This is a genomic window from Modestobacter sp. VKM Ac-2985 (genome assembly GCF_026967925.1).
In the GTDB taxonomy this organism is placed as follows: domain Bacteria; phylum Actinomycetota; class Actinomycetes; order Mycobacteriales; family Geodermatophilaceae; genus Modestobacter.
In genome coordinates this window covers 680,690-735,527 of the sequence record NZ_JAPVBI010000002.1, presented here as the reverse complement: position 1 = coordinate 735,527, position 54,838 = coordinate 680,690, and the positions used below count along the sequence as shown (strand labels likewise).

Here is a 54,838-nt window from a genome sequence, read left to right as displayed (position 1 = left end):
CGCTGCGGACGGCGCCGTGGAGCGGATCGGCGTCACCAACGACGCCGCTGACGCAGCCGTCGCCCGGATCGGGGTCACCAACGACGCCGCCGACCAGTCCGTGGCCCGCATCGGGGTCACCAACGACGCCGCTGACCAGTCCGTGGCCCGGATCGGCGTCACCAACGACGCCGCTGACGCAGCCGTCGCCCGCATCGGGGTCACCAACGACGCGGCGGACCAGTCCGTCGCCCGGATCGGCCGGTCGACCGACGCCGCCGACGCGCTCCTCGAGGCGGTCGGCGGCACGGCCGGCGCCGCCGACGGCACACTGGCCCGCGCCGAGGCGCTGCTCGCCGCGATCTCCCCGCTGCTGGACGACTACCGCCCGGCGTTGACCGCGCTGGCTCCGTCGCTGACCCGGTTCGCCGAGGAGCTGCACACCGACGAGGTCACCGCGATCATCACCCTCGTCGACCGGCTCCCCGACCTGGTCGTGCACCTCGACGAGGACGTCCTGCCGGTGCTGCTGACCCTGAGCGACGTCGCACCGGACGTGCACACCCTGGTGGAGACCGTGCAGGACATGCGGCAGGTGGTGAAGGGCTTCCCCGGCTCGCGGCTGTTCCGGCGCCGCGGTGCCGAGGAGATCGCCGAGGAGGAGGCCGAGTCGGAGAACTCCTCCTCCTGAACGCACCGACCGGCGCCGCCCCCGAGGGGACGACGCCGGTCGCTGGCCGGGTCTGCGCTCAGGTCTCCGTCGGGTAGCCCAGCGCCCGGACGACGTCCCCGATCCGCTCGTAGACCTGACCCTCGGGCAGCCGGGAGAGCTCGCTGGCCACCACGTCCGGGGCCCGATGATCGCGAGCGGCCTCGACCAGCTCCGGGCCGGTGCTGGGGAAGTCCGCGCGGTCCAGCCAGCGGGACAGCTCGGCCCGGGCCACGACCGCATCGGCGTCCATGCCCTCCGGGACCCCGCCGACCAAGGTGCCGGCCGGGTCGGCGTCGATGTCGGGCTGGTCCTCGCCGACCGGCTCCACCTCGCGCCACTCCGAGGAGCGGGTGGCCCGCTCGGCCTTCATCATCCCCTGGACCTCGTGCTCGAGCTCCTCGTCCAGGCGCGGGTTGTGCTTGGTGCTCCGGCTCCCAGTGAAGCCGCCCTCGGTCTCGCTCACGATGTCCTCCTCCGTGCGGGCGTCGCCGCGCCGCTCAGTCCTTCTCCAGTGCGCTCGGCTTGTGCACGGCGGTGCCCCCGCTCTTCTCGCTCTCCACCTCGTACTGCGGGTCGTCCGGACTGGCGCGCACCGTGCGCCCGGCCGCCTCGGTGTCCTCGGTGATCTCCCGCTGCACCGTGCCCTCAGCCGTACCACCGTGGCTCTTCCAGCTCACGTGGTCGCCCTTCGAGAACTCCTTCGCCATCCCGGCCTCCCTCTCGCACCGTCGGTCCGGTGTGCCTGCCCGTGGCGACAGCCGCGCACACATCGAGCGACGGTGTGCGCCGGGTGACCGTCGGCCACCCGACGGCGGTCACCCGTTCGGGGGGTGTCCGGGGGGACGGTGGTGACGACGGCGAGATCGTCACGTAGCGTGCTCATTCGACGGGGTGCACACAGCGTCTCCCCTGATCAGTGCGATGAACTGGTCACGGTGGGTGAGGCCCTCGTCCACGATCGCCGGCTCGGCTGGTCCCATTCCCCCGGGGCCGGCCGGGTCGGCCCCGTTAGGGTCGGTCCTCGTGTCATCGACCGAGGAACCCGCCCCCACGGCAGCCGCGCCAGGCGCCGGGGCAGCCGATCCCGCAGTCCGCCCGGTCGACGTGCTCACCGTGACGTCCGTGCGCGACGTGACACCCGCGGTCCGCCGGGTGACCCTCACCGCCCCCGCCACCGTGGTCGCCGCCTGCGGGCCCACGATGTCCTTGCTCGTCCCCCGCGCCGACGACCGCTCCCCGCGGTGGCCGGAGGTGGCTCGCGACGGCCGCATCGTCTGGCCGCAGGGCAGCCACGGCGTCGCCCTGCGCAGCTACACCGCGCGCCGGCAGGACCCGGCCGCCGGTGAGGTCGACGTCGACTTCGTCCTGCACGGCGACGGCCCGGCCGCCTCCTGGGCCGCGGCCGCCGCGCCCGGTGCCGTGCTCGGGCTGGCCAGCGCCGCTCCCCTGGGCGCTTCTCCTGCCGGCTGGCTGCTGCTGGCAGGTGACGAGACCGCGCTCCCGGCGATCAGCCGGATCCTGGCGACGGCTGCCCCGGACGCCCGTGGCGTGGTCCTGCTCGAGGTGGCCGGCCCCCAGGAGGAACAGCCACTGACCGCGCCGCCCGGCGTCGCGGTGCGCTGGCTGCACCGGGACGGCGTGGCGCCCGGGGTGAGCACCCTGCTGGTCGAGGCGGTGGCCGCCCTGCCCCGCCCGCCGGGTGAGGACCTGTTCGCCTGGGTGGGCGCCGAGTCGGCCGTCGTCCGCGCGGTGCGCGCCGACTTGCGGGGTCGCTGGGGGCTGCGCCGGGGGCAGCATCACGCCATCGGTTACTGGCGCGCCGGCCGCGCGATGTCCCCGGCCGGTTGACCGCCGCGCCGACGGCCTCCTCGACCTGATCCCCAGGCTCCTCACAGGTACCGTCCAGGCCAGCCGCAGCCGCCAGCGGGACCCTGGAGTGATGACGACGTCGCCGCAGGGTCCATCGGGAGGGGACGTGTCCACCATGAGCTCCGGCTCACCGGCGCCCGGCGCCCAGCGGCCCGAGGCGCGGCTCCTCGTCGTCGACGACGAGCCGAACATCCGCGAGCTGCTGTCGGCCAGCCTCCGGTACGCGGGCTTCGAGGTCGCCACCGCCCCGGACGGGCAGCAGGCCCTGTCGATCGCCGACCAGTTCCAGCCGGACCTGCTGGTGCTGGACGTGATGATGCCCGGACTCGACGGCTTCGGCGTCGTCCGGCGGCTGCGTCAGAAGGGGACGAACACCCCGGTGCTCTTCCTGACCGCCCGGGACGCCGCCGAGGACAAGGTGACCGGCCTGACCCTGGGCGGGGACGACTACGTCACCAAGCCGTTCAGCCTCGACGAGGTGCTGGCCCGGATCCGGGCGGTCCTGCGTCGCACCCAGAGCGTGCAGCAGGCCACCGAGGCGCCACGGCTGACCTTCGCCGACATCGAGCTCGACGAGGAGTCGCACGAGGTCCTCAAGGCCGGCAAGCTGGTCAGCCTGTCGCCGACGGAGTTCAAGCTGCTCCGCTACCTGATGACCAACGCCGGCCGGGTGCTGTCCAAGGCACAGATCCTCGACCACGTGTGGAACTACGACTTCAACGGCGAGGCCAACGTCGTCGAGTCCTACATCTCCTACCTCCGCCGCAAGATCGACACCACCGAACCGCGACTGCTGCACACGCTGCGCGGCGTCGGCTACTCCCTCCGCCTCCCCCGCGGCTCGTGACCGCGACCGCCCGGAGCCGGGCGGTGGAGACCGCGGCGGCCCCGCCACCCCCCAGTACGCCGCTGGCGCAGCCGGCACACGGCCCCGCGCCGAGGGTCCCGCTGCGGGTCACCCTGGTGGCCCTGATGGTGGCCCTGGTCGCGGCCGCGCTGGCCGCCACCGGCTTCGCCGCCACCTCCCTGCTGCGCGACTACCTGGTCGAGCAGCAGGACGAGCAGCTGGACGCCGGCCTGGAACAGCTGGCGGGGCAGCCGGTCCGGATCCTGCAGGCCTGCGCCGGCGACTGGCCCCGCATCCCCAGCAACCAGTACATCGCCTGCCTGGACCTCGACGCCGAGGAGGACTCCGTCTCGGTGGTGCAGGGCCCGGACGACGACGACCTGCCCGACGTCAGCCGTCTGGACGCGACGGAAGTCGGCGTCGACGGCACGGCCGCCATCTCCACCGCATCGCAGGACGGGCGGACCACCTGGCGGGTGGGCGCGATCCGGGTGCCCAGCACCCCGGTCAGCGAGGAGTACGTCGTCGTCCTGGGACTCGACCTGAGCGCCGACGAAGACGCCCTGGGCCGGCTGGTGCGGATCGAGCTCATCGTCGGCCTGCTGGTCCTGGCGGTGCTGGGCGTCGCCGGCCACCTCGTCGTGCGCAACAGCCTGCGGCCGCTGGTGGAGGTGGAGCACACCGCCCGGGCGATCGCCGCCGGCGACCTGTCCCGGCGCGTGCCGGTGGGCGACGACCGGACCGAGGTCGGCCGGCTGTCGGCCGCGCTGAACGGGATGCTCGGCCGGATCGAGAGCTCCTTCCGCGCCCAGCAGGCCTCCGAGGAGCACGCCGTCGCCTCCGAGGCGCGGATGCGCCGGTTCGTCGCCGACGCCAGCCACGAGCTGCGCACCCCGCTGACGTCCATCCGCGGCTTCGCGGAGCTGCACCGCCAGGGTGCGGTCGACGGCCCGGAGGACACCGGCCGGCTGATGCAGCGGATCGAGTCCGAGGCGACCCGGATGGGGTTGCTCGTCGAGGACCTGCTCCAGCTCGCCCGGCTGGACCAGCAGCGACCCCTGGCACTGGCCCCGGTCGACCTGGCCGAGCTGGCCGGGGACGCCGTGCACGACGCCCGCGCCGTCGACCCCGACCGCCCGGTCAGCCTGCAGCTGGACCCCTCGCTGACCGACGTGCCCGTCGTGCGCGGCGACGAGGCCCGGCTGCGCCAGGTGATCGGGAACCTGGTCGCCAACGCGCTCACCCACACCCCCTCCGGCACCCGGGTGACCCTGCGCGTCGCCGAGGACGAGACCGAGCCCGACGGGCTCGTCGTCGCGGTCAGCGACGATGGCCCCGGCCTGACGCCGGCCGACGCCGACCGGGTGTTCGAGCGGTTCTACCGGGCCGACTCCTCCCGCACCCGCGCCGCCGGGGGCACCGGGCTCGGGCTGTCCATCGTCGCCGCGCTGGTCGAGGCGCACGGTGGCCGGGTCGAGCTGCGCACCGCCCCCGGCGAGGGCGCCACCTTCGCCGTCCACCTGCCCCGCTCCGGTCCGCAGGCGCCCAGCCCCTCCTGAGCCGGCCGCCGGACCGGCTGGTCCAATCCACGGGTGACGATCGAGGAGACCGCGACCGAGGCCGAGCTGCTGACCGCCGTGACCGACCTGGGGAGCGCGCTGCGCGAGCTGGTCGGCGCCACGGTGACGACGACCGTCCCGGCCGCGGAGCTGCGCGCGGCCGCCGTCGCCGTCCGGGAGGTCACCGCGCGGCTGTCGGCGGCCCGGCGCACCCGCGACCAGCTGCCCGCGCTGGACGACCCGGCCCAGGGGCGGCGGGTGTTCAACCCGGTCAGCGGGGTCGGCAGTCCGCTGGCCCCACCGCTGGTCATCCGGCGCGAGGACGGCGGAGTCGTCAGCGAGGTGACGCTGGGGCTGGCGTACGAGGGTCCGCCCAGCTACGTGCACGGCGGGATCAGCGCCCTGTTGATGGACCAGCTGCTGGGGTCTGCGGCGATCTCAGCCGGGCTCTGGGGCATGACCGCGCGGCTCGAGCTCGACTACCGCCGTCCGGTCCCGCTGGAGACGGCGCTGGTGCTGCGCGCGACGGTCGGTGGGAACTCCGGCCGCCGGACCACCGTCTCCGGGTCGATCGCGCTGGCGGCCGCCCCGGACGAACCGCTCGTCCAGGCGCACGGCGTCTTCGTCACACCGCGTCCGGAACAGGTCGCCGCCTACTTCTCCGCCATCACCGACGCCTCCGGCCGGTCCACCCCGCCCGGCCGGCCCGGGGACGCGACCGCGGTGGTCGACCAGCCCGGCTGAGCCCACCGCCCGCCCGGGCCGGGTGGGCCATGACGGACACTGGTGCCGGGAATCCCCATCACGTCGATGCGGTTGCCCCACTGATCGTGTCGCCGGCCGGCGATGCGTGCCGCCGTCCTCGGGAGCTCGACAGCGTGTCCATCGCCGACCACCGGCTCACCCAGCTGCAGACGCTGGAGGCCGAGTCCATCCACGTGCTCCGCGAGGTGGCCGCCGAGTCCGAGCGGCCGGTGCTGCTGTTCTCCGGCGGCAAGGACTCGATCGTCATGCTCGAGCTCGCCCGCAAGGCGTTCGCACCGGCCCGGATCCCCTTCCCGGTGATGCACATCGACACCGGGCTGAACTTCCCCGAGGTCCTCGAGTTCCGGGACAAGCGGGTCGCCGAGCTCGGCGTGGAGCTGGTGATCGCCTCGGTCCCCGACGCCATCGCCGCCGGCACGGTGCGCGAGGAGCCCAACGGGTCGCGCAACCGGATCCAGACCCCCGTGCTGCTGGACGCCGTCGAGCAACACGGCTTCACCGCCCTGTTCGGCGGCGCGCGGCGGGACGAGGACAAGGCCCGGGCCAAGGAGCGGATGTTCTCCTTCCGCGACGAGTTCGGCCAGTGGGACCCGAAGAACCAGCGCCCCGAGCTCTGGGACCTCTACAACGGCCGCACGCACCTCGGTGAGTCGATCCGGGTGTTCCCGCTGTCCAACTGGACGGAGCTGGACATCTGGGGCTACATCGCCCAGGAGGAGATCCCCATCCCGCAGCTGTACCTGGCCCGTGAGCGGGACGTGGTGGACCGCCAGGGGATGCTCTACGCGGTCAACGAGTTCATCACGCCCCGGGACGGCGAGCAGGTGCTGCGCGAGAGCGTGCGGTACCGCACCGTCGGCGACGCCAACCTGACCGCTGCCGTCCGCTCGACCGCCACCGACGTCGAGGAGGTCATCGCCGAGATCGCGGTGACCCGGCTGACCGAGCGTGGCGCCACCCGCGGCGACGACAAGGTCAGCGACGCCGCCATGGAGGACCGGAAGAAGGAGGGCTACTTCTGATGGCGGTCCTGATGGCGCCGGGCACGCGCGGCCAGCGCGGCCTCCAGCCGCTCGACCTCGGCCTGCTGCCCGTGCAGGCGAGCCCGGCGCAGCGAGCGCCGCAGGCGCCGGCGGCGGTCGACCAGCACCCGGACGACGACGCCCAGCAGCACCAGCCCGGTCAGCCAGCCGACCACCTCGGGCACGCCCGGGCCCAGCGGCGCACCGAACGCCGAGTCGAGCAGGACGCTGGCCCACTCGGTGACGGCGTAGCCGATGACGTAGCCGAGCACCACGACCATGAGCGCGGGCACTGCGGCAGCGAAGACGAACACCGTCACCTCTCCGTGGACGTGGGCCCCAGCGTCCGCCACCTCGGCGGCACCCGCCAGCGAGACCTCCGACGAGACAGGGGAGAGGCCGCCCGATGACCTCCACCGACGCACCCATCGACGTCCACTCCGCCGTTGCCGAGGCAGCCGCGGAGATCGCGCACGCCCGCAAGGACATCCTGCGGATCGCCACCGCCGGCTCGGTCGACGACGGCAAGAGCACGTTGATCGGCCGCCTGCTGTACGACAGCAAGGCCGTGTTCGAGGACCAGTACGCCGCGATCGCGCGGGCCAGCCGGGGCGACTACGTCGACCTGGCGCTGCTCACCGACGGCCTGCGCGCCGAGCGCGAGCAGGGCATCACGATCGACGTCGCCTACCGCTACTTCAGCACCCCGCGGCGCACGTTCATCCTCGCCGACACGCCGGGGCACGTGCAGTACACCCGGAACATGGTCACCGGCGCCTCGACCGCGGACCTGGCGATCGTGCTGGTCGACGCCCGCAAGGGCATGGTCGAGCAGAGCCGCCGGCACGCCTTCCTCGCCTCCCTGCTGCGGGTGCCGCACCTGGTGGTCGCGGTGAACAAGATGGACCTGGTCGACTGGTCGGAGGAGGTCTTCGAGGGCATCCGCGACGAGTTCACCGCGTTCGCCACCAAGCTGGAGGTCCCCGACCTCACCGTCATCCCGATCTCGGCCCTGCAGGGCGACAACGTGGTGACCCGGTCGGTGAACACCCCCTGGTACGAGGGCACCTCGTTGCTGCACCACCTCGAGCACGTGCACGTGGCCAGCGACCGGAACCTGGTCGACACCCGGTTCCCGGTCCAGTACGTGGTCCGGCCGCAGTCCGACGCCTTCCACGACTACCGCGGCTACGCCGGCCGGGTCGGTGCCGGCGTGCTGCGCCCCGGCGACGAGGTCCAGGTGCTGCCCAGCGGGCTGACCACCACGATCACCGCGATCGACGGGCCCGACGGACCGGTGGAGGCGGCGTTCCCCCCGATGTCGGTGACCGTGCGGCTGGCCGACGACCTGGACGTCTCCCGCGGCGACATGATCTGCCGCCCGCACAACGCCCCGCAGGTCACCCAGGACCTGGACGCGCTGGTCTGCTGGATGGCCGACACCCCGCTGACCCCGCGGATGCGGCTGGCCGTCAAGCACACCACCCGCACGGTGCGCGCGATGGTCAAGGACCTGCAGTACCGGCTGGACGTCAACACCCTGCACCGGGAGGCCGACGCGACCGAGCTGGGTCTCAACGACATCGGCCGGGTGCGGCTGCGCACCACCCAGCCGCTGTTCATCGACGACTACCACCGCAACCGGGTCACCGGCCGGTTCATCCTGATCGACGAGGCGACCAACGCCACCGTCGGCGCCGGGATGCTGACCCCCGCCGGGTGAACCAGTCCGCCCCGCGGGCCGTTCGCTCGCGGGGCGCGGCGCTGCTGCTGGTCACCGCGATCGTCGTCGTCGCGCTGAGCCAGCGGCCGGCCATCGTGGCGGTGGCCCCGTTGCTGGGCCAGCTGCGGGCCGACACGGGCCTGAGCAGTGCGCTGGCCGGTCTGCTGACCGCGCTGCCGGTGCTCTGCTTCGGCGCGTTCGCCCCGCTCGCCCCACGGCTGGCCCGCCGGATCGGGCTGGAGACGGCGGTGGCCGCCTCGCTCGCGCTGCTGGCCGTCGGCATCGCCCTGCGGCTGCTGTCCCCGGTCGCGCTCCTCTACGCCGGCAGCCTGGTGGCCGGCGCGGCGATCGCCATCGCGAACGTGCTGATGCCGGCCTACGTCAAACGGGAGTTCACCCGCCCGGGCGCCGTGATGGGCGCCTACACCGCCTCGCTCAACATCGGGGCGGCTGCCGCCGCGGGGCTCACCGTGCCGCTGGGCGTGGCGCTGGGCGTGGAGTGGCGGGTGGCGCTCGCCTCCTGGCTGGTGCTGGCCGTCGTCGGGCTGGTGCTCTGGCTGCCGGTGGCCGGGGTGCGCGGCACCCCGCCGCGGACGACGGAGACCGGTGCCGGGGCGTGGTCGCTGCTGCGGCAGCCGCTGGCCCGGCAGGTGACCGCCTACCTCGGCCTGCAGAGCGTGCAGTTCTACTCCTTCGCCGCCTGGCTGCCCACCCTGCTCGCCGACGCCGGTGTCCCGGTCCGGGAGGGCGGGCTGCTGCTGGCCGCCTCGAACGTGACCGGTGCGGTCGGGGCGCTGCTCGTGCCGGCCGCGGCCGGACGGATGGCCGACCAACGCCCCCTGGTGGCCGGCGTGCTGACCGCGTACGCCGTCGGGCTGGGCGGGCTGCTGCTCGCCCCGGCCAGCGGCACGCTGGTCTGGGTGGCCGTCTTCGGCGTGGCCCAGGGCGGCGGGTTCGCCCTGGCGCTGACCCTCATCGTGCTGCGCAGCCCGACCCCGCTGGTGGCCGCCCGGCTGGGGGGCGTCGCCCAGTGCCTGGGCTACCTGGTGGCCTCCACCGGCCCGGTGGTGCTGGGCGCCCTGCACGACCTCACGAGCGGGTGGACCTGGCCTCTGCTGCTGCTCATCGCGCTGCTGGCGCCGATGCTCCGGGCGGGCTGGGGTGCCGCGCGCGACGCCGTCCTGGACGCTGGCGAGGCGAGGACGGCGTCGCAGACGGGGTAGACCTACCGGGTCAGGCCGACGGGTCGGTCGCCGCGTCCGACTGCGGGGCGTCCGCGGCCTCGCCGTTCCAGTCCTTGCCGGCCGTGTCGGCGTTCTCGGAGGCGCTGTCGGTCTGCCCGGCGACGGTCTCCACCATCTCCTCGTCGGACAGACCCTGCCCGGCGGGCTCGGTGTGGCTGGTGGGCTCACTCATGCGACGACTCCTTCGTCTGACGATCGCGGTCCCCTCGACCGTCCCCGTGACGCGGGGACGGCAAACCAGCGGCGGTCAGAGCTCGGCGGGCTCCCCCACCCCGGCGGGGGCGAGCTCGAACCACACGCGCTTGCCGTCCCGGTGCTCCTCGGCCCCCCAGCGGTCCGACAGAGCGGCGACCAGCCGCATCCCCCGCCCCCGCTCCTCGGTGAGCGACAGCGCCCGGACCACCGGCATCACCGCCGAGCCGTCCACGACCCCGATCCGCAGCCAGGCACCGGCCAGGCCGAGCTCGAGGGTCAGCACGCCCCCGCCGGCGTGGTCGACGACGTTGGCCACCAGCTCGGCCACCAGCAGCTCGGCGTCCTCCCGGTCCTGCGGGGCGTGCCAGGTGTGCAGCACGTCGCGGACCAGCCGACGGGCCAGCGGGACGCTGCTCGCCCGGGACGGCAGGTCGATGCTCGCGGTGAAGGAGGACATGTCGTCTCTTCTCGGCAGGATGTCCAGTTGCGGGCAACTGGCAGGCGCACCACCATCCCATCGGGAGTCGGCAAGCGCAACGGCCGTTGCGTGCAACACCCGTTCAGTCCGGTAGTGTCCAATTGATCACCCGGCTCGACGGACCCGGGTCCACGGACCCGGAGGGGCGACCGCGTGACCGAGACCGGCGAACCGCCCGAGGACGACGCCGCCCGCGCCCTGCGCACCCTGCTGAGCGAACTGGACTCCTGCACCGTCCAGCTCGAGCAGGCGAAGGCCCGGGCCGAGGCGCTGCTCGCCGCACGTGCATCCGGCCTGCCGTGGCTCGACGTCGTCGGCTCGGAGGCGCGCCCGCTCATCGTCGAGCGGATCAGCACCGTGCTGGGCGTGCTGTCCACCGCCGGGCACGCCTGGCGGCGCGAGCAGGCGGCCGCCCTCCAGGCCGAGGACGTGAGCATCAACCGGATCGCCGCGCTCTTCGGCGTGACCAGGCAGCGGATCTCCGCCCTGCTCCGGGAGACGACCGACCCGACCTGAGCCCCACGGCTCCCCTGGGCCGTTCGGCCCCTGCCGGGGGGGCAGGGGGGCACTGCTTCAGGCGCTGATCGCGTCGATCGCCTTGTAGACCCGCTGTTCGGAGATCGGCCGCGGGGTGCCGACGGTCTGCGCGAACAGCCCCACCCGGAGCTCCTCGATCATCCAGCGCACCCGGGTGACCGGGTCGTCCGGCGCCCCGGTCGGCGGCGCGGCGGCACGCAGCTGCGCGTACTCGGCCGTCACCGCGGCGACCTGCGCGGTCCACAGCTGGTCGCGGGCGGCGTTGGCCGGCAGCTTCTCCAGCCGGTGGGCCATCGCGGTCAGGTACCGCACCAGGTCCGGCAACCGGCGCCGCCCGGCGGCGGCGACGAACCCGCGGTGCAGCAGACCGCCCATCTGAGCGCGCAGGTCGGCGATCGCCGCCTCCGGCACCCGGCGTCCGGGTGCGGCACCGATGGCGATGGCGACCTCGCGGGCCTGGGTCAGCACCGCCTCCACCCGGCGGACGGCGTCGGAGGTCAGCGGCAGCAGCTGCTCCCGCGCCGAGGCGACCAGCGCGGTGAACGCGGCCTCGGTGCGCGGCGGCCCACCGGCCGCGGCGATGAGCTCGTCGGCGGCGGCGTCCACGCAGTCGGCCACCAGGTCGGGGATCTCGCCGTCCGGGTTGAACTGCAGCGCCAGCCGGCTGCGCGGGCCCAGCCCCTTGACCACCTGCTTGACCGGTGCCCCGGCGACCAGCACCAGCAGCCGCCGCGCCCCGCGCCAGCCCAGCCGGATCGCCTCGGCCTGGGTCGCCACCACCCGGACGCCGACCGTCGCGCCCTCGTCGACCAGCGCCGGGTACGCGGTGACCACGTGCCCGCCGCGCTGCACCTCCACGGTCGCCGGCAGGTCGCCGAAGGTCCAGCTGGTCTGGCCGGTGCGCTCGTAGGTGGAGGCCGCCCGCGCAAGGCTGGCCCGCGCGTGCGGTGCCACCTCGGCCCGCAGCGCGGTCAGGTCCTTGCCCTGGGCCAGCGGACGCTGCTGGTCGTCGAGCACCCGGAAGGTCGCCCGCAGGTGGGCGGGCACCTCGGCCGGCTGCCAGGCGTCGGGCGGGACGACCACCGAGGTCGCCCGGCGCAGCTCGCGCTCCAGCGCCGGCAGCAGCGGCTCGGTGGGGTCGATGTGCGGCAGCACCTCGCGCACCCGGTCGGGGATCGGCACCAGGCCACGGCGCAGCTGCTTGGGCAGCGACCGCAGCAGCTCGGTGACCAGCTCGGCCCGCTGCCCGGGCACGGTGAACGCCAGCGACTCCCCCGACGTCGCGGCGAGGGTCTCCAGCACACCCAGCGGGACGTCGACGGTGACGCCGTCCTCGACCGCGCCCGGGGCGAAGGCGTAGGACAACGGCAGGGTCAGCCCCTGCGTCAGCCGCACCTCGTCCGGGTAGTCCTCGGCCTGCACCTGGCCGGCCGCCGCGGCGTTGGTGAGCATCTCCGGGGTGAAGGTGAGCAGGTCCGGCCGGGTCCGCCGGGCCTCCTTCCACCAGCGGTCGAAGTGCCGGGTGGAGACGACGTCGGCCGGGACGCGGGCGTCGTAGAGCTCGAACACCGTCTCGTCGTCCACCCGGATGTCGCGCCGGCGGGCCCGCTCCTCGAGCTCGGCGACCCGCTCGACGGCGGCCTGGTTCTCCGCCCAGAACCGGTGGTGCGTCGTCCACTCGCCCTGCACCAGGGCGTGCCGGATGAACAGCTCGCGGGAGACCACCGGGTCGATCGAGCCGTACTGCACCCGCCGGCCCACCACCAGCGGCAGGCCGTAGAGGGTGACCCGCTCGGTCGCGACGACCGAACCGCGCTTGGCGTCCCAGCGCGGCTCGCTGTACTGCCGGTGCACCAGGTGATCGGCCAGCCGCTCGACCACCTCGGGGTCGATCCGGGCGACGGTGCGGGCGAACAGCCGGCTGGTCTCGACCAGCTCAGCGGCGACCACCCAGCGTGGCGGCTTCTTGGCCAGCGGGGTGCCCGGGGCGATCACGAACCGGGTGTTCCGGGTGCCCAGGTACTCCCGGCCGGGCCGGCCGGGCTTGCCGCTGCGGTCCTTGACCGGCTCGGCCTGCATCCCGACCTGGGAGAGCAGCCCGGCGAGCAGTGACGCGGTGACGCCCCGCTCGTCGGGGGCGGGGGCCAGCGAGCCGGTGGTCATGCCCAGCCGGCGGGCCGTGCTGCGCAGCTGGCCGTGCAGGTCCTGCCACTCACGGATCCGCAGGTAGTGCAGGAACTCCTTCTTGACGGTGCGCCGGAACTGGTTGCCCGACAGCTCCTCGGCCCGCTCCGACAGGTACTGCCAGAGGTTGAGCAGCGCGAGGAAGTCGGAGGTCTCGTCGGCGAAGCGCTTGTGCAGCTCGTCGGCGGCCTGCTGGTGCTCCGCCGGGCGCTCCCGCACGTCCTGCACGGTGAGGCCGGCGGCGATGACCAGCACCTCCTCCAGCACCCCGCGCCGGTCGGCCTCCACGACCATCCGGGCGATCCGCGGGTCCAGCGGCAGCGCGGCCAACGCACGGCCGGTCTCGGTGAGCTTCCCCTCGCCGTCCAGGGCGGCGAGCTCGGTCAGCAGGGCCAGCCCGTCGGCGACCGCCCGGCTGTCCGGCGGGTCGATGAACGGGAAGTCGGCGACGTCGCCGAGGTCGAGCGAGGCCATCTGCAGCAGCACCGAGGCGAGGTTGGTGCGCAGGATCTCCGGGTCGGTGTACTCCGGCCGGGCGTCGTAGTCGTCCTCCGTGTACAGCCGGATCGCGATGCCCTCGCTGGTGCGCCCGCACCGGCCCGACCGCTGCCGGGCCGAGGCCTGGCTGACCGGCTCGATCGGCAGCCGCTGCACCTTCGTGCGATGGCTGTACCGGGAGATCCGCGCGGTGCCGGGGTCGACGACGTACTTGATGCCGGGGACCGTCAGTGACGTCTCGGCGACGTTGGTGGCCAGCACGATGCGGCGGCCGGTGTGCGCCTGGAAGACCTTGTGCTGGTCGGCGGCCGACAGCCGGGAGTAGAGCGGCAGGACGTCGATGGGCGTGCCGTTGCGCTCCGTCGTCCCGGCCAGCGCCTCGGCGGTGTCCCGGATCTCCCGCTCACCGGCCAGGAACACCAGCACGTCACCCGGCCCCTCGGCGACCAGCTCGGCGCAGGCGTCGACGATCGCCGACACCTGGTCGCGGTCGGGGTCGGCGTCGGCGTCGTCGGGGTCGATGACCGGGCGGTAGCGGACCTCGACCGGGTAGGTGCGCCCGCTGACCTCCACGACCGGCACCTCTGTGCCGCCCCCGTCGTCACCACCAAGATGGCCATTCTGGTGGCCGGAGAAGTGCTTGGCGATCCGGTCGACGTCGATGGTCGCCGAGGTGATGACCAGCTTCAGGTCCGGGCGGCGGGGCAGCAGCCGGGCGAGGTAGCCCAGCAGGAAGTCGATGTTGAGGCTCCGCTCGTGGGCCTCGTCGATGATGATCGTGTCGTACTGGCGCAGCATCCGGTCGCGCTGCACCTCGGCCAGCAGGACGCCGTCGGTCATCAGCTTGACCAGCGTGCGGTCGCCGACCTCGTCGGTGAACCGCACCTTCCAGCCGACGACGTCGCCCAGCGGGGAGCCGATCTCCTCGGCGATCCGCTCGGCCACCGTGCGGGCGGCCAGCCGGCGCGGCTGGGTGTGCCCGATCCGGCCGCGCACCCCGCGGCCCAGCTCGAGCAGGATCTTCGGCAGCTGGGTGGTCTTGCCCGAGCCCGTCTCGCCGGCCACCACGACCACCTGGGAGTCGCGCAGCGCGGCGGCGATGTCCTCGCGGCGCTGGCTGACCGGCAGCTCCTCCGGGTAGCTGACCACCGGGACGGCGGCGCGGCGGCGGGCGATCCGCTCCTCGGCGGCGGCGACGTCCGCGGCGACCTGCTCGTGCTGGCGGGCTCGGGCCGCCGGGTCCTTGGTGCGCCGGGTGCCGTCGAGCCGTCGGCGGAGCCGGTGCTCGTCGGCGAGGGTGAGTGCGGACAGCCGGGACCGGAGGTCGTCGTGCGGGGTGGTCACGGGGTGCTCGCAGTTCCTTGAAGAGGGGGACGACTCCCCAGGGTCTCACCTCCGCGGCCGCGACCGCAGGCAGCGGATCCAGTGCAGAGCACAACTGGTTGCGTGTATCGCGCAACGGCTTGTATCGTGCAACTGTTCCTCCGGCGCACCGTCGCGCTGCTCAGCCCACCGCGTCCCCCGGAGCGCTCGTGACCGACCTCGCCCCACATCCAGACCAACAGGCGGTCCTGGGTGACGAGCTCGCCCGCCTGATGCGGGTGATGCACGCGCTCAAGTCGCTGGCCACCGACGAGTCCGGCCCCGACGCCCGGGAGCGGGCGGCGCACGTGCTGCTGTTCCCGCTGACCCGGCTGGGCCCGCTCCGTCAGGGCGCGCTCGCCGAGGTGGTGCACGCCGACCCCTCGACGGTCAGCCGGCACGTCACGCTCCTCGTCGACCAGGGGCTCGTCCGCCGGGTGGCCGACGAGCGGGACGGCCGGGCCAGCCGGCTCATCGTCACCCCGGCCGGCGAGGCCGCCATGGAGCGGCTGCGCGAGGAGCGCAACGCCCACCTGGCCACGGCCACCGCCGGGTGGACCCCGGCCGAGCTGGACTCCTTCACCGCGGCGCTGCAGCGGTTCGTGCAGGACCTCACCGACCACCTCCCGACCCTGGGCGCCCCCGCTGGCAGCGCCGGGGACGACAGCGAGGAGGAGAAGGACCGATGACCCAGACCAGCGACCGCACGACGGGAGCCGAACGCCGCACCGCCCGGGCCGCCGCGGCGGCGCCCGACGAGTCCGGGGCGTTCACCCACCGCCAGATCATGACGATCCTGGGCGGCCTCCTGCTCGGCATGTTCCTCGCCGCGCTGGACCAGACCGTGGTGTCCACGGCGATCCGCACGATCGCCGACGACCTGAACGGCTACGACCTGCAGGCGTGGGCGACCACGGCCTTCCTGATCACCTCGACGATCACCACGCCGCTCTACGGCAAGCTGAGCGACATGTACGGCCGCCGGCCGTTCTACCTGTTCGCGATCGCCGTCTTCGTCCTCGGCTCGATGCTGTGCGGCCTGGCCGACACGATGTACCAGCTGGCCGTCTACCGGGCGATCCAGGGCATCGGCGCCGGTGGCCTGATGTCGCTGGCGCTGGCGATCATCGCCGACATCGTGCCGCCGCGGGAGCGCTCGAAGTACCAGGGGTACTTCATGGCCGTCTTCGGCACCTCCAGCGTGCTCGGCCCGGTCATCGGCGGGTTCCTCGCCGGCCAGTCCACGATCCTGGGCATCACCGGCTGGCGGTGGATCTTCTACGTCAACGTGCCGCTGGGCATCCTGGCGTTCGCCGTCGTCTTCAAGGTCCTGCACCTGCCGCACACCAAGCGCGAGCACCGGATCGACGTCCCCGGCGCGCTGGCGCTGATCACCTTCCTGGTGCCGCTGCTGATCGTCGCCGAGCAGGGCCGCACGTGGGGCTGGGCCAGCACCGGGGCACTGGTCTGCTACGCCCTGTCCGCGCTCGGCTTCGTGCTCTTCGTGCTCGCCGAGCGGGCCTACGGGGACGACGCCCTGCTGCCGCTGCGGATGTTCGCCAACCGCACCTTCGCGGTGACCAGCCTCAGCAGCATCGTGCTGGGCGCGGGCATGTTCGGCGGCATCCTGCTGCTGCCCCAGTACCTGCAGATCGTGCAGGGTTCCAGCCCGACCGAGGCCGGGCTGCAGATGATCCCGCTGGTCATGGGGATCATGGCCGGGTCGATCATCGCCGGTCAGGTCATCGCCCGGACCGGGAAGTACAAGGCGTTCCCGCTGGTCGGCGTGGTCTTCATCGTCACCGCACTGGTGTCCCTGTCCTTCATCGTCGGAGCGGACACCCCGGTGCCGCTGATGTTCCCCTTCATGACGCTGATGGGGCTGGGCCTGGGCTTCAACTTCCAGCCGGTCATCCTGGCGGTGCAGAACGCGGTGAGCCCGCGGGAGATCGGCGTCGCCACCTCCTCGGTGACGTTCTTCCGCCAGATGGGCGGCACCCTGGGGACGGCGGTCTTCCTCTCGGTGCTGTTCACCCGGCTGCCCAGCGACATCGGCCGCGCGGTCTCCGACGCCGCCGCGGCGGACCCGGAACTGGCGCCACAGCTGCAGGCGGCGGCGGGCAACGCCGCCGACCTGTCGGACACCTCCTTCATCCAGGAGCTGCCCAGCGCCGTGGCGCTGCCGTTCAAGACCGGTTTCGCCGACTCGATCGACATGGTGTTCCTGATCGCCGCCGGCGTGGTCGCGCTGGGCTTCTTCGTGCTGCTCCTGCTGCCCCAGCTGGCGCTGCGGACGCAGTCCGGGATCCAGGCCCAGCAGGCCGGCGCCCGGGAGGTCACCGACGACCCGAACACGGCGGCGGCGCACGCGGCCGGCGCCGCGGCACCGACGTCGGTGGAGCCACCGGTCGACGACGCCGACCGCACCGACCGTCGGCTGGACGACGACCCGGCCGGTGCACCCGGGGTCGGAGCTCCGGCCGGCCGCCACGAGGCGGCCGGGGACCAGCCGACCGGGCTGGACAGCGTCCCCGCCGACCACCTGCCCGGCGGGGCCCGCGGACGGCGCTGACCGCTCGCATCGCACGCTCTCCGGGCGCTCTGCACGTGCTGCGGCGCGTGCAGAGCGCCCGGGACGCGTGCAGAGCGGGTGCGGTCAGTGGATGAGCTTCAGCCCGACGACGCAGCCGACGATCCCGGCCAGCAGCAGCACCCGGACGACGGAGAACTGCTCGTCCCCCGACCACATCGCCCAGCCGGCGGTCAGCGTCGCGCCGATGCCCACCCAGACCGCGTAGGCCGTGCCGATGGGCAGGCCGCGCATCGCGTAGGCCAGCCCGGCCATGCTCCCGGCGAGGCCGACCGCGAAGACGGCCGTCGGGCCCAGGCGGGTGAAGCCCTCCGACCGGCCGAGCGCGGTGGCCCAGACGGCCTCGAGCACGCCGGAGAGGACGAGGACGAGCCAGTACACCGGGCCTCCTGGTACACCGTCTTGTCGCTGTCCGGGTACGGCGTGCTCGTCCGGGAGCCCGGTGCCGGGCCCGTCCCCAGCCTCGCACGGCCGGGGACGGGCCGGGTCAGCTGCCGGGGGTGAAGACGGCCCGCACGCAGCCGTCCTCCTTGTCCTTGAACATCTGGTAGCCGCGGGGCGCCTCGCTCAACGGCATCACGTGGGTGGCCAGGTGCTCGGTGGTCAGCTCCCCCCGCTCCATGCGCTCGAGCAGTTCGGGGATGTAGCGCTGGGCGTGCACCTGCGCCCCGCGCAGGGTGAGGCCCTTGTTCATCACCGCGCCCAGCGGGAACTTGTCCACCATGGCGGCGAAGACCCCGAGGGTGAACAGGCTGCCGCCCTTGCGGCAGGCCATCACCGCCTCGCGCAGGGCGGTGGGCCGGTCGGTCTGCAGCCGCAGCTGCTGCTTGACCTGGTCGTAGACCCCCGCGGCGCCGGAGCTGTGCGCCTCCATGCCGACCGCCTCGATGCAGACGTCGGGCCCGCGGCCACCGGTCCGCTCGCGCAGCTCGGCGAGGACGTCGGTGCTCGAGTAGTCGATGGCCTCGGCACCCACGTGCTCGCGCACCTGCTGCAGCCGCTCGGGGACGCGGTCGACGACGAAGACCTGCTCGGCACCCAGCAGCATCGCTGCCCGCGCCGCCATCTGGCCCACCCCGCCGGCGCCCCAGACGGCCACCACGTCGCCGGGCTTCGTGCCGGCGAGGTCGGCGCCCATCCAGCCGGTCGAGGCCGCGTCGGAGGCGAACAGCGCCCGGGTGTCGTCGATGCCCTCGGGGACGACGAACGTGCCGACGTCGCCGTAGGGCACCCGGATGTACTCCGCGTGGCTGCCGGCGTAGCCGCCCATGGCGTGGGAGTACCCGAGGCAGCCGCCGGGGCTCTGCCCCCACAGCCCCTCGGTGATGCCGGGGTTCGCGTTGCCGTTGTCGCAGAGGGAGTACTCCTCCTGTTTGCAGTACCAGCAGTTCCCGCAGGCGGCGAACGGTGCGCCGACGACACGGTCGCCGACCTTGCGGTGCCGCACGGCGGGCCCGGCCTCGACGATCTCGCCGATGAACTCGTGGCCCAGCACGTCGCCGGCGCGCATGAACGGGATGTAGCCGCCCAGCAGGTGCAGGTCCGACCCGCAGGTCACCGACTGCGTGACCTTCAGGATCACGTCGTGGTCGTTGAGCAGCGTCGGCTCGGGCACCTCCTCGACGGAGACCTCGTTGACGCCGGTCCAGGTCGCGGCCTTCACAGCACACCTTCCTTCGCTGCTCGTTCGTCCATCCCGTCCAAGGCCTTGCCCTGCGGGGTCTGCGCGCGGTGGCCGTGCGGCTGCGGCTCGTTCCGGAGCACCTCGCCGGTCTCTGTCCGCTGCTTGGTCTCGCGAAGCGCCGACCGCAGCTCGCCGAGGTCGTCCTCGCCGACGGGTTCGCGGAAACGGGCGGCCAGCTCGGCCCCGCGGCCTCCCGGGGCCGGGGTCACCCGGATCTCCACCCGATCGCCGAACCTGGTCAGGGGGGCCGGGGTCGCCGAGCGCAGCTGATCGGGATCGGTCAGCACGGTAACCGCTCGCCAGCGCCGGGCGGCGGTCTGCGGGTCGTCGGTGGCCGAGGCCTGACCGACCCCGGGGAGCCGGACGTGCTGGAGCTGCTTCAGCGCGCCGCTGCCGGCCTCGGAGGCCAGCCCGGCCGCCCGGGCCAGGATGTCTGAAAGGGGCATGGCGCGCGGGTACCCGGCTCCGCGGGGCGGCCAACCCCGGACAGTGCGACACGCTGCACGCCGACCGCCCGACGCTGGTCACCGAGCACCGCCGGTGACCACCGCCGGGCGCTTAACCTGGCAGGGGGTCGGTCCTCCGCCCCGCCGACACCGCCGTCGTCCTAGGAGCTCCCGTGCGCTCGTCGCTCGTCCTGTCCCCCCGCGACCTCGAGTTCCTGCTGCACGAGTGGCTGCAGGTCGAGACGCTGACGAAGCGGGAGCGGTACGCCGAGCACTCGCGGGAGACGTTCGACGCCGTCCTGGAACTGGCCGAGCAGATCGCCACCGAGCAGTTCGCCCCACACAACCGCAAGGCCGACGAGAACGAACCCCACGTCGTCGACGGCACGGTGGTGCTGATCCCGGAGGTGGCGGCCGCGCTGCGGGTCTTCGCCGAGGCGGGGATGAACGCCGCCGCGCTGCCCGAGGAGCTCGGCGGGCTGCAGCTGCCGGCGGTGGTGAACCAGGCGGTGCACGTGTGGTTCCAGGCCGCCAACATCGGCACCTCGGCCTATCCCTTCTTGACGATGGCCAACGCGAACCTGCTGGTCGCGCACGCGACCCCGGAGCAGGTGCAGACCTACGTGCCGCCGATGGCCGAGGGCCGCTGGTTCGGCACGATGGCGCTGTCGGAGCCGCAGGCCGGGTCGTCGCTGGCCGACATCACCACCCGCGCCGTCCCGCAGGACGACGGCAGCTACCGGCTGACCGGCAACAAGATGTGGATCTCGGCCGGTGACCACGAGCTGACCGAGAACATCGTCCACCTGGTGCTGGCCAAGGTGCCCGGGGGCCCGGCGGGCGTGAAGGGCATCTCGCTGTTCATCGTGCCGAAGTTCCTGGTCGAGGAGGACGGGTCGCTCGGCGAGCGGAACGACGTCGTGCTGGCCGGCCTGAACCACAAGATGGGCTACCGCGGGACGACGAACACCCTGCTGAACTTCGGCGAGGGCGTGCACACCCCCGGCGGGCGACCCGGCGCCGTCGGCTTCCTGGTCGGCGAGCAGCACCGGGGCCTGACCTACATGTTCCACATGATGAACGAGGCGCGGATCGGCGTCGGGATGGGCGCCACCGGGCTGGGCTACACCGGCTGGCTGCACGCCGTCGACTACGCCCGCGACCGCACCCAGGGCCGGCCGCTGTCGGGCAAGGACCCGGCAGCCCCGCCGGTGCCGATCATCGAGCACCCCGACGTCCGGCGGATGCTGCTGGCCGGCAAGTCCTACGTCGAGGGCGGGCTGGCGCTGGGGCTCTACTGCGCCCGGCTGGTCGACGAGGAGCGGACGGCGGAGACCGAGGAGGAACGCGCCCGGGCGCACCTGCTGCTGGAGATGCTGACCCCGATCGCCAAGAGCTGGCCCTCGCAGTGGTGTCTGGCCGCGAACGACCTGGCGATCCAGGTGCACGGGGGCTACGGCTACACCCGCGACTACCCGGTCGAGCAGTTCTACCGGGACAACCGGCTCAACCCCATCCACGAGGGCACCCACGGCGTCCAGGCGCTGGACCTGCTCGGTCGCAAGGTCGTCATGTCCGGCGGGGCCGGCCTGGCGCTGCTCGGTGAGACGATCGCGGCGACCACCGCGCGGGCGGCCGGTACCCAGTGGGCCGACCTGGGCGAGCAGCTCGACGGTCTGGTGCAGCAGCTCGGGGCGGTCACCGCGACGCTGTGGGGGCAGGGCGACCCGCAGGTGGCGCTGGCCAACGCCAGCGTCTACCTCGAGGCGGCCGGCCACGTCGTCGTCGGCTGGCTGTGGTTGGAGCAGGCCCTGGCGACCGAGGGCCGGGAGGGCGACTTCTACGCCGGCAAGCGCCAGGCGGCGCGGTACTTCCAGCGCTGGGAGCTGCCGAAGGTCGGCCCGCAGCTGGCCCTGCTGGCCTCGCTGGACACCACGGTGCTGGACATGCGCGGCGACTGGTTCAGCTGAGCGGCCGCCCGCGCGTGGCGACAGCCACCTGCGGGCACGACGACGGCGGCCCTCCGGGAGGAGGACCGCCGTGGTGCGGCAGTTCGGGCAGGCCGGCCGGCCTCCCCGGGTGCGTCAGGAGACGGCGTTCGCAGGGCGCGGGGAGCGGGACTCCGTCGTCGCGGCCCGCCCGAGCGGCCTGGAGGACGCGCGCTTCTCTGCCTCGTACCGTGCGGTGGACTGCGTGCCCATCGCGATCACCAGGGCCGTCAGGGCCAAGAACCCGATCAGGCTCAACGCTGGCCACAACACCATCTGTCACTCCACATCTCTCTCGGGGCCCGCCGGCGACCTCCCGGCGACTCAGGTCCGATGCTCCTCTGCCCGCCCCGGCGGGCTGCGAACCCTCCGGAACCTGTTTGCCTGGTCACGATCCGGTGACGGTGCGGCGCGTGGTCACGGCGCAGGCCAGCGGGAACCCACCGGATCCGGAATTCCACGCCACCAGGCGTGCGACGGCTGTTGCCGGGGCACCCACGGTCCGACCCAGCCCGCGTCGATCACCGGAGGCCCCGATGGCCGGAGCAAGTGCACGAACCCCCCACGAGGGCCGCAACACGACCGACGACCGCGACCCGACCGACGACCGCGACGGCGGGGACATCGCCCCGGGCGACGACAACATCACGCACGAGCGGGCCGACTTCGCGCCCACCGGCGTGGACACCAGCACGAGCACCGGCGGGACGCTCAAGCGAGCCGCCAAGGAGTTCAGCGAGGACGGGCTCACCGACTGGGCGGCCACGCTCACCTACTACGGCGTGCTCGCGCTCTTCCCCGCGCTCACCGCGCTGGCGTCCATCATCGGCCTGCTCACCGACCCGGAAGAGCTCACCACCGCGCTCACCGAGGTCGTGCCCGAGCAGGCGGCCAACACGCTCAACCCGGTGATCGAGCAGGTCGCCGGCAGTCCGAGCGCGGCCGGCTTCGGCCTGGTGCTGGGTCTGTTCGGCGCCATCTGGTCGGCCTCGGGCTACGTCGGCGCCTTCACCCGCGCGGCCAACGTGGTCTACGAGACCCGCGAGGGCCGCAAGATCTGGAAGCTCAAGCCCCTCCAGCTGCTGATCACGCTGATCGGCATCCTCTTCGCCGCCCTGATCCTGGCGATGCTGGTGCTCAGCGGCCCGGTGGTCGACGCCGTCGGCCAGGCGCTCGGCCTGGGCAGCACCGTGCTCACCGTCTGGACCTGGGTGAAGTGGCCGGTCATCCTGGTGGTGCTCGCACTGATGATCGCCGTCCTGTACTACGCCACCCCCAACGCCAAGCTGCGCGGCTTCAAGTGGGTCAGCCCCGGTGCTGGCATGGCCATCCTGGTGGCGGTCGTCGCCTCCGCGCTGTTCGCCTTCTACGTGGCGAACTTCAGCAGCTACAACGCCACCTACGGGGCGCTGGCCGGCGTGGTGATCTTCCTGATCTGGTTCTGGCTGATCAACCTCGCCCTGCTGTTCGGCATCGAGCTCGACTCCGAGATGGAGCGGACGAAGGAGCTCAAGGACGGCGTGCCGCGTGCGGACAAGGAGATCCAGCTCGACGCCCGGGACGACCCCAAGCGTCAGCAGACCACCTGATCCACCGGCACGACGCGACGGCCCCCGGTCCTGCTGGACCGGGGGCCGTCGTGTGTCCTCAGTCGGTCGGCCGGCGCATCGACCACATCTGGGCGGGGCGCTCGAACTGGGTGGCGATCTCCCAGCTGACCCCGGGCGGCCCGGTCTCCTTGCGGAAGTTGCCGATCGCCAGCCGGGCCAGCGCGGGGTCCTTGGCCACCCGGGCGGCCAGCTCCCGGGCGCGGCCCTCGACGGCGTCGTCGTCGTGGGTCTCCCAGGCCAGGCCCAACCGGACGGCGGCCTCGCCGTCGACCTCCTCGCCGAACAGCGCCATCGCCGCGGCGGCCTCCCGCCCGATCAGCCGGGAGAGCAGCACGAAGTGCCCACCGCCGGGGTGGATCCCGCGCTTGAGGAAGCCGCAGATCAGCCGGGCGTCGCGGGCGACGATCCGCAGGTCGGCGGCGAGCAGCATGTTCATCCCGGCGCCGACCGCCGAGCCCCGGACGGCGGCGATCGTCGGCACCCGGACCTGGCCGAGCCGGTAGAACGAGTCGTAGATGGCGCCCATCCCGGCGTACGCCTCGGGCGCCGCCGGGTCGCGGCCGGCGTCGGTCAGGGTCTGCACGTCGCCACCGGCGCAGAACGACTTCCCGACCGCCTGCACGACCAGCGCGCCCACGTCTTCGCGGGCGTCGACCTCGTCGAAGGTGGCGATCAGCTCGGCGGCCATCGCGGGGGTGAGCGCGTTGCGCCGCTGCGGGGCGTTGAGCGTCACGACAGCGACGCCTTCGGAGACCTCGAGCTGGACCTCGCCTGAGCTCTGGCCTGGACTGCCGGACATGCGACTCCCTCGCGTCGTCGGCCGGCGACGGTGCCGACCGTGTCCCTGCGATCAGACCACGCGGCCGGCACCGGCACTCAGCGGCTGGTGGACTGGCCGCCGTCACCGCGGCGGGCCAGCGGCACCCGCTCCACCCAGCCGGCGACCGTCGCCAGTCCCCGGCTGACCGCCTGGCCGGCCGGGGCGATCCGGTCCGGAGCGTGCTGCACCCCCGCGTCGACCAGGTCGCGGGTGCGGTCGAGCACCGACAGCGGGAGCCCGGAGAGGGCGTTCCCCGGCGGGCGGCGGGAGACGGTCGGGTGCGGGCGGGTCGGCGAGACCCGCCGGGCGACTTGCCACTGCCGACCCAGCCGGCGCAGCGCATCGTCGTCCAGCTCGTCCTGCAGGCGGGGAAACATCACGTCCTCCTCGTCCCGGACGTCCTCGCGCAGCACCTCCACCAGGCGGGCCAGCGCCTCCGCCCGGCGCGGGTCGTCGTGCCCGAGCGCCTCCAGCTCGCTGACCAGCTCGTTGACCTCCTGGTGCTCCTCCTCGACCTGGCGGGTCAGCGCGTCGCCGTCGGGCAGCACCCGCCGGATCACCGGCCAGAGCACCGTCTCCTCGGCGAAGGCGTGGCTGAAGACCAGCCGGTCGACCCGGCGCAGCACCCGCTCCTGGTCGGTGCCGGTGGTGCCGTCGAGCTCGTGCAGCAGCCGGTCCAGCTCCGCGTGGTCCGCGCGCTGACGGGCGAGGACGCTGCCGGGCCCGCCGAGCTCCTCGACGGTCTGGTCGGCGATCGATCGGGACATCGGTGGCTCCTGGCGTGCGGCAGCGCGACGTCCGGGGCTGAGACGGACCCGGATCCTGCCCCAGGCCGACCGGTCCCATGCGCAGGCCGGGCCCACCGGCCGCCGGTGGGGGACAGTGGGTCCCATGGCGAACGTGATCGGGCGGGCCCGGCGGACGGCGCAGGACCCGGTGGGCGAGAAGCTGGCCGGCCCGCTGCACGCGGTCGACGCGGCCGTCGGACGCCCGGCGCTGCAGTCGCACGAGGACGTGCCGGCGCTGTGCGGGACCTACGTGCAGGTGGTGCCGGTGGAGGACGTGCCGGACGACACCGGGCTCTGCCCGGCCTGCCAGTACGGCGACTGACCAGTCCATCCGGGCCGGGGCCCGTCCCGTCGTACCCGTCCAGGACACTGCCGCGGTGACCACGGGCAGGCCGACGCCGGAGGACGGCATCCCTGACCGGGTGCTCCTGGTCCGCGCGGCGCCCGGTCGGGTCGAGGCGCGGGAGCTCTCCGGTGGCGTCACCGGCCCGCCGGTGCGGCTGCCGGAGGAAGAGCTGCCCGGGTTCGTGCGGCAGCGCGAGCGCACCCGGTGGGTCTGGGACGACACCACCCGCTGGTACCCGGCGCTGCTGGCGGCCGGGGTGCGGGTCGAGCGCTGCAGCGACCTCCGGCTGAGCCGTGCACTGCTGCGCCACTCCCCCTTCGTCGACCAGACGTCCCTCGCCGGTGACGACGCCGCGGCCTGGGACGCGCTCGCCCCCGTCGCCGCCGAGGAGCACACCCTCTTCGCGCTTGGCGACCTGGCCGACCGGCTGGACCCGGTGGCCGAGCACGGCCGGCAGCAGGCGGCCCTGGCCGCGGCGCGCGAACGTGGGCGGCTGGCCCTGCTGCTGGCCGCGGAGTCCTCCGGTGCCCTGGTGGCCGCAGAGCTGACGCACGCCGGGCTCCCCTGGCGCGCCGACGTCCACGACCGGCTGTTGACCGAGCTGATGGGCCCACGCCCGCCGCGGGGGCAACGGCCGGCGCAGCTGGAACGGCTGGTCCCGGAGATTCGCGCCGCCCTGGGTGCGCCGCAGCTGAACCCGGACTCCCCCGGCGAGCTGCTGCGGGCGCTGCAGAACGCCGGGCTGCCGGTGAGCGACACCCGGTCCTGGACGCTGGAGCAGCTGGACCACCCCGGCGTCCCGCCGCTGCTGGAGTACAGGAAGCTCGCGAGGCTGCTCGCGGCGAACGGCTGGGCCTGGCTGGACAGCTGGGTGCGCGACGGCCGGTTCCGCCCCACGTACCTGCCCGGCGGGGTGGTGACCGGCCGGTGGGCGTCGTCCGGCGGCGGGGCGCTGTCGGTGCCGACCCAGATCCGCCCGGCGGCCGTCGCCGACCCGGGGTGGCGGTTCGTCGTCGCCGACGTCGCCCAGCTGGAGCCCCGGGTGCTCGCCGGGATGAGCGGCGACACCGCCATGGCCGAGGCCGCGCGGGCGGCGGACCTCTACCAGGCGATGGTCGACAGTGGCGCCGTGCCGAGTCGCGGCGACGCCAAGCTCGGGATGCTCGGCGCGATGTACGGCGGCACCCGGGGCGAGAGCGGGCGGATGCTCCCCCGGCTGGCGCGCCGCTACCCGCGGGCAATCGGGCTGGTCGAGGAGGCCGCCCGGGCCGGCGAGCGGGGGGAGGTGGTGCACACCCTGCTCGGCCGGGGGGCCCCGCTGCCGACCGGCGCGTGGGCCGAGCGCTCGCTCGAACCCGCGGACGACGGAGTGCCACCCGAGGACCACGCCCGCGACCGCCGCGCCTGGGGTCGGTTCACCCGCAACTTCGTCGTCCAGGGCACCGGTGCCGAGTGGGCGCTGTGCTGGCTGGCCGACCTGCGCAACCGGCTCTGGCGACTCGGCGGCGCCGGCGAGCTCACCGACCGCCCGCACCTGGTGTTCTTCCTGCACGACGAGGTCGTGGTGCACACCCCCGCCGCCCTCGTCGCAGAGGTGACCGAGGCGGTGCACCAGGCCGCGGCGCAGGCCGGCCGGCTGCTGTTCGGCGGCTTCCCGGTCGACTTCCCGCTCGACGTCTCCGTCGTCGACTCCTGGGCCGACGCGCACTGAGCCGACGGCCGGTTCAGTGCGGGTCGACCGCCACCAGCGAGCAGCCGGTGCTACCGAACGGCTGGACGTCGAAGCCCAGCTGCAGCAGACACTCGGCGATCGCGGCGTTCATCGTGCGCTGCACCGCCTCGTGCGCGTCGGCGCCGCGCATCTGGTGGCGGCTCATCCGGTCGTGCTGGTGCCAGCTGACCAGCACACCCGGGTGCCCGGGCTCGGGCGTGAGGCAGACGCCGCCGGCCGGCCCCTCCCCCGCGCAGTCGTGCAGCTGGAGCCCCGCCTCGACCAGTGCCGCGGCCACCTCGACCCCCAGCGAGACGAGGTCGTCCTCCTCCGCCAGCGGCCCGTCCCACTCCTCGGGCAGCCGGTCGAGCTGGTCACCGAGGTCGCTGAGCCACTCCCGCTCGGCCGGCAGCTGCCGGCGGACCAGCCGGCCGTCGGAGCGGAGCACGCCGTAGACGGCGCGGCCGGCACCCGCCGGTGCCGCGGACATCGCCAGCCAGTCCGCCTCGATCGGGTCGGCGAAGGGGCCCGCCAGCACCTGCTCCCGTGCGCCGTCCCCCGACTCCTCGACCAGCCACCAGGCCGGCGGGGTGCCCTGCGCGCCGCCCTGCCGACCCGCCGGGTGCGCCGCCATGCCCGGCGTGGGCACCGGCGCCACGACGTTGGCCGGCTCAGCGACCCGCGGCTGGGCCACCGCACCGCCCGAGACCGCTGCCGCCCCCACCGCCACGGGGGCCGCGACCGGGGCCGTCGCCTCGGCCGTGGCCTGCTGGCCCTGCACCTGGTTGCGCTCGAACTCGTACCGCGCGGTCGAGCTCTGCGCGAGGGCCACGACCAGCGCAGCCAGCACCACGAAACCGACCACCGCGACCACCGGCCAGAGCAGCATCACTGCCACCCGGCGGAGACGGCGCCCCAGCTGGCGGCCCGACGCGAGGAGCCCTGGGCCCACCGCAGGAGCGAGGTGCCGGACGACCGCAGCGAGGCCCGCACCGACGTCGGCTCGTCCTCGCCGGGCTCGAACAGCTGGAGCAGGGCGGCCAGGTCCAGCTCCTCCTCCGCGGGGATCGCGGTGGACGACGGGCGGGGTGCGAGGTCGAGCGCGGTGTTCACAGATGGCTCCTCGGGGCAGTCCGTCGCGGCTGGGGAAGTGCCGCGGACATGCCAAAAGCTAGGGCTCCCGCCGCGCCGGACGACGCGCTTTCACACCGTCATCACAGTCCCGTCACCGAATCGTTGTGCAACCCATCCGAACGGTCGATGACCGGCCTCTCAGCAGCCGCCTTGTCGACATCCGTGCGGCGCTGAGCTGGCCTTTTCCCAGATCACGGGACGGTCATCAAGATCTGGACGGTTCCACCGGCATGTTGTGCCCGCCATTCCGCAGGCGGCCCCGTACGCATCGGCGCCACGACTCGCGGACAGTGAATGGCACGTCCCGCGCTTTCCTGTCGTGGCAGCTGCGCTGTCCCGGTGGGATCGGGGAACCCGACGGTGAGGTCTCCTGTCCTGATGGTCAGCGAGGACGCACTGCCCGGACCACGGTGGGGCCAGGAGCCCAGTCGCTACGGCGCGCCGAGGGCCAGGCTCCCCCGTCCATCAGCCGCCGGCCCTCCCGGCCGGCACAGCTGGCGGCCGCCGCTGCGCTACCGACAAACGCGAGTTATCCCCTTGGGTCGAGCGGTCGGGCGCGAAGGGTACGGCCGCGGCCGATGAGATCGGCGCTCTGCCGCTGATGTTCACCCACGCGTGCTGACGGGACGTTGAGGAGCCCGGGGGATGCCCCGGCGCTGCCAACGGCTGCTGCCAGTCACCACTCGGCGGTGGTGGTAGAGACGCGAACGCACAGGCCGACGCGGTGGGCCCCGTGGGGATCGAACCCACAACCCGCGGATTAAAAGTCCGCTGCTCTGCCAGTTGAGCTAGAGGCCCGGGACACGGCGACAAAGTCTCAGAAAACTCGCCGCGCCTCGTTGATCAAGGTCCTGTGGGCCTGGATCGACCTCATCCTGCCATCGTCAGCGGCGCGGGACGGGGTCTGGAGGGGGTTCAGACGGCGGCGGACAGACCGGTCCGCGTGCTCGGGCGCGGGTTAGGGGCCCAGTGGTCAGGCGGTTCCGTCGAAGACGTTCGGTTGTTCGCGGGCTTGCAGGTGCACCTGCCAGGCCAAGGCGTTGGCGGTGACCATCGCGCTAAGCATCCGAAGGTCTTGTCCGGGGATGTCGGGTGGCAGGTACTTGATCCGACTCTTGAGGTCAGCGTGCCGGGACTCGGTGTCGTTGCGGGCGCCGTAGAGGTACTGGAACTCAACGGTGGTGGGCGCGAAGACGCGTACGACCTCTCCCCAGTTGTACTGGGGGTCGTTGCTGGTGCTGTCGGTGTGGAACAGGGCGACGCGTTCGGTGTAGGAGCCTGCGATGTCGCAGTCGATCTGGACGGTCTTGTACTCGCGCCGGGTGCCGTCACGGTTGGGCCGCTGCTCGTACTTGGAGACAGGGAGCCGGACGATGGAGTGGCCATCGTCAGTCTCGACCAGTTGGACGAGTTCGCCGCCATAGGCGTAGATGAAGTGCTCGCAGGGGGTGCCGTTCTCGTCGGCGTGAACGGAGATCCGACGCAGGTGGTCCTTCTCCTGGCGAGTGGCGTTGAGTCGGTTGGCCGGACCGCCGTCGGGGTTGGACTGCGCGTGCGGGTAGTTCACGACGGTGATCCACTGCCGCTGGAGGCGACTGACCGCGTGGCCGCGAACCGCGCTGTCCACGACGATCCCCTTGATGCCACCACCGGACAGGCGCCGCAGGCGAACGGCCATGTCGAGGACGGCCTTCTCCTCGTCGGCGTACACCGACTCCTGACTCCTGCCGGTCTGAGCGAAGCCGAGGCAGATCCGGGAATGGGCTTCACCGTCGAAGCGGGTCGAAGCGGGTCGTGTACTTGGAGCCGAGCACCATCCGGCCTTCACCGGTCTTCCACTCCTGGGCGGTGTCTCCCTTGTGGCGACGGCTCAGGGGCATCACGGTTCCGTCGAAGCCGATGTACTGGCTGCGGTCCGGCCGCTGTTACTGGAAGTCCAGCGCAGGGTCGAGCAGTCCCATTTGTTGCGCCTGGCCGACGGCGAGCGTCTCGAACTCGGCGATGATCCAGGCCATGCCAGGGATGGCCGGGTGGCAGTGACTGACCGGCCTTGTCGAGGCCCCGCCAACGGAGCACGAAGTAGTCCAGATGGTGTTGGGCGGGTGCAGGCATCGGAGGCTGGGCTGGCAGCCGGGTTGCCGCGGCGGCGCGCGGTTGCATGGCCCTGGCGGGCGTGGGTCGCGGCGGTGCGGCGGGACGGGCCTTTAGCCGGGCCGGACGATCCGGGCGCGGGGTCAGGTCGGCGATGCGGGTCATTCCGTCGGGCACGTAGCGGTCGACGTGTGCGGCGAACTGCGTCCACAGATGTGGTTGCTCCAGCAGGGCAGCAGCGGCGGCCCGAGAGCAGATTCCCGTGATCGCCGAGGCGCAGCACAGCAGGAACAACAACCAGTCGGGATAGTGCGCTGGGCGACCGCGGCGCTGCTGCGTGAGGTCGTTGCCAGGGAGCAGTCTCACCAGGTCCCAGAACCAAGGGGACGTGGGAAGAGCGAACAGTTGGGCCACATCGGTGATGGCCGAGTGTTCCTCCCCGATCCGGGTCTGGGCATGGCGGTAGCGCGACGACGGGGTCGTCGCCGCCAGGGCCGCATTCAGCCTCTCGGCCGGGATGCGGGCAAACAGCGCCTCCGCATTCCGGAACCGCGGATTCGAAGCCGAGGAAGACGTACTTCCGCTGGGCTTCCGGCGGCGTGGTGCGGTCACGGCGCCGGAGGACCGTCTGTGTCGACGGTGTGCTTGGCGACCCAGTCGTAGCCGACGAGGTGGGCTGCTGCGTCCAGGCTGGCCAGGCCGAGCCGGATGGCGACCGCCTCGACCCGGCCGGTCTCGGCGAAGACCCGGTGGGCCAAGTGTTCGCGGATCGACTCCGCGCGAGTGACGCCGGGTTGGTGCAGTCGCGCCTTCTTGAGCAGGGCCAGGAGGGTCATGCCGGTCGCGGCGGCCCTGCTCTCCGGACTTCCGCTGCCGCCACGCCACGAGTAGGTGACGGGGGTGTCAGGTAGTGCGTCGGCGGTGACCGTGGCAGCCAGGGCCTCGATCCGGGTTCGGAGCGCGGCCGAGCACCACTCGTCGTAGATGGGCACCCACCGGGGGCCGGTGCGGTAGCCGCCGTCGTGCAGCCACACCCGGCGCCGATCCAGATCGATGTCGCGGACGCGGACCGCGGCATTCTCGCCGCTGCTGGCGCCGAGCAGCGCCAGAGCGAGCGCTGCGGGGGTCTTGGTCTCTCCGAGGTGGTAGCGGGCGGTGCGCTTGAGGTGCTCGATCTGCTCGGCGGTGAAGGCGTGCACATAGCGGCCTTGGCGGCGGACCTCTTCGACCGCCTTGGCAGGGTTCTGGTCGTGCAGGCCCAGGCGCTGCGCAGTCAGGAACACCGCGCGCGCGGCGGCCAACCGCATCCGCCGGGTATTCTCGGCGACCGGCTGTGCCGGGGCGCCAGCGTGACGCAGCCGCAGAGACTCGAAGATGAACGTTGGGTCGGTCTCACCCAGCAGTGGGCGGCCGTGCGCCTCGGCGCGGCGGCGCAACCGCTGCGCCTCGCGCTTGTAGTCCCTGATGACGGTGGCGCTCACGCGCCCTTCGGCGACCTGCGCGTCCCAGTCCGCTTCGATTCGGGCAAGGGCGTCAGCCCAAGTGATCTCGCCATGGCCGGTCAGGTCTGCGGCGAGGGCGAACCGCCCGGAGGGGCGCTTGAGGCTTCCTCGTGGACTTGGGTCACCGACCCGCCGCCGCGTCACCTCCGGACCCGGTGGATGCAACCGATGGCGTCCCCGGCGACGCTGCTCGGCTCGTGGCATTGCCGCTCCCTGTGATGGGGCCGGAGCGCGTGCCTGGGATCAGACGGCGACCGGCGCGACTGTGGGTCTGCGCGCCAGACCGCCAGCCGGGAGGGGGAGGCCGTCGAGACGTGTGCGGAGGGTGTGCGGCCGAGTGCCGACAGGGCCGGTCGAGGAGTAGGTGCTGGGCGTGGCGAGGCCGTGCACGTCGGGGAAGGCGACACGCCCCATTACCTGACCGAGGACCGGGTCGTGTCCGCCTGAATCGGTCAGATGAGGGTCCCCCGAACCCACTTGTGGGTCGGAGAGACCCTCGCGCACGGAGGCAGCCGAAGGGCGCGACACCAGGCAGCGTGACCTCATGGCGCCTCCTTTGGGGCTGCGGCCCTGATCGATCGAACACATGTTCGAGCGCTGTAGCAGACTGTCAACCCGTAAGAGCGGCACCATCAGCGGAGATCACCGAGGATCAACGGACCGGCACATACAGTCCGCAAGTGCCGTCCGCCCGCGCCCGAAGACCGATCGACTACTTCCGCAACGCGCGACAGTTCGGTCACACCCCCGCTGGTGGGCCGCAGGCCGGGCTGCCGTTGCAGTGGCCGACCGGCGGTGCAGCGCGCGACTTGCGGGGCGCCGTCCTCCAGCACTGCATCGTGGTCGCGACCAGGGATGCTCTGAGTCGCCATCCCAGGCGTCCCTCCCTGGCCACTATCGCGACAGGCGGACGTGTCGACCTCAGTCATCTGCGGATGGCGATGCGTGGCGAGGCGTACATGCAGATGCCGGAGGCCGCGACGCTGGCGAGCGTCGCACCCAACGCCCTTCCGGACCCCGCCTGGGTTCACAGCATGGTCACGAGTGCGACCGTCGGCTTCGGCCAGCGGATCAGGGCCTCTCGCAGCGGTGTGCCAGGGGTTCTGGGGGCGCTGAGCGTTGACCAGATCGCCGAGGAGGAAGTTATGGCGGCCCTGCAAGGCTGGGTCGCGGTCGAGCCTCTTCCTGGTGATGCCGAAGCCGACGACCGGCTTGCAGCCGCCGCCGGTCCGCTACTGAATCCAAGTGCGCGCGAACAAGCACGCGCGGTCGGGCTGCCGATCGACGCAACTAGGCGCCAGGACAGCACCGTCATCCGCGCCACGAACGCGTATGCGCCCGCAGGGGTCGACGGCTGCTACGACCCGGCAGGCCCCGTTCTTGTGGCCCACTTGCCCGACGATTGGACCGAGACCGTCCACGACGAGGGATGGGCTGTCATCGACGGTCACTTCATCGTCGAGATCACCGGCACAAGGAATGGGCGTCCACACACCGTCCGCGCAGTCCGGCTGTACTCCGAGGCACCTGAGGACGTCCGAGGCGAGTGGCTCTACAGCGCCGATCTGGCTGGCGTGATCGGACCCGAGGGACGGCCGACCCTCGCGTTCCGCGACCCGCCACGCCTTCCGATGTCCTCTGGAAACGTGCCTGACCCCTGCCACCCTGCCGCAGTAGCGGGCGGTGGCGTGCTTGTCGCAGTCGCTGTGCGCGGTAAGACCTGGCTCCCACGACGCGCCCTCTCAGGAGACCCGGCAAGCGACTGGCGCGGTGATCTCCGGATACGGTCGCTTCGTGAGTTGGTCGGCGACGGTGCGCCGAGTGCGCGATTCAGACCGGCCGATGGCGCAGCGCGTGACGGCTCTGCACTCTCTTGTCGCGAACCACCACGCGCCTCTGGGCTTCCTGGACACCAGAACACGGCTGCGCAAGGCCGCTGGCGTCGGTCTTCTGCGCCGATGGACCGAGCCGCGACTGCTTGAGGCCCTCCGCGTGCTAGACGAGTCACGCGAGAGCCATCTCAGGTACCGCGCGGCCTTCGCGCAACGGCGACGCCAGGAAAAGGCGGAGGGGCGGCGGCGACCAACGAAGGGCGACCTCGCGGCCCTCGATCGAGTCGAGTGGCTGAAGAACGTCGAAGAAGCCCGCCGCCGACATCCCCCGGTTCATCTCATGATCGAGAGCAACTGCCGTATCTGCGGCTACAACGACGGGGACCAACGGTTCAACGGCCTCGGGCACCCGAAGTACGTCATCTGCCCCTGCTGCGGATCGGAGTCGGGTGTCGACGACTCGAACCTCGCCCAAGTCCGCAGGACCCGAATGAAATGGGTCGAAGCGGGGTGTCCCTGGTGGTCACCCAGCGACGCGGAGCCAGTCGACTGGAAGCCGAGTCTCTGGCAGGACCGCGTGCCAGAGAGGTGGAGATAGGTTCGGGACTGCCCATGGGCGGCTGGCCGAGGGACAGCGTCCTGAATCGCCGCTACCGGGAGTGAGATGAACGCTCGACCACCAAGCGAACGCGTCCGCGAGGTCGTCGCGGGATTTCTGGAAGCAAACGACCTCCTGCCGATGGTCGACGTGGGATACGAGCGAGCCGCGGACGGCAACGAGGCGATCCTGCTGAAGCCTCGGGCAGACGGTGCCGCAGACGTGGTCGTGCGGACCGCCGGTCACGCGGACAGTTACGTGGTCTACGTCTTCGTTGCCGGAGAAGCCAGGCCGATCGAGATCGCTGGCCCCATCAACGAGAACACCGACCCGCCGTTTCGTTCGGCTGACGAGGATCTGCTTGAGGTATTGCACCTCGTCGCCAGGGGCGAGGTGTTCGATGAGATTGACGAGGCAGGGCATGTCACGGGCACCGACGTGCCTGACCCGCGCACTGCAACCGGCTCGGTCGAAGGCCCTGAGCGCCGTCGTTGGTACGAGCCCTGGGCTTCGACCGCCTGAAGGCGCTCCCTTCAGTTCGCCCCAGAGCGCTTCATGGGCGGGCGCCCACCTCTACGGCGTTACCGGTCGGCCAAATCGACGTTGCCCGCCCGAAGCAGCCACGCCGCCGTCCAGGGCGAACGCATTTTTCGCCGTGCCCCAGAGGCCCGGTGGGTGCGGGAGCTCCCAGGCGACCACGAACCGGCGTGCGCCTCGGTGGCCCCGCGGCCCGGTGCGAGGTTACCGCTGGGAGCGGGCCGTCCCCGTCCCGACTACCGGGCCTCTCGCGCAGCTGCCCGCTCCAGCCCGTCCAGCACCAGGTCCAGACCGAACTCGAACTCCTCGCCGTAGTCGTAGCCGGGCTGCAGCACGTGCGCGGTCGCCAGCTCGACGAGGTGCGGGTACGCCCCGGGCGGGAACTGGGCCAGCATCTCCTCCGCCAGCTCGGCGGTCTGCTCGGCCGTCTCGAACGGCAGCGAACGCTCCTGCAGGGCGAACCCGTAGACGTAGCTGTCGATGGCCGAGAAGGCGTGCGCGGTCAGCCCGACCGAGAAGCCGGCTCCCCGAAGGCAGCCGATGACCGCGTCGTGGTGTGCCAGGGTCGCCTGCCCGGGCGCCGTGCGCGAGTCCATGAGGCCGATCGCCCAACGGTGCCGGGACAGGGCCTCGCGCATCGACACCGCCCGGCGTCGCATCGCCGGCTTCCAGCCGACCCCGGTGGCGGGCAGGTCGACCTCGCCGAAGACCAGGTCGACCATGCCGTCGAGCAGGTCGACCTTGTTCGACACGTGGTGGTACAGCGACATCGCCTCGACCCCGAGCGCCTGGCCCAGCTTCCGCATGCTCAGCGACTCGATGCCGGTCTCCCCGGCCAGCGCCACGGCCGCCCGCAGCACCCGCCCCCGGTCCAGCGGCGCGCGTACGGCGTCCGACGGGCTCATGCGACTCCTCTCGTCCTTGACAACCTTACGCTGTAAGGAACAGCCTTACGGCGTAAGGAACCCATCGACGAAGGCGATCCGATGACACGCTCACCCCGAACCGACGCACGCTCGACACAGCTCGCCCCCGCCGACCGGATGACGGCGGTCGTCCACGACCGGTACGGCACCGACCCGGAGGAGGTCCTCCGGGTCGCGGAGGTCGAGCGGCCGGCCATCGACGCCGACGAGGTGCTGGTCCGGGTGCGCGCCGCCAGCATCGACCGGGGCACCTGGCACGTCATGGCCGGGCTGCCGTACCCCGTCCGCGCCGGTTTCGGTCTGCGGCGCCCGAGGGACACCAACCCCGGCCGCAGCCTGGCGGGGGTCGTCACCGCCGTCGGCGCGGACGTCGCCGGCTTCGCACCCGGCGACGAGGTTTTCGGCGTCGGCCGCAGCTCGTTCGCCGAGCACTCCCGCGCCCGGGCCGACAAGCTCGCGCCCAAGCCCGGGAACCTGTCCTTCGAGCAGGCGGCCGCGGTGCCGATCTCCGGGCTCACCGCTCTCCAGGCGGTCCGCGACCAGGGTCGGGTCACGGCGGGGCAGCGGGTCCTGGTCATCGGCGCCTCCGGCGGCGTGGGCACCTTCGCCGTCCAGCTCGCCGTGCACCTCGGGGCCGAGGTGACCGGGGTCTGCAGCGGCTCGAAGGCGGACCTCGTCCGGGCGCTCGGGGCCCAGCACGTCATCGACCACACCCGCGAGGACGTCACCGCCGGCGGCCACCGCTACGACGTCGTCCTCGACATCGGCGGAAACCGCCCGCTCGGCCTGCTGCGCCGGGTGCCTAGCCCGCGCGGCCGGCTGGTCATCGTCGGCGGCGAGACGGGCGGGCGGTGGCTCGGTGGCACCGACCGCCTGGTGCGCGCACAGCTGCTGTCCCCCGTCATCGGGCAGACGCTGCGGACGTTCCTCTCGTCGGAGAACGCCCGGGACCTGCAGACCCTGCGCGAGCTGATCGAGTCCGCCGCGCTCACGCCCGTCGTCGACCGGACGCTCCCGCTCGACCAGGTCGCGGCCGGCATGCGGCACCTCGTCGACGGCCACGCCCGCGGCAAGGTGGTCCTCACGGTCCCCGACGGCCCGTCGGGACCCTGACCGTCCCGCCAGCGACCGGGCTCAGAGCAGGGTGAACAGCAGGAAGAGCAGTCCGGTGAGCAACAGGCTGACCAGCAGCGACCCCAGGCACCCGAGCCGGCTGGTGAAGAAGAGGAACACCGTCCTCCGGTGCCCGCCGCACCGGCCGGTCAACCGCGGTCAGCCGGTGCAGACCCGGCCGAGCAGCTCCTGCAGCTGCGCCGCCTGCCCGATGTCCAGCGGCAGGTCGACGACGACGTCCTCGCCGTCGCCGACGGCCAGCCGGAGTGGGAGGACGAACGGCTGCTCGGTCTCGGCCAGCACGTGCGGCTCGCAGGTGGCCGGCCGGACGGCGACCCGCCCGCCGCGCAGCCGGGGGCGCACACCGTCCGCACGGCATCGAGGGCAGGGCGGCCTCAGCCCCAGGCGGTCACTTCGGGGAGTGCCGGTTGGGCAGCTTGCCGAGCACGCGGCCGGCCTCGTACTTGACCTCGAGCCGCTCCTGGGCCGACGCGGTCGGGCCCCGCCGAGGCTCGCCGCTGTCCAGGTCGAAGGCGGAGGCGTGCCAGGGGCACACGATGCAGTCCGACCCGCGCACCTTCTCCACGGTGCCCTCGGCCAGCGGCCCACCCACGTGCGCGCAGGAGTTGATGAACGCATCGACCCGCGCACCCCGGCGCACCACGGCCAGCGCCACGGGCGTGCCCTGGCCCTCGCCGGTGCGCAGCGCCGGCCGCCCCTCCGGCAGGTCGTCGAGCGGGCCGAGGTCGATCCAGTCGGTGGTGAGCTGTCGGGCGTCGGTGACGGCGTGGTTCGCACCCGAGGACTGCGCGTAGGACATGTGGCCCCCGATCGCCGCCGAGCCGCTGGCCAGGCCGAGGCCGCTGTAGGCCAGCACCCGCCCCAGCGTGCCGTTGCCCTTGCCGCGGGCCACCAGCGAGCCGACGTAGAGGCCCAGCGCGGCGACGTTGGTGACGGCGTGGAGGGCACCCAGCCGGCGGACGGCGTCGTCCTGCTCGGACCAGTCGGCCGCGCCGGCCATCGCCGCCGGCAGGCTGGCCGCCACGCCGGTGCCGATCAGCGCGGTGGCCGCCGGGCGAGCCGGGGGCAGCAGGTCCAGGATCCCGGCCGACAGCCAGGTGCCCACCGGCACCATCGCCAGGATCGGGTGCAGCGGATGGCCCAGCCAGGTGCCGTGCAGCAGGTCGCGGAACGCCTGCGGCTGCAGCACCTTGTTCACCGCCGTCCGGGCGGACTCCAGCTTCGTGTCGAACGACGACACCTCGGACAGGCGGTCCAGCACACCGAACAGGCTCATGCAGCGCCCCATACCCGGTGCGGCCGCCTGGAACCCGCCGTCCGCAGGGTCAGTGCCACCGCAGTCAGGCCGCCGACGACGAGCGCGCCGACCCCGTTGAGCAGCGCGTCCACCGGCGAGACCACCCGCCCCAGTGGCAGCGCCCACTGCAACAGCTCGATCAGCATCCCGGCCGCGGCGGCGGGCACCAGCGCGGCCGGCCGCCGGAGGGCCGGCTCACGGAGCACCGCCAGGACCGCGGTCGGCACCAGCAGGAACAGGTTGCCGACGAGCTGGGCGGCCGCCGTGGGAGAGCTGGCCGCGCCGGCGTACCAGTGCAGCTCGGCGACCGGGTCACCCCACGCCCACCCGGCGGCGCCGGTCGGACCGAGGGTCAGCAGACCGACGACGAGCAGGCTGCCGACCAGGGCGCCGTCCAGGACCAGCAGGCGGTTGCGTGGGCTCACCGCCGCACCCGCCAGTCGGCCTCCTCGGCCAGCAGGGCGACGGCAGCGGCCCCGACCGCGTCGGCAGCGACTGCGGCCAGGAGGTCTGCGTCCACGACCTCGTCCGCCGGGGAGCGGAGGTGGCCGGACAGCCGGTCGGTGGCCCCCCGCAACCGCTCCCGGGCCGATCCCTCGGTCCCGGACGTCGCGGCGACCCCGCCCCAGGTCAGGCCGACCTCCCCGCACAGCCCGGGCAGCCGGCGCAGCAGGCCGGCCGACGCGGCCGCCGTCCGCCAGGCGGTCCCGTCGACGAGGACGGGCCGGCAGTCGAGCGTGGCCGTCGCCCAGCGGACCACCCGCAGCACGTCGGTCCACAGCACGTCGGACACCGCGGCGCCGACGGCTCCGGCCGACGACGGTCGGTGGGCGCGGACGAGCAGGCCGCCCGCGCTCGGGTCGTAGAGCCAGGGGCGACGGGGACCGGTTCCGCTCATGTCCTCGACCGTGCCCGCCGAACCGGGGGTCCCCCTGACAGGGGACTGTGAGTCGGCCGTGACCACTCTCCGTGAGGGAGGTCACGGAGCGTTGCGGGAACGCACCGGGAATGCACATGCGGCTCATGGGTTGCTGTCGGAAGATGAGCCTGCTGACCGAGCATGGACCTGTGCTCACGTCCTGAGGAGGACCCGTGACCTGCCCGTCCCTGCTCCGTCGCACCGCCGTGGACGGCGTGCGCCAGGGACGTCTCGACGGCTGGATCGAGCCGACGTGGGTGCGGGCGCGGTCCAGCGCGGCGCGCGAGCGACTGCAGCAGGACGACGCCCGCGCACAGTTCGTCCGCTTCGTCGTCGTCGGCGGGCTCTCCAGTGCCCTCTACGCCGTGGTGTTCATCAGCCTGCAGGGCTTCGGCGCGCAGGTCGCGAACCTGTCCGGCGCGATCGCGTCCACGCTGCTGGCCAACGAGATGCACCGCCGGTCGACCTTCCACGCCGGTGGCCGGGTCTCCTGGTTCACCGCCCAGTGGGAGGGGGGTGGCCTGGCCGGGATCGGGCTGGTCGCCACCTCGCTGGCCCTGGCGGGGCTGCACACCCTGACCGGTGACGTGGGCACCGTCGTCCAGCTCTCCCTGATCGCCGCGGTCACCGGTGCGATCGGCCTGATCCGGTTCGTCGCCCTGCGCACCTGGGTGTTCTCGCCGGCTCCCCGCGACTGAGGCCCCACCGACCGAGCTCCCCGAGCGCGATCGCCTCCTGACTTGGCGCGACGGCTCGCCGCGACGGCTCCGGGGGAGCCCGGCGAGCCACACCTAGGCTGCTCGCATGTCGATCATGAACCGCCCCGGCCGTCTGGCGGCCGGCGCAGCCACCGGGCTGCTCCTCCTCCTGCCACTGGCGGCGTGCAGCTCACCCAGCGTCGCCTGCTCGGGGAACGAGTGCACCGCGACGCTCAGCGGCGACGACGCGGCGGTCACCGTCCTCGGCACCGAGCTCTCCTTCGGCGGGACCGCGGACGGCCGAGCCAGCCTCACGGTCGGCGACACCAGCGTCTCCTGCGCCGAGGGCGAGAGCGTCTCCGCCGGGCCGCTGTCGCTGACCTGCACGACGGTGGCGCCCGGGTCGGTGGAGCTCAGCGCCTCCCTGGGCTGAGCTCAGCCTGCGTCGGCGACCTCGACCACCAGCCGGGTGGGGTCGCTCAGCGCGGACACCCGGAAGGGCACCTCGGCGCTGGTGCCGATCCAGGCAACGGAGGTGCCCTCGAAGGTTGCGTCGTAGACGACGCCCTGCACGGTGTCGGTGCCGGACACCGACACCGGCCCCCGGGCGACCTCCTCGGCGCCGGTCTCGTACGGGTAGCTCGTGCCCTGCAGCGTCACCTGGAGGAACGCCGCGCCGGGGACCTCGACGGCAGCACCGGACCCCTGGGACGACGGCGCGTCGACGTACTCCACCTGCCAGCCGGGGGTGCCGCTGCCGGCGAGCTCGAAGACCACCCGGTCGTACCCCTCGTGCTCGGCGGCGCGGACGGCGGTCACCGTGAGGCCCTCGGGGTCCACCGGGTCGGCGGTGTCGGCCGAGGTGTCCGCGGGGAACTCCGCGGCCGGGCTCTGTGACGCTGGCGCGGTCGTCTCCTCGGTCGCCTCCGCGGTCGTCTCGGTGGCCTCCGGGGCGGCGCTGCTGGACGACGCCTCCCCGGTCGACCCCGCACTGTCGGTGTCGGGCTGCGCGGCGCAGCCGGCCACCAGCAGGAGGGCGACAGCAAGGCCGGCGGAACGGGTCACCCGGGCGGGACGGCGGATCAGCACGCGTGGATGCTGGCACGGTGGACGCTGCCGGCCCGGCTGCCACGCGCACCGGTGACCCCCCTGTGGGACGACGTCCGACAGGGCATGTATGGTTCTCCCTGCCTCCAGCGACCACGAGCCCCCATCGTCTAGCGGTCCAGGACGCCGCCCTTTCAAGGCGGTAGCACGGGTTCGAACCCCGTTGGGGGCACGCACCATGCACGACAACAGCACACCGAGCAGTACAGCAAGGCCCTGTAGCGCAGTTGGTTAGCGCGCCGCCCTGTCACGGCGGAGGTCGCGGGTTCGAGTCCCGTCAGGGTCGCCACCCGGTGTCCAGCACACCGGGTAGGGGCAGGTAGCTCAGTTGGTACGAGCGCTCGCCTGAAAAGTGAGAGGTCGGCGGTTCGACCCCGCCCCTGCCCACCTCACGTCATCCCCGCCTGCCCGGCCCCGCTCATGGCCGCTGGGCAGACGCCCAGGGATCTCCTGTCCGGCACACAGGATGTTCTCAGGTCCAGGCCGCACAGTCGGTCCATGACGACCACCTCGCCCGCTCCCAGCTCCCGAGCCCAGCTCACCCGGCCGGACGGCAGCGCCCTGCGGGTGCTGGTCGTCGACGACGAGCCCTCGATCTGTGAACTGCTGTCCATGGCCCTGCGCTACGAGGGCTGGGACGTCCGCACCGCCCACGACGGCACCGACGCGGTGCGCGCCGCCCGCGAGTTCCGCCCGGACGCCGTCGTCCTGGATGTCATGCTCCCCGACATGGACGGGCTGGAGGTGCTGCGCCGGGTCCGCGCGGACACCCCGCTGGTCCCGGTGGTCTTCCTGACCGCCAAGGACGCGCTGGAGGACCGGATCGCCGGCCTCACCGCCGGCGGCGACGACTACGTCACCAAGCCCTTCAGCCTGGAGGAGGTCGCCGCCCGGCTGCGCGGCCTGCTGCGCCGCACCAGCCGGGTCGTGGCCGACGACGGCCTGCTGGTGGTCGGCGACCTGACCCTGGACGAGGAGAGCCACGAGGTCACCCGGGCCGGGGAGGACATCCGGCTGACCGCCACCGAGTTCGAGCTGCTGCGCTACCTGATGCGCAACCCCAAGCGGGTGCTGTCCAAGGCGCAGATCCTCGACCGGGTCTGGCAGTACGACTTCGGCGGCCAGGGCAACATCGTCGAGCTCTACATCTCCTACCTGCGGCGCAAGATCGACGCGGGCCGCCCGCCGATGATCCACACCCTCCGGGGCGCCGGGTACGTGATCAAGCCCGCCGCATGACGTCTGACCACCACCGGTGACGGGCAGCCCGCTCCGGTCCCGCCGTTCGCTGCGCACCCGGCTGCTCATCGCCTTCGTCGTCCCGCTGGTCCTGGTGCTGGCCCTGGTCGGCGTCGTCTCGGTGACCGCGCTGCGCTCGGAGCTGGTCGGCCAGGTCGACAGCCAGCTGGAGACGGTCACCGACCGCGCGCAGGGCTACGCCGCCGCGCCGGACGACGGGTGGTTCGGCCCCGGCCGCGCGGGCGGATGGCCTGGTGGGCCGGGCGGCCTGGGCGCCCGCGGCCAGGGCGAGGGGACGCTCGGCGCCATGGTCGTCGACGGGGCCGTCGCCGACTCCGCAGTGCTCGGCCGGAGCGGTGCGCCGTTGCCCCTGACCGACGCTCAGGAGGCCGTCCTCGCCGATCTCCCCACCGACACGGCCCCGGCGACCCGGGACCTGGGCGGCGACCTCGGCGAGTACCGGCTGGTCGCCAGCAGCATGCCGGGCGGGGTGCTGGTGAACGGGCTGCCGTTGGGGGGCGCCGCTGACGCCGTCCGCAACCTGATCGCGGTCGAGCTGCTGGCCGGGCTGGCCGCGTTGCTCGCCGCCGCCGCCGCCGCCGTGCTCGTCATCCGCCGCACCCTCGCGCCGCTCGACCGGGTCGCGGCCACCGCCACCCGCGTCTCCGAGCTCCCACTGGCCAGCGGCGAGGTGCAGCTGGCCGAGCGGGTGGCCCCGCGGGACACCGACCCGGGCACCGAGGTCGGCCAGGTCGGGGCGGCGCTGAACCGGATGCTCGATCACGTCGAGGGCTCGCTGGCCGCCCGGCAGGAGTCGGAGACCCGGGTGCGCCAGTTCGTCGCCGACGCCAGCCACGAGCTGCGCACCCCGCTGGCCTCCATCCGCGGCTACGCCGAACTGGTCCGGCGGCAGCATCCCGAGGTGGCCGGGGACGTCGGCCGCGCGATGAGCCGGGTGGAGTCCGAGGCGCTGCGCATGTCGGCCCTGGTCGAGGAGCTGCTGCTGCTGGCCCGGCTGGACGCCGGCCGCGAGCTCGCCGCCGAGGAGGTCGACGTCACCGCCCTGGCCGTCGACGCGGTCAGCGACGCGCACGTCGCCGGCCCGGGCCACCGCTGGCAGCTCGACCTCCCCGACACCCCGGTCCTGGTCCGGGGCGACGCCGCCCGGCTGCACCAGGTGCTGGTCAACCTGCTGGGCAACGCCTGCACCCACACCCCCGCGGGCACGACCGTGACCACCCGGCTGCGGACGGAGGCCGACTGTGCGGTGCTGCACGTCACCGACGACGGCCCGGGCGTGCCCCCCGGACTCCAGGGGCACGTCTTCGAGCGGTTCGCCCGCGGGGACGCCTCCCGGTCGCGGTCGGCCGGGAGCACCGGGCTGGGACTGGCGATCGTGCACGCCGTCGTCGCCGCGCACGGCGGCAGCGTGCAGCTCGCCAGCGCCCCCGGGCACACCGCCTTCACCGTGCGGTTGCCGCACGCCACGCAGTCCGCCCCCGAGGCCGGCTGACCGGCTGCCGCTCAGACCACCGCGGCGTCGGCGGCCACCTGCTCGTAGACCTGGGCGTGCACCCGCTGCACGGCGGCGCGCTGCGCGGCCCGCCAGGAGCGGTCCACCCGGTCCGGCGCCGGCCGGGTGAGGGCGGCGACCACGGCCGAGGTCAGCGACGCGGCGTCCAGCCCCTGCTCGGGGTCGTTGCCGTACAGGACGACGTCGGCCCACTGCTCGGCGTGCCGGCCACCGCGGGGGACGAGGAGCCGGGTGCCGGCGTCGCGGCACAGCTCCACCCAGCCCGAGTGGGTGGCCGTGCGGCGGGGCAGCACCGACACGTGCAGCCCCTGCAGGTGGCGGACCCACTCGGCCGGCCCCTGCGGCCAGCTGCGGGCCAGTTCCAGCTCCCCGGCGTCGGCGAGCTCCAGCAGCCCCGGCAGCCGCGCGGCCAGGTCGACCTCGGGGTGCACGTCGACCCGCAGCCGGCCGCCACCGGACACCGCCCCCGACAGTGCGGCCCGGACGATCGCCTCGGGCTCCGCCACCGCCGCACCCAGCCGCCCCAGGTGCAGGCCGACCAGCCGGGTCTCGCGCCCGACGTCGGGGGTGGGCTCGGCCAGCGAGGGGTGGGCGACGACGATCGCCGTCCGGCCGAAGCGGTCGGCGATCTCGTCGGCGGCTCCCCGGGTCAGGGTGAGCACGACCTCCGCGGTGGCCAGCAGGGTGCGCAGGTGGGCCCGGTGCCGGGTGCGCCGGAGGGTGCCGTCGGGCGCCTCCCGGGGGGCGAGGTCGTGGACCGTGACCACCAGCGGCACCCCGCAGCGGCGCACCGCCGCCGTCCAGGCGTCCAGCTCCGGGGCCGTCAGGTGCTCGTACCCGCCGTGCAGGTGCAGCACGTCGATCTCCGCGGCATGGGCGGCCAGCTGCTCGGGGTCCAGCCACGGGCTGGGTGAGAGGTCCGGGCCCACCCGGACGACGCCGACCGGGAGCACCGCGGCGGCGTAGGCGCCGGCGTACGGCACGGTCGCCACCCGCAGCGGGCGGGCGGTCTCCTCGGGCACTGCGGTCACGCGGTGGAAGCCTCCTGCGGTCGATCACTCCGACGCGGCAGGGGCGGTCCTCCTCGACGAGTGGGTGGGTCCAACGGATCGCCCCTACCCGGTGTAGCCGCTGCCCAACCGAGAGACAAGGAGCCACTCCTCCCTCCGGGTGACCGCAGCGCGGCGACCCGCTCCCCGTTCCGGTGGCGGTGCGTGCGGTCGCCCTGGCTGGTCGGTTAGCGTTCCCGGTCGGCCCCTGCCAGGCCGCCGTGGAGCAGCAAGAGGCCGGAGGACCAGTGGGCGGAGTCGCCGAGGAGCGTTCCGACGCCCCGGGGCCCGACCCGGCCGTTCCCCCGGCGCCGGTGCCCGGTCGTCGACGTCGCCGGCCGATCGGATCGATCCTCAGCGCTGCGCTGCTGGTCGTGCTGCTGGTCGGCGCCGGGCTGTTCGCACTGCTGCGCGAGGACCCGCTCACCTTCGGTGGCCGCTACGTCACCGACCCCGCCGTCGTCCTCGCTGCGGCCGACCGCGCCTTCAGCGACCACGTGGCGCTGCGGCAGGGTGTCCGCGGCGCGGACAGCCGCTGCTGGTTCCAGCTGGAGGACGCCGCCGGCTCCGAGCTCCGCCCGGAGCTGCTGTGCGGCCCGGCACTGTTCGTCGACGGGCAGGACGACGCCAGCTGGCTCCGGTTCCCCCTGACCGGCACCCCGGCCGGCGGCGACGTGCGGCTGTCGGTCGCCGCGCTGCCGGCCAACCCCGCCCCCGAGCCACTGACCCACCGCGAGCTGCTCCGCCGGCCGGACCGGGAGGAGCCACCGCGGGGCGCCGGCGGGCTGACCGCACCGGCCGTGCCGCAGGCGAGCCCCGGCCACACCGCGGTCGGGCCGTTCCCCGACGTGACCTGGACCGAGCCGGCCGGCCCGGCCCGGCTCTCCGGTCCGGCTGCGGCGGTGGCGGTGACCGGCCTGGCCCGGCCGGACCGGGTGGGCACCGGGGACGCCGCCCGGCGGCCGGCCGACGGTGAGGAGTTCCTCGCCGTGCGGTACCTGGTCGAGCAGGGCGAGGGCCGCTCCCCCACCCCGCCTTCGATCAGCTACCAGGTCCCCGGCCGGGAGCCGGTCGTCGTCGCCCCGGCGATGACCGCCCCGGGCACCACCGTCGAGGCGCTGCTGTCGGTGCCCGCGGACACCACCGCCGCCGACCTCGTGGTCGTCGACGCCGGGGTCGAGCAACGGCTGTCGCTGCTCACCGGCGCCCCCGACCCGGGCAACCTGCAGGTGCTGGCGCGCACCTCCCGGGAGGCCGACGTGGACGCCGTCCGGCAGCTGGCGGCGACGCTGAGCGCGCCCGGCCGGGTCTCCGCGTCCCTGCCCGTCACGATCGCGGTCGGCGGCGGCCGGCTCGAGTGGTTCGTCCAGGACGCGCGGCCGGCCGACCCGAGCCGCGCCCTGCTGCTGCTCGACGTGACGATGGCGCTGCCGGAGGCCACGCCCGGCGCGCTGCCGCCGGGGCTGCTGTCGCTGCGCCTGCCGGACGGGACCACGCTCCGGGCGCTGGACCTGGACGCCTCCCCGACGCGGGTGATCACCGCCTTCGACGTGCCGGCCGGGTTCACCGAGGGGACGCTCGTGGTCGCCGGCTCCGCGACCTTCCCCGACGGCGCCTCGGTCGACCTGGGCACCGGCGGGGCGAGGGTGCCGGTCTCCGTCCCCGCCGGCTGACCGCCTTCGGGGGCCTCAGCCCTGGGTGCGGAGCTCGGCGAGGATCGGCTTGGCGACGGCCAGGGCGTGGTTGGCCGCCGGCACCCCGGCGTAGACCGCGGTGTGCAGGCACACCTCGGCGATCTCCTCGTCGGTCAGCCCGTTGTGCACCGCCGCCTTCACGTGCAGCGCGAACTCGTCCCAGTGCCGCAGCGCCGCGGTGATCGCCAGGGTCAGCATGCTGCGCTCGCGGCGGTCCAGCCCGGGTCGCTGCCACAGGTCGCCCCACGCGACGCGGGTGATGAAGTCCTGGAAGTCCGCGGTGAACGGGGTGACGCTGGCGACCGCCCGGTCCACGTGGGCGTCGCCGAGCACCTCCCGGCGCACCCGCATGCCGGCCGCCCGCCGCTGCTCGTCGGTCTCCAGCGGTCCGGTCTCCAGCGGTTCGGTCACAGGTCGCCTCCGGTGGCGTGTGCGATCAGGGCCCGGCTGACCTGCTCGGGCTGTTCCAGGTTGGCCAGGTGCGCGGCCGGGCCGAGGCTGAGCAGCCGGGCGCCGGGGACGCCGTCGGCGATCAGCTGCTGGTGCTCCGGGGGCACCGCCTGGTCCTCGGCGCCGGAGACCACCAGCGTCGGGGCCGTGATCCGGTGCAGGTCGGGGCGCTGGTCCATCCGCTCGATCGCCGCGCAGCAGCCGGCGTACCCCTCGTCGTCGGCGGCGGCCACCATCGCCTGCAACCGGGCCACCAGGTCGGGGTGTTCCGCGGCGTACGGCGGGGTGAGCCACCGGCTGACCACCTGCTCGGCGATCGCGCCGGTGCCCTCGGCGCGCACGGTGCGCGCCCGCTCCGCCCAGCTGGCCGCGTTGCCGGTGTGCGCCGAGCTGCACAGCACCGCCAGGGTGAGCACCCGCTGCGGCTCGCGCACGGCCAGCCGCAGGCCGGTCATCCCGCCGATCGACACCCCGGCGACGTGCGCCCGGGCCACCCCCAGCCGGTCCAGCAGCGCGACGACGTCGTCGGCCAGGTCGTCGATCGTGGCGTCACCGGACCCCGACGGTGACCGGCCGTGCCCGCGGGTGTCGTAGCGGACCACCCGGAACCGCTCGGTCAGCGCCGGCACCTGCGGGTCCCACATCGACAGGTCCGAGCCGAGTGAGTTGGACAGCAGCAGCACCGGCGCCTCGGCCGGGCCCTCGACGACGGCGTGCACCTCGACGGCGGTCACGGGTGTCCTCCCTGCATCGCGATGGTGTGGGCGGCGAGCGCGGCGTCCACCTGGGCACCGGCCTCACCGACGTCCGGGGTGCCGTCGGCGACCAGTGCGGCGCCGTCGACGTCGGTGCGCTCGGCCACGAGGTCGGCCAGCGGGCGACCGGCCGTGGCCGCCTCCCGCACCGCGGCGGCGGCGGCGTCGTGCGCCGCACCCGCGCCCAGCGCCGGGGTGAGGGCCTCGGCCAGCGCTCCGGCCAGCTGCGGGTCGCCGGCCGCGGCCACGGTCCGCGCCATCTGCTCGGTGTCCAGCCGCAGCGAGGACAGGCACTCGGCCAGCCAGGACGCCGCGGAGCCGACCGTGCCCAGCAGGTCGGTCAGCGTCGGCCACTCCGCGTGCCAGGTGCCTGCGCCGCGCTCGTGCTCCTGCTCCATCGCGGCGAACAGGGTGGCGACCAGGCCGGGGGCGCGGCGGGCGCAGGCCCGGGCGGAGACCGCCGCCACCGGGTTGGCCTTGTGCGGCATCGCCGAGGAGCCGCCGCGGCCCTCGGCGACCTCGGCCAGCTCGGCGACCTCGGTCTGGGCCAGCAGGACGACGTCCAGCGCGATCGTGGCCACCACCCCGGCCGCCGCGCCCAGCACGCCCGCGACGTCGGCGATCGGCAGCCGCACGGTGAACCAGGGCACCTCGGTGGTGGCCAGCCCGAGCTCGGCGGCCAGCTCCCGGCGCAGGTCGACGCCGGAGCCCGAGCTGGCGGCGAGCGTGCCGACCGCCCCGCCGTACTGGACCGGCAGCGCCGCGGCGACCGCGGCGACCCGGGCGCGCACGCCGTCCAGCCCGGCGAGCCAGGTGGCGGCCTTGAGGCCGGCGGTGATCGGCAGCGCCTGCTGCAGCAGGGTGCGGCCCATCAGCACGTCGTCCCGGTGCGTGCCCGCCAGCCGGGCGCAGGTCTCCGCGGCCGCGGCGAGATCGGCGTCGATCAGGTGCAGGCCGCGCCGGGCCAGCAGCACCGCCGCGGTGTCGACGACGTCCTGACTGGTGGCGCCGACGTGCACCGCCCGGGCGGCGTGCGGCCCGACGGCGTCCTGCAGCGCCCGGACCAGCGGGGGCACCGGGTTGCCGGCGTCCCCGGCCCGGGCGTACACCGCAGGAAGGTCCAGGACGGCCGGGTCGGCGCACACCCGGCTCACCTCGTCCGCGGCCGCGCCGGCCACCAGACCGACCCGGGCGGCGGCGCGGGCCAGCGCGCCCTCCACCTCGAGCAGGGCCACCAGCCACGCGTCCCCGGCGGTGCCGGCCGAGACGGGGCCGCGGGCGAAGGTCGCGTCGAGGATCACGCGCCCATCCTGGCGGGTGCTCCCCCGTGGCCGGTGCTCACACCGCGAAGAAGACGGTCTCGTCCATGCCCTGGGCCGCGCAGCCCTGCAGGTGGATGTCCAGCACGTAGCCGTCCTCGCTGGGCCGGGCGATCAGCGTGGCGCGCGCGGCGTCGTCCGGGAGGCTGCGCAGGACGACGTCCTCGGCGTTGGCGGCGGCCTCGTCGGCGAAGTAGATCCGGGTGACGAGCCGGTCGAGCAGGCCACGGGCGAAGACCGAGACGTCGACGTGCGGCGCCTGCAGCCCGCCCTCCCCGTCGGGCACCCGGCCGGGCTTGAGCGTGCGGACGGCGTAGGCACCCCCGTCGACCGTGTGCGACCGCCCCACGCCACGGAACCCGGGGGTGGCGACGGCGCCGCGCGGGTCGTCCGGGTGCGCGAAGCGGCCGTCCGGGTCGGCCTGCCAGGTCTCGATCATGCCGTCGGGCACGAGGTCGCCGTTGCCGTCGAAGACCTGGCCGCGCAGCCAGACGGCACCCGGGGTGCCCTCGGCGACGACGTCCGGGCCGTCGGCCCAGGTCAGGCCGATCGCCAGGTACGGCCCGACCGTCGAGCTGGGGGTGGTGCCCAGCCGGAAGGGCTCGGTCAGGAAGCCGGTGCCGCGCCGCGGCGTCCCCAGCCGGCGGTCGTTGGTCTCGTCGGCGGCCAGCACCAGGGGGGACAGTCGGTCGGCGCTCACGCGACATCTCCGTCGTCATCGGTCTCGAAGGGGGTCTGCTCACGGCCGCGCAGCACGATGTCCCACTGGAACGCCAGCGCCCAGTTGGGCTGGCTGCGCTCCAGGTCGAACCGGCTGATCGCCCGGTGCCGCGCCGTGGTCGGCATGGAGTTGAAGATCGGGTCCTGCCCGAAGAGCGGGTCGTCCGGGAAGTACATCTGGGTGACCAGCCGCTGGGTGAACGCCTGACCGAACAGGCTGAAGTGGATGTGCGCCGGCCGCCAGGCGTTGTGGTGGTTGCCCCACGGGTAGGCCCCGGGCTTGATGGTGGTGAACTCGTAGCGCCCCAGCTCGTCGGTCACCACCCGGCCCAGCCCGTCGAAGTGCGGGTCCAGCGGCGCGGGCCAGTTGTCGACCACGTGCCGGTAGCGGCCGGCGGCGTTGGCCTGCCACATCTCGACCAGTGCGTGCGGCACCGGGCGGCCGTCACTGTCGAGCACCCGGCCGTGGACGATGATCCGCTGCCCCTGGGCCTCGCCGCCCTGGCGCAGGGTCAGGTCCGCGTCGGCGGCGGTGACCAGGTCCTCGCCGAGCACCGGGCCGGTGATCTCGGTCAACCGGTGCGGCAGGTCGACCGGGGTGCGCAGCGGCGCCCGGGACGCCGTGCTCCGGTAGCCGGGGTAGGCCACCGGGGTGCGCCGGTCGGCGGGCTCCCGGAGGTAGCGGGGCAGCACGAGGGCACTGTCCGACGCCGGTCGCGGCTCGCGAGATGTGGTCCCGGTCATGGTCGGACCGTACGGCGCAGCAGTACGCTGCCGGAAGCAACTGCTTCCGCTGAGCAGAAAGTGGGACGACGTGGCCGGTGGAGCCGCCGCAGCCGGTCGATCGGTGACCTCACGGGCGCTCGGCGTCCTGGACGCCTTCGACGCCGCCCACCCCCGGCTCAGCCTCTCCGAGGTCGCCGAACGGTCGGGCACCCCGCTGACCACCGCCCACCGGCTGCTCGCCGACCTCGCCGCCTGGGGCGCCCTGGTCCGGCGCAGCGACGGCCGTTACGAGGTCGGCCGCAAGCTCTGGGACCTCGGGCTGCTCGCCCCGGTCGACCTGGAGCTGCGCCAGGTCGCCTCGCCGTTCCTGCTCGACGTGCACACCGCCACCCGCGACACCGTGCACCTGGCGGTCCGCGAGGGCACGAAGGCGCTCTACGTCGAACGGGTCTCCGGCCGCGAGTCGGTCCCGGTGGTCAGCCAGGTCGGCAGCCGGCTGCCACTGCACGCCACCGGGGTGGGCAAGGTGCTGCTGGCCTCCGCGCCGGACGACGTCCTGGAGCAGGTGCTCCGGCAGCCGACCCGGGAGACCCGGCACACCGTCGTCGACGCCGGGCTGCTGAGCCGGGAGCTCGCCGAGGTGCGCCGCCGCGGCTGGGCCCGGACCGCGGAGGAGATGAGCCTGGGCGCCGCCTCGGTCGCCGTCCCGGTGACCGTGGAGCGGCTGTCCGGGCCGGTGGTGGTCGCCGCGCTGGGCATCGTCGTCCCGGTCCACCGCCGCGACGTGGGCCGACTGGCCCCGGTGCTGCAGGTGGCGGCCCGGGGCATCGGCCGGGCCCTGGCGCGCACCGAGCAGTTCCGCTGACCCTTCCGTCCAGCGGGAGGAAGGGGTCGCCCGCCACTGGTAGCCGGGGTCACACTCGGCCGATGCGCACCCAGGTGGGGATCATCGGAGCCGGCCCGGCGGGACTGCTGCTGTCCCGCCTCCTGCAGCTGCAGGGCATCGACACCGTCGTCCTGGAGAACCGCTCCCGCGACTACGTGGAGGCCCGGATCCGCGCCGGGATCCTGGAGCAGCACACCGTCTCCACGTTGATCGACGCCGGCATGGGCGACCGGCTGCAGCGGGAGGGCCTGCCGCACAACGGCATCTTCCTGCAGTACCCCGGCACCCGGCACCACCTGGACTTCCCCGAGCTGTGCGGCCGCAAGGTCTGGGTCTACGGCCAGACCGAGGTGACCAAGGACCTCATCGCCGCCCAGCTCGCCGGCGGCCCGCCGCTGCTGTTCGACGTCTCCGACGTCACCCCCGAGGACGTCGACACCGACCACCCGCGGATCCGGTTCACCGACGCCGACGGCGTGCCCCAGGTGCTCGAGTGCGACGCCATCGCCGGCACCGACGGCTTCCACGGCGTCTCCCGCCCGGTCGTCACCGCCGGCACCGCGGGCCGGCTGTGGGAGCGCACCTACCCCTACGCCTGGCTGGGCATCCTGGCCGACGTCGCCCCGTCGGAGGAGGAGCTCGTCTACGCCTGGCACCCCGACGGCTTCGCGCTGCTGTCGATGCGCTCGCCGTCGGTGTCGCGCCTGTACCTGCAGGTCGACCCGGAGGAGAAGATCGAGGACTGGTCCGACGACCGGATCTGGGACGGGCTGTCCACCCGGTTCGCCCTCGACGGCTGGGAGCTGGAGACCGGCCCGGTCACCGAGAAGTCGATCCTGCCGATGCGCTCGTTCGTCAGCGCGCCGATGCGCCGCGGGCGGCTCTTCCTGGCCGGCGACGCCGCGCACATCGTGCCGCCGACCGGCGCCAAGGGCCTCAACCTCGCCGTCGCCGACGTCACCCTGCTCGCCACCGCGCTGGTCCGCCTGCTGGCCGAGAAGCAGACGGACCTGGTCGACAGCTACTCCGACCGCGCGCTCGCCCGGGTCTGGCGCTGCACCCACTTCTCCTGGTGGATGACGTCGATGCTGCACCGCGCCGGCGACGACTTCGACGCCGAGCTGCAGCTCTCCCAGCTCCGCCGGGTCTGCTCCTCGGAGGCCGCGGCCCGGGAGCTGGCCGAGAACTACACCGGCCTCCCCCTCGACACCTGAGCCCACCCACCACCAAGATGGCCATTCTGGTGGTGGGAGTGACGGTCTGGGACGCCGGGCCGGGCTGTCACGAGCTGGCCCGCACTGGCAGACTCTGACGGGGCGGATCGTCCAGCTCGGGTCGACAAGTCGACGTCAACTGTCAGACTTCCCGCTTCTGATGATCGAGTTCGGCTATTTGTGCCCAGCGCAACGCCGGACACGGACCAGTCCCCACCACTAACTTCTCCAGCATGCTCTCGACGCTCATGACCATCGCCGGCGTGCTCGTGGGGCTGTTCGTCCTGCTCTCCCTGATCGTGCACCTCAGTGCCCGCCCGGCGACCCGGGGCAGCACGACGGGCACCCGCGCACCAGGCTGGGTGAGCGACGCCGGGCAGCCACACCCCGACCCGTGGGCCCCGCTGTCGACCACGAGCACCCAGATCCGCACCATCCGCTGAGCTGGCCCGCGCCGCGCACTCGGCCGGGCCGCGCGGCCCGGCGGCGGTCCGGCGCAGGAGTTCCGGCCCCGGCTAGGCTCGCCGCGATGACCAGCGACTCGCCCGCGCTGCAGGTCTACCCGATCGGTCAGCTGATCGGCGTCCGCGCGGTCGTGGACCAGTTCGACGTCCGGGTCGGCGCGGCCCTGCACAGCCTGACCTCGGCCGAGTTCGGGGTCTGGGCGATGGCGCACGGGCCCGCCGACCACCAGCCGCGCCCGTGGACCCCCGACGCGCTGGCCGCGCAGGCCGATGCGGTGGGCCTCCCGGACTGTGCGCAGCGACTGGCCCGGCTGCAGGAGCAGGGGTTGGTCGCCCTCGCCGCACCGGGCACCGACTCGGCCCGCGACCTGGCCCGCCGGGTCCGGATGGTGCCCCTGGTGCTGGGGCTGGGGAACAGCGCCGGCGCGCCGGACGCCTACGCGGTCGGGCTGCCCGGCCGGCCGCTCGCCGTGCTGTCGGCCGCCGCCTACGACCTGTTCGAGTGGGCGCACATGGAGACCAGCCTGTGGCGGGCCTGCGAGGGCGCTGCGGCCACCGCGGCACGGGTGGGCATCACCGACCCTCTCGCCACCGACCCGGACGCGCTGCTGACCTCGCTGCTGGAGGACCTGCACCGGCTCCTCACCCCCAACGCCGTCCACCTGGACACCTGGGCGGTGAGCTGATGTCCACCGCCGACCCGGTGACGCCGGCGGAGGCGCTCGTCTTCCCCGTCGGTCACCCCATGGGGGCCTTCCACCAGCACCGCGGGGAGCCGCCGAGCTACTGGGTGGTGCGGCTGGGCTGGGACAGCCCGCTGCTGGGCGACCAGACCACCGCCGACGTGTGGACGCTGACGCACGGGGTGCCCAGCCGGGTGCAGGACGGCGTGCCGTGGACCCGCACCGCGGTCCGCCAGGCAGCCGAGGAGGCCGGGGTCCCCGACTGCGACCCGGTGCTCGACGCGCTCATCGAGCGGGGGCTGGTCGCCGAGCTCGCCCCCGGCTCCGAACCTGCCGCCGAGTTCGCCCGCACCCACCGGGTCCAGTCCCTGCTGCTCGGGCTGGGCGAACCGCCCGGCCGGCCGGGCGTCGACGGGATCGGCCTGCTGGGCACCCCGCCATCGGCCCTGGTCGGGCCGGCCACCTACGAGTTCTGGCAGTGGGCCCACCTGTGGCCCACGCTGGCCGACGCGGCCGTCGGGCTGGCCGAGATGGCCGGCCAGGCGCCCGACCCGGACCCGGCCGACACCGACCCCACCGCGGTGCTGGACCGGTCGTTCCGGGAGCTGCACCGGCTGCTGTCCGGCAACGCGGTCTACCTGGACCGGTCCCTCGCCGTGGCCGACGCGGCCCGCGACGCCGGCGGCTGAGCCGGCCGGGTGGTCCGTCAGCCGCCGCCGGTGATCAGCTCGGCGGCGCGCTCCCCGATCGCCACGGCGGTCGCCGCCGGCCCACGGGAGGGCACCAACGGCATCACCGAGGTGTCGACCACCCGCAGGCCCGCCACCCCCCGCACCCGCAGGTGCTGGTCGACCACCGCCCCGGGGTCGGTGGCCGGCCCCATCCGGGCGCTGCCGGCCAGGTGCACGGCGGTCGCCAGGTGCGCCCGGGTCCACCGGTCCAGCTCCCGGTCGTCGGCCAGGACGTCGTCGGGCAGGCCGGTGCGCTCGGCGACCAGCGGGGCGAAGGCCGGGGTCCGCAGCAGCTCGGCGGCCAGCCGGACGCCGGCCCGCAGCCGGCGCCGGTCGGCGTCCTGCGTCAGGTAGCGGTACTGGATCCGTGGCTGCACCAGCGGGTCGGCGGTGGTCAGGCTGATCCGCCCGCGGCTCTCCTCCTGCTGCAGGGCCACGGCGAGGTAGAGGTCGTCCCGCCGGCGCGCGGAGTCCAGCAGCCGCGGCACGGAGGCCCCCCGCAACGCCCGCAGTGTCGCCGCGGGCCGGCGCAGCACCTCGGCGACGCCGGACAGCGCCGACCCCGAGGACCGCGAGAGCATCACCTGCCGGAACGGCTTGAGCCAGGGCATGACCTCGAGGTGGTCGGCGGTGTTGAGCGCG

56 protein-coding genes, 4 tRNA genes and 1 riboswitch (1 of these 61 only partly in view) are annotated in these 54,838 nt (G+C 73.8%); of the genes, 31 read left to right on the top strand and 29 right to left on the bottom strand.

Going from position 1 to position 54,838, the window contains the following annotated elements; genetic code table 11:
• Nucleotides 1-670: hypothetical protein (locus tag O2V61_RS12760; protein ID WP_269183680.1), on the top strand; the 670-nt coding region annotated here is incomplete at its 5' end.
• 58 nt (nucleotides 671-728) lie between these two features.
• On the opposite strand, the gene O2V61_RS12755 is transcribed toward O2V61_RS12760, so the two are convergent.
• Nucleotides 729-1,154 (bottom strand): DUF2795 domain-containing protein, encoded by a 426-nt coding sequence (locus O2V61_RS12755; RefSeq protein WP_269183679.1) that lies wholly within the window; start codon nucleotides 1,152-1,154, stop codon nucleotides 729-731.
• Between the two features lie 34 nt (nucleotides 1,155-1,188).
• Nucleotides 1,189-1,398, bottom strand: a complete 210-nt coding sequence (locus O2V61_RS12750; RefSeq protein WP_269183678.1) for a DUF2945 domain-containing protein — start codon at nucleotides 1,396-1,398, stop codon at nucleotides 1,189-1,191.
• A 415-nt stretch (nucleotides 1,399-1,813) separates the two neighbouring features.
• Here O2V61_RS12750 and O2V61_RS12745 point away from each other — a divergent pair, with 415 nt between their 5' ends.
• The 5 genes from O2V61_RS12745 (at nucleotide 1,814) to cysD (ending at nucleotide 6,753) form a co-directional block, all read left to right on the top strand.
• Complete coding sequence (locus O2V61_RS12745; protein WP_269183677.1) at nucleotides 1,814-2,539, top strand: siderophore-interacting protein; 726 nt, start codon at nucleotides 1,814-1,816, stop codon at nucleotides 2,537-2,539.
• Between the two features lie 136 nt (nucleotides 2,540-2,675).
• Nucleotides 2,676-3,407, top strand: a complete 732-nt coding sequence (locus O2V61_RS12740) for a response regulator transcription factor (RefSeq protein ID WP_269184267.1) — start codon at nucleotides 2,676-2,678, stop codon at nucleotides 3,405-3,407.
• A complete protein-coding gene (locus O2V61_RS12735) occupies nucleotides 3,404-4,966 on the top strand; it encodes a sensor histidine kinase (protein WP_269183676.1) in 1,563 nt (520 codons plus the stop codon). The genes O2V61_RS12740 and O2V61_RS12735 overlap by 4 nt, the downstream gene beginning before the upstream one ends.
• A 33-nt stretch (nucleotides 4,967-4,999) precedes the next feature.
• Nucleotides 5,000-5,710 carry a PaaI family thioesterase gene (locus tag O2V61_RS12730; protein WP_269183675.1) on the top strand — a complete coding sequence of 237 codons (711 nt, stop codon included), beginning with the start codon at nucleotides 5,000-5,002 and terminating at the stop codon, nucleotides 5,708-5,710.
• A 134-nt stretch (nucleotides 5,711-5,844) separates the two neighbouring features.
• On the top strand, nucleotides 5,845-6,753 hold the full coding sequence (gene cysD, locus O2V61_RS12725) for a sulfate adenylyltransferase subunit CysD (RefSeq protein ID WP_269183674.1): 909 nt from the start codon (nucleotides 5,845-5,847) through the stop codon (nucleotides 6,751-6,753).
• On the opposite strand, the gene O2V61_RS12720 is transcribed toward cysD, so the two are convergent.
• Nucleotides 6,744-7,067 carry a hypothetical protein gene (locus tag O2V61_RS12720; RefSeq protein WP_269183673.1) on the bottom strand — a complete coding sequence of 108 codons (324 nt, stop codon included), beginning with the start codon at nucleotides 7,065-7,067 and terminating at the stop codon, nucleotides 6,744-6,746. The two genes, cysD and O2V61_RS12720, sit on opposite strands and share 10 nt — an antisense overlap.
• Before the next feature lie 92 nt (nucleotides 7,068-7,159).
• On the opposite strand from O2V61_RS12720, the gene O2V61_RS12715 reads away from it, so the two are divergent.
• Nucleotides 7,160-8,476: a sulfate adenylyltransferase subunit 1 gene (locus tag O2V61_RS12715; protein ID WP_269183672.1), complete on the top strand. Its 1,317-nt coding sequence runs from the start codon at nucleotides 7,160-7,162 to the stop codon at nucleotides 8,474-8,476.
• Nucleotides 8,473-9,699, top strand: coding sequence for an MFS transporter (locus O2V61_RS12710; RefSeq protein WP_269183671.1), 1,227 nt, complete (start codon nucleotides 8,473-8,475; stop codon nucleotides 9,697-9,699). The genes O2V61_RS12715 and O2V61_RS12710 overlap by 4 nt, the downstream gene beginning before the upstream one ends.
• A gap of 10 nt (nucleotides 9,700-9,709) precedes the next feature.
• Here the strand turns inward: O2V61_RS12710 and O2V61_RS12705 are convergent, their stop codons facing one another.
• Both O2V61_RS12705 and O2V61_RS12700 read right to left on the bottom strand, forming a co-directional pair.
• Complete coding sequence (locus O2V61_RS12705) at nucleotides 9,710-9,892, bottom strand: hypothetical protein (RefSeq protein WP_269183670.1); 183 nt, start codon at nucleotides 9,890-9,892, stop codon at nucleotides 9,710-9,712.
• 75 nt (nucleotides 9,893-9,967) lie between these two features.
• Nucleotides 9,968-10,372, bottom strand: a complete 405-nt coding sequence (locus O2V61_RS12700) for an ATP-binding protein (protein WP_269183669.1) — start codon at nucleotides 10,370-10,372, stop codon at nucleotides 9,968-9,970.
• A 174-nt stretch (nucleotides 10,373-10,546) separates the two neighbouring features.
• Between O2V61_RS12700 and O2V61_RS12695 the strand changes: the two genes are divergently transcribed.
• Entirely contained in the window at nucleotides 10,547-10,909 is a 363-nt protein-coding gene (locus O2V61_RS12695) for a hypothetical protein (protein ID WP_269183668.1), read from the top strand.
• A gap of 57 nt (nucleotides 10,910-10,966) precedes the next feature.
• Here the strand turns inward: O2V61_RS12695 and hrpA are convergent, their stop codons facing one another.
• A complete protein-coding gene (gene hrpA / locus O2V61_RS12690) occupies nucleotides 10,967-14,956 on the bottom strand; it encodes an ATP-dependent RNA helicase HrpA (RefSeq protein ID WP_269183667.1) in 3,990 nt (1,329 codons plus the stop codon).
• A gap of 188 nt (nucleotides 14,957-15,144) precedes the next feature.
• Here hrpA and O2V61_RS12685 point away from each other — a divergent pair, with 188 nt between their 5' ends.
• Nucleotides 15,145-15,663: a MarR family winged helix-turn-helix transcriptional regulator gene (locus O2V61_RS12685; protein WP_269183666.1), complete on the top strand. Its 519-nt coding sequence runs from the start codon at nucleotides 15,145-15,147 to the stop codon at nucleotides 15,661-15,663.
• Nucleotides 15,660-17,546: an MDR family MFS transporter gene (locus tag O2V61_RS12680; protein WP_269183665.1), complete on the top strand. Its 1,887-nt coding sequence runs from the start codon at nucleotides 15,660-15,662 to the stop codon at nucleotides 17,544-17,546. Before O2V61_RS12685 ends, O2V61_RS12680 begins: the two co-directional genes overlap by 4 nt.
• 84 nt (nucleotides 17,547-17,630) lie before the next feature.
• On the opposite strand, the gene O2V61_RS12675 is transcribed toward O2V61_RS12680, so the two are convergent.
• The 3 genes from O2V61_RS12675 to O2V61_RS12665 form a co-directional block, all read right to left on the bottom strand.
• Nucleotides 17,631-17,945 carry a DMT family transporter gene (locus O2V61_RS12675; RefSeq protein ID WP_269183664.1) on the bottom strand — a complete coding sequence of 105 codons (315 nt, stop codon included), beginning with the start codon at nucleotides 17,943-17,945 and terminating at the stop codon, nucleotides 17,631-17,633.
• A 10-nt stretch (nucleotides 17,946-17,955) separates the two neighbouring features.
• A riboswitch (guanidine-III (ykkC-III) riboswitch) is annotated at nucleotides 17,956-18,020 on the bottom strand.
• Nucleotides 18,021-18,051: 31 nt separating this feature from the next.
• Nucleotides 18,052-19,227, bottom strand: a complete 1,176-nt coding sequence (locus O2V61_RS12670) for a zinc-dependent alcohol dehydrogenase (RefSeq protein WP_269183663.1) — start codon at nucleotides 19,225-19,227, stop codon at nucleotides 18,052-18,054.
• The gene (locus O2V61_RS12665; RefSeq protein WP_269183662.1) at nucleotides 19,224-19,694 is read right to left on the bottom strand and encodes a hypothetical protein; all 471 of its coding nucleotides are present in this window, start codon (nucleotides 19,692-19,694) and stop codon (nucleotides 19,224-19,226) included. Before O2V61_RS12665 ends, O2V61_RS12670 begins: the two co-directional genes overlap by 4 nt.
• A gap of 173 nt (nucleotides 19,695-19,867) precedes the next feature.
• Between O2V61_RS12665 and O2V61_RS12660 the strand changes: the two genes are divergently transcribed.
• Nucleotides 19,868-21,664 carry an acyl-CoA dehydrogenase gene (locus O2V61_RS12660; protein ID WP_269183661.1) on the top strand — a complete coding sequence of 599 codons (1,797 nt, stop codon included), beginning with the start codon at nucleotides 19,868-19,870 and terminating at the stop codon, nucleotides 21,662-21,664.
• A 554-nt stretch (nucleotides 21,665-22,218) separates the two neighbouring features.
• Nucleotides 22,219-23,271, top strand: a complete 1,053-nt coding sequence (locus tag O2V61_RS12655) for a YihY/virulence factor BrkB family protein (RefSeq protein WP_269183660.1) — start codon at nucleotides 22,219-22,221, stop codon at nucleotides 23,269-23,271.
• 58 nt (nucleotides 23,272-23,329) lie between these two features.
• Here the strand turns inward: O2V61_RS12655 and O2V61_RS12650 are convergent, their stop codons facing one another.
• On the bottom strand, nucleotides 23,330-24,091 hold the full coding sequence (locus tag O2V61_RS12650; RefSeq protein ID WP_269183659.1) for an enoyl-CoA hydratase/isomerase family protein: 762 nt from the start codon (nucleotides 24,089-24,091) through the stop codon (nucleotides 23,330-23,332).
• Nucleotides 24,092-24,168: 77 nt separating this feature from the next.
• Nucleotides 24,169-24,879 carry a hemerythrin domain-containing protein gene (locus O2V61_RS12645; RefSeq protein WP_269183658.1) on the bottom strand — a complete coding sequence of 237 codons (711 nt, stop codon included), beginning with the start codon at nucleotides 24,877-24,879 and terminating at the stop codon, nucleotides 24,169-24,171.
• A gap of 124 nt (nucleotides 24,880-25,003) precedes the next feature.
• Here O2V61_RS12645 and O2V61_RS12640 point away from each other — a divergent pair, with 124 nt between their 5' ends.
• Together O2V61_RS12640 and O2V61_RS12635 are read left to right on the top strand one after the other, a co-directional pair.
• On the top strand, nucleotides 25,004-25,222 hold the full coding sequence (locus O2V61_RS12640; RefSeq protein WP_269183657.1) for a hypothetical protein: 219 nt from the start codon (nucleotides 25,004-25,006) through the stop codon (nucleotides 25,220-25,222).
• A gap of 55 nt (nucleotides 25,223-25,277) precedes the next feature.
• Nucleotides 25,278-26,957: a bifunctional 3'-5' exonuclease/DNA polymerase gene (locus tag O2V61_RS12635; protein WP_269183656.1), complete on the top strand. Its 1,680-nt coding sequence runs from the start codon at nucleotides 25,278-25,280 to the stop codon at nucleotides 26,955-26,957.
• A gap of 13 nt (nucleotides 26,958-26,970) precedes the next feature.
• Here the strand turns inward: O2V61_RS12635 and O2V61_RS12630 are convergent, their stop codons facing one another.
• The 5 genes from O2V61_RS12630 to O2V61_RS12610 form a co-directional block, all read right to left on the bottom strand.
• Nucleotides 26,971-27,846 (bottom strand): hypothetical protein, encoded by an 876-nt coding sequence (locus O2V61_RS12630; RefSeq protein WP_269183655.1) that lies wholly within the window; start codon nucleotides 27,844-27,846, stop codon nucleotides 26,971-26,973.
• Nucleotides 27,846-28,070, bottom strand: coding sequence for a hypothetical protein (locus O2V61_RS12625; protein WP_269183654.1), 225 nt, complete (start codon nucleotides 28,068-28,070; stop codon nucleotides 27,846-27,848). The genes O2V61_RS12630 and O2V61_RS12625 overlap by 1 nt, the downstream gene beginning before the upstream one ends.
• A gap of 746 nt (nucleotides 28,071-28,816) precedes the next feature.
• A tRNA-Lys gene (locus tag O2V61_RS12620) sits at nucleotides 28,817-28,889 on the bottom strand.
• 175 nt (nucleotides 28,890-29,064) lie between these two features.
• Nucleotides 29,065-29,802 carry a hypothetical protein gene (locus O2V61_RS12615; RefSeq protein ID WP_269183653.1) on the bottom strand — a complete coding sequence of 246 codons (738 nt, stop codon included), beginning with the start codon at nucleotides 29,800-29,802 and terminating at the stop codon, nucleotides 29,065-29,067.
• Nucleotides 29,803-30,790: 988 nt separating this feature from the next.
• The gene (locus O2V61_RS12610; RefSeq protein WP_269183652.1) at nucleotides 30,791-31,663 is read right to left on the bottom strand and encodes a hypothetical protein; all 873 of its coding nucleotides are present in this window, start codon (nucleotides 31,661-31,663) and stop codon (nucleotides 30,791-30,793) included.
• 1,875 nt (nucleotides 31,664-33,538) lie between these two features.
• Between O2V61_RS12610 and O2V61_RS12605 the strand changes: the two genes are divergently transcribed.
• Both O2V61_RS12605 and O2V61_RS12600 read left to right on the top strand, forming a co-directional pair.
• Complete coding sequence (locus tag O2V61_RS12605) at nucleotides 33,539-34,114, top strand: hypothetical protein (protein ID WP_269183651.1); 576 nt, start codon at nucleotides 33,539-33,541, stop codon at nucleotides 34,112-34,114.
• Between the two features lie 66 nt (nucleotides 34,115-34,180).
• Complete coding sequence (locus O2V61_RS12600; RefSeq protein ID WP_269183650.1) at nucleotides 34,181-34,636, top strand: hypothetical protein; 456 nt, start codon at nucleotides 34,181-34,183, stop codon at nucleotides 34,634-34,636.
• A 251-nt stretch (nucleotides 34,637-34,887) separates the two neighbouring features.
• On the opposite strand, the gene O2V61_RS12595 is transcribed toward O2V61_RS12600, so the two are convergent.
• Nucleotides 34,888-35,556 carry a TetR/AcrR family transcriptional regulator gene (locus O2V61_RS12595; protein ID WP_269183649.1) on the bottom strand — a complete coding sequence of 223 codons (669 nt, stop codon included), beginning with the start codon at nucleotides 35,554-35,556 and terminating at the stop codon, nucleotides 34,888-34,890.
• Nucleotides 35,557-35,637: 81 nt separating this feature from the next.
• On the opposite strand from O2V61_RS12595, the gene O2V61_RS12590 reads away from it, so the two are divergent.
• A complete protein-coding gene (locus O2V61_RS12590; RefSeq protein ID WP_269183648.1) occupies nucleotides 35,638-36,690 on the top strand; it encodes an NAD(P)-dependent alcohol dehydrogenase in 1,053 nt (350 codons plus the stop codon).
• A gap of 159 nt (nucleotides 36,691-36,849) precedes the next feature.
• Here the strand turns inward: O2V61_RS12590 and O2V61_RS12585 are convergent, their stop codons facing one another.
• The 4 genes from O2V61_RS12585 to O2V61_RS12570 are packed head-to-tail and all read right to left on the bottom strand — an operon-like array spanning nucleotide 36,850 to nucleotide 38,906.
• On the bottom strand, nucleotides 36,850-37,053 hold the full coding sequence (locus O2V61_RS12585; protein ID WP_269183647.1) for a hypothetical protein: 204 nt from the start codon (nucleotides 37,051-37,053) through the stop codon (nucleotides 36,850-36,852).
• Between the two features lie 46 nt (nucleotides 37,054-37,099).
• Nucleotides 37,100-37,987, bottom strand: coding sequence for a Rieske (2Fe-2S) protein (locus O2V61_RS12580; protein WP_269183646.1), 888 nt, complete (start codon nucleotides 37,985-37,987; stop codon nucleotides 37,100-37,102).
• Nucleotides 37,984-38,433: a VanZ family protein gene (locus O2V61_RS12575; RefSeq protein WP_269183645.1), complete on the bottom strand. Its 450-nt coding sequence runs from the start codon at nucleotides 38,431-38,433 to the stop codon at nucleotides 37,984-37,986. Before O2V61_RS12575 ends, O2V61_RS12580 begins: the two co-directional genes overlap by 4 nt.
• Nucleotides 38,430-38,906: a hypothetical protein gene (locus O2V61_RS12570; protein WP_269183644.1), complete on the bottom strand. Its 477-nt coding sequence runs from the start codon at nucleotides 38,904-38,906 to the stop codon at nucleotides 38,430-38,432. Before O2V61_RS12570 ends, O2V61_RS12575 begins: the two co-directional genes overlap by 4 nt.
• Before the next feature lie 194 nt (nucleotides 38,907-39,100).
• Here O2V61_RS12570 and O2V61_RS12565 point away from each other — a divergent pair, with 194 nt between their 5' ends.
• Entirely contained in the window at nucleotides 39,101-39,625 is a 525-nt protein-coding gene (locus O2V61_RS12565; RefSeq protein ID WP_269183643.1) for a GtrA family protein, read from the top strand.
• A 106-nt stretch (nucleotides 39,626-39,731) separates the two neighbouring features.
• On the top strand, nucleotides 39,732-40,058 hold the full coding sequence (locus O2V61_RS12560; protein ID WP_269183642.1) for a hypothetical protein: 327 nt from the start codon (nucleotides 39,732-39,734) through the stop codon (nucleotides 40,056-40,058).
• Nucleotides 40,059-40,060: 2 nt separating this feature from the next.
• Here O2V61_RS12560 and O2V61_RS12555 read toward each other — a convergent pair whose 3' ends face one another.
• On the bottom strand, nucleotides 40,061-40,714 hold the full coding sequence (locus tag O2V61_RS12555; protein WP_269183641.1) for an AMIN-like domain-containing (lipo)protein: 654 nt from the start codon (nucleotides 40,712-40,714) through the stop codon (nucleotides 40,061-40,063).
• 117 nt (nucleotides 40,715-40,831) lie between these two features.
• Here O2V61_RS12555 and O2V61_RS12550 point away from each other — a divergent pair.
• The 5 genes from O2V61_RS12550 to O2V61_RS12530 all read left to right on the top strand — a co-directional run bounded on the left by O2V61_RS12550 (nucleotide 40,832) and on the right by O2V61_RS12530 (nucleotide 43,484).
• Nucleotides 40,832-40,904, top strand: a tRNA-Glu gene (locus O2V61_RS12550).
• A gap of 40 nt (nucleotides 40,905-40,944) precedes the next feature.
• Nucleotides 40,945-41,021: transfer RNA gene (locus tag O2V61_RS12545), tRNA-Asp, on the top strand.
• Nucleotides 41,022-41,045: 24 nt separating this feature from the next.
• Nucleotides 41,046-41,119, top strand: a tRNA-Phe gene (locus tag O2V61_RS12540).
• Nucleotides 41,120-41,230: 111 nt separating this feature from the next.
• The gene (locus O2V61_RS12535) at nucleotides 41,231-41,971 is read left to right on the top strand and encodes a response regulator transcription factor (protein WP_269183640.1); all 741 of its coding nucleotides are present in this window, start codon (nucleotides 41,231-41,233) and stop codon (nucleotides 41,969-41,971) included.
• Between the two features lie 16 nt (nucleotides 41,972-41,987).
• Entirely contained in the window at nucleotides 41,988-43,484 is a 1,497-nt protein-coding gene (locus O2V61_RS12530) for a sensor histidine kinase (protein WP_269183639.1), read from the top strand.
• An 11-nt stretch (nucleotides 43,485-43,495) separates the two neighbouring features.
• On the opposite strand, the gene O2V61_RS12525 is transcribed toward O2V61_RS12530, so the two are convergent.
• Nucleotides 43,496-44,536 (bottom strand): glycosyltransferase, encoded by a 1,041-nt coding sequence (locus tag O2V61_RS12525; RefSeq protein ID WP_269183638.1) that lies wholly within the window; start codon nucleotides 44,534-44,536, stop codon nucleotides 43,496-43,498.
• A 266-nt stretch (nucleotides 44,537-44,802) separates the two neighbouring features.
• Between O2V61_RS12525 and O2V61_RS12520 the strand changes: the two genes are divergently transcribed.
• Complete coding sequence (locus tag O2V61_RS12520) at nucleotides 44,803-46,227, top strand: hypothetical protein (protein ID WP_269183637.1); 1,425 nt, start codon at nucleotides 44,803-44,805, stop codon at nucleotides 46,225-46,227.
• A gap of 15 nt (nucleotides 46,228-46,242) precedes the next feature.
• Here O2V61_RS12520 and pcaC read toward each other — a convergent pair whose 3' ends face one another.
• Genes pcaC through pcaH form a run of 5 tightly spaced genes read right to left on the bottom strand, consistent with a single transcriptional unit; the run spans nucleotide 46,243 to nucleotide 50,236 of the window.
• Complete coding sequence (pcaC, locus tag O2V61_RS12515; RefSeq protein ID WP_269183636.1) at nucleotides 46,243-46,659, bottom strand: 4-carboxymuconolactone decarboxylase; 417 nt, start codon at nucleotides 46,657-46,659, stop codon at nucleotides 46,243-46,245.
• Nucleotides 46,656-47,432: a 3-oxoadipate enol-lactonase gene (gene pcaD, locus O2V61_RS12510; RefSeq protein WP_269183635.1), complete on the bottom strand. Its 777-nt coding sequence runs from the start codon at nucleotides 47,430-47,432 to the stop codon at nucleotides 46,656-46,658. The genes pcaC and pcaD overlap by 4 nt, the downstream gene beginning before the upstream one ends.
• Entirely contained in the window at nucleotides 47,429-48,754 is a 1,326-nt protein-coding gene (locus tag O2V61_RS12505) for a lyase family protein (protein ID WP_269183634.1), read from the bottom strand. Before O2V61_RS12505 ends, pcaD begins: the two co-directional genes overlap by 4 nt.
• A 37-nt stretch (nucleotides 48,755-48,791) precedes the next feature.
• The gene (gene pcaG, locus O2V61_RS12500; RefSeq protein WP_269183633.1) at nucleotides 48,792-49,472 is read right to left on the bottom strand and encodes a protocatechuate 3,4-dioxygenase subunit alpha; all 681 of its coding nucleotides are present in this window, start codon (nucleotides 49,470-49,472) and stop codon (nucleotides 48,792-48,794) included.
• On the bottom strand, nucleotides 49,469-50,236 hold the full coding sequence (pcaH, locus tag O2V61_RS12495) for a protocatechuate 3,4-dioxygenase subunit beta (protein WP_269183632.1): 768 nt from the start codon (nucleotides 50,234-50,236) through the stop codon (nucleotides 49,469-49,471). The genes pcaG and pcaH overlap by 4 nt, the downstream gene beginning before the upstream one ends.
• A 103-nt stretch (nucleotides 50,237-50,339) precedes the next feature.
• Between pcaH and O2V61_RS12490 the strand changes: the two genes are divergently transcribed.
• The 5 genes from O2V61_RS12490 to O2V61_RS12470 all read left to right on the top strand — a co-directional run bounded on the left by O2V61_RS12490 (nucleotide 50,340) and on the right by O2V61_RS12470 (nucleotide 54,154).
• Nucleotides 50,340-51,083: an IclR family transcriptional regulator gene (locus O2V61_RS12490; RefSeq protein WP_269183631.1), complete on the top strand. Its 744-nt coding sequence runs from the start codon at nucleotides 50,340-50,342 to the stop codon at nucleotides 51,081-51,083.
• A 62-nt stretch (nucleotides 51,084-51,145) separates the two neighbouring features.
• Entirely contained in the window at nucleotides 51,146-52,318 is a 1,173-nt protein-coding gene (locus O2V61_RS12485) for a 4-hydroxybenzoate 3-monooxygenase (protein WP_269183630.1), read from the top strand.
• 233 nt (nucleotides 52,319-52,551) lie between these two features.
• The gene (locus tag O2V61_RS12480; RefSeq protein WP_269183629.1) at nucleotides 52,552-52,761 is read left to right on the top strand and encodes a hypothetical protein; all 210 of its coding nucleotides are present in this window, start codon (nucleotides 52,552-52,554) and stop codon (nucleotides 52,759-52,761) included.
• Nucleotides 52,762-52,847: 86 nt separating this feature from the next.
• A complete protein-coding gene (locus O2V61_RS12475) occupies nucleotides 52,848-53,468 on the top strand; it encodes a hypothetical protein (protein WP_269183628.1) in 621 nt (206 codons plus the stop codon).
• A complete protein-coding gene (locus O2V61_RS12470; RefSeq protein ID WP_269183627.1) occupies nucleotides 53,468-54,154 on the top strand; it encodes a hypothetical protein in 687 nt (228 codons plus the stop codon). The genes O2V61_RS12475 and O2V61_RS12470 overlap by 1 nt, the downstream gene beginning before the upstream one ends.
• Nucleotides 54,155-54,171: 17 nt before the next feature.
• Here the strand turns inward: O2V61_RS12470 and O2V61_RS12465 are convergent, their stop codons facing one another.
• Nucleotides 54,172-54,838, bottom strand: partial view of a GMC family oxidoreductase gene (locus O2V61_RS12465; protein ID WP_269183626.1) — the end only. Its footprint extends 950 nt past the window's final position; only the last 667 of its 1,617 coding nucleotides appear in the window; its start codon lies beyond the right edge, outside the window; the stop codon is at nucleotides 54,172-54,174.

What these genes read in the sequence shown, in the direction of transcription:
- O2V61_RS12650 (WP_269183659.1), bottom strand. Translation starts at nt 24,091, where the DNA reads ATGTCCGGCAGTCCAGGCCAGAGCTCAGGCGAGGTCCAGCTCGAGGTC.
- O2V61_RS12590 (WP_269183648.1), top strand. Translation starts at nt 35,638, where the DNA reads ATGACACGCTCACCCCGAACCGACGCACGCTCGACACAGCTCGCCCCC.
- O2V61_RS12705 (WP_269183670.1), bottom strand. Translation starts at nt 9,892, where the DNA reads ATGAGTGAGCCCACCAGCCACACCGAGCCCGCCGGGCAGGGTCTGTCC.
- O2V61_RS12560 (WP_269183642.1), top strand. Translation starts at nt 39,732, where the DNA reads ATGTCGATCATGAACCGCCCCGGCCGTCTGGCGGCCGGCGCAGCCACC.
- O2V61_RS12475 (WP_269183628.1), top strand. Translation starts at nt 52,848, where the DNA reads ATGACCAGCGACTCGCCCGCGCTGCAGGTCTACCCGATCGGTCAGCTG.
- O2V61_RS12535 (WP_269183640.1), top strand. Translation starts at nt 41,231, where the DNA reads ATGACGACCACCTCGCCCGCTCCCAGCTCCCGAGCCCAGCTCACCCGG.
- O2V61_RS12740 (WP_269184267.1), top strand. Translation starts at nt 2,676, where the DNA reads ATGAGCTCCGGCTCACCGGCGCCCGGCGCCCAGCGGCCCGAGGCGCGG.
- O2V61_RS12485 (WP_269183630.1), top strand. Translation starts at nt 51,146, where the DNA reads ATGCGCACCCAGGTGGGGATCATCGGAGCCGGCCCGGCGGGACTGCTG.
- pcaH (WP_269183632.1), bottom strand. Translation starts at nt 50,236, where the DNA reads ATGACCGGGACCACATCTCGCGAGCCGCGACCGGCGTCGGACAGTGCC.
- O2V61_RS12480 (WP_269183629.1), top strand. Translation starts at nt 52,552, where the DNA reads ATGCTCTCGACGCTCATGACCATCGCCGGCGTGCTCGTGGGGCTGTTC.
- O2V61_RS12715 (WP_269183672.1), top strand. Translation starts at nt 7,160, where the DNA reads ATGACCTCCACCGACGCACCCATCGACGTCCACTCCGCCGTTGCCGAG.
- O2V61_RS12630 (WP_269183655.1), bottom strand. Translation starts at nt 27,846, where the DNA reads ATGCTGCTCTGGCCGGTGGTCGCGGTGGTCGGTTTCGTGGTGCTGGCT.
- O2V61_RS12595 (WP_269183649.1), bottom strand. Translation starts at nt 35,556, where the DNA reads ATGAGCCCGTCGGACGCCGTACGCGCGCCGCTGGACCGGGGGCGGGTG.
- O2V61_RS12750 (WP_269183678.1), bottom strand. Translation starts at nt 1,398, where the DNA reads ATGGCGAAGGAGTTCTCGAAGGGCGACCACGTGAGCTGGAAGAGCCAC.
- O2V61_RS12680 (WP_269183665.1), top strand. Translation starts at nt 15,660, where the DNA reads ATGACCCAGACCAGCGACCGCACGACGGGAGCCGAACGCCGCACCGCC.
- O2V61_RS12580 (WP_269183646.1), bottom strand. Translation starts at nt 37,987, where the DNA reads ATGAGCCTGTTCGGTGTGCTGGACCGCCTGTCCGAGGTGTCGTCGTTC.
- O2V61_RS12640 (WP_269183657.1), top strand. Translation starts at nt 25,004, where the DNA reads ATGGCGAACGTGATCGGGCGGGCCCGGCGGACGGCGCAGGACCCGGTG.
- O2V61_RS12655 (WP_269183660.1), top strand. Translation starts at nt 22,219, where the DNA reads ATGGCCGGAGCAAGTGCACGAACCCCCCACGAGGGCCGCAACACGACC.
- O2V61_RS12665 (WP_269183662.1), bottom strand. Translation starts at nt 19,694, where the DNA reads ATGCCCCTTTCAGACATCCTGGCCCGGGCGGCCGGGCTGGCCTCCGAG.
- O2V61_RS12600 (WP_269183650.1), top strand. Translation starts at nt 34,181, where the DNA reads ATGAACGCTCGACCACCAAGCGAACGCGTCCGCGAGGTCGTCGCGGGA.
- O2V61_RS12700 (WP_269183669.1), bottom strand. Translation starts at nt 10,372, where the DNA reads ATGTCCTCCTTCACCGCGAGCATCGACCTGCCGTCCCGGGCGAGCAGC.
- O2V61_RS12645 (WP_269183658.1), bottom strand. Translation starts at nt 24,879, where the DNA reads ATGTCCCGATCGATCGCCGACCAGACCGTCGAGGAGCTCGGCGGGCCC.
- O2V61_RS12570 (WP_269183644.1), bottom strand. Translation starts at nt 38,906, where the DNA reads ATGAGCGGAACCGGTCCCCGTCGCCCCTGGCTCTACGACCCGAGCGCG.
- O2V61_RS12470 (WP_269183627.1), top strand. Translation starts at nt 53,468, where the DNA reads ATGTCCACCGCCGACCCGGTGACGCCGGCGGAGGCGCTCGTCTTCCCC.